Source organism: Corynebacterium sp. HMSC074C03 (assembly GCF_001838285.1).
GTDB lineage: Bacteria > Actinomycetota > Actinomycetes > Mycobacteriales > Mycobacteriaceae > Corynebacterium > Corynebacterium amycolatum.
The window spans coordinates 20290-77960 of sequence record NZ_KV836246.1 but is presented as its reverse complement, the minus strand read 5'-3'; the positions used below and the strand labels follow the sequence as shown (position 1 = coordinate 77960).

Annotated in this window: 47 protein-coding genes, 2 tRNA genes, 1 other RNA gene and 4 pseudogenes (1 of these 54 running past the window's edge); 31 read left to right on the top strand and 23 right to left on the bottom strand. The window is 59.4% G+C overall.

Annotation, left to right across the window (positions count from 1 at the left end; all coding sequences use genetic code 11):
* The 8 genes and pseudogenes from HMPREF2847_RS11825 to HMPREF2847_RS11685 form a co-directional block, all read left to right on the top strand.
* A protein-coding gene (locus HMPREF2847_RS11825) for a GH25 family lysozyme (protein ID WP_083327355.1) crosses the window boundary here: on the top strand, nt 1–937 show its 3' portion. It extends 551 nt beyond the left edge of the window; only the last 937 of its 1488 coding nucleotides appear in the window; the start codon falls outside the window, past its left edge; the stop codon is at nt 935–937.
* An 82-nt stretch (nt 938–1019) separates the two neighbouring features.
* Nucleotides 1020–1385, top strand: coding sequence for a phage holin (locus HMPREF2847_RS08680; protein WP_070437662.1), 366 nt, complete (start codon nt 1020–1022; stop codon nt 1383–1385).
* Nucleotides 1386–1396: 11 nt separating this feature from the next.
* Complete coding sequence (locus HMPREF2847_RS08675; protein ID WP_070437659.1) at nt 1397–1837, top strand: hypothetical protein; 441 nt, start codon at nt 1397–1399, stop codon at nt 1835–1837.
* The gene (locus HMPREF2847_RS08670; RefSeq protein ID WP_070852161.1) at nt 1809–2213 is read left to right on the top strand and encodes a hypothetical protein; all 405 of its coding nucleotides are present in this window, start codon (nt 1809–1811) and stop codon (nt 2211–2213) included. Before HMPREF2847_RS08675 ends, HMPREF2847_RS08670 begins: the two co-directional genes overlap by 29 nt.
* 581 nt (nt 2214–2794) lie before the next feature.
* Nucleotides 2795–4582, top strand: coding sequence for an ABC transporter ATP-binding protein (locus HMPREF2847_RS08665; protein ID WP_168168376.1), 1788 nt, complete (start codon nt 2795–2797; stop codon nt 4580–4582).
* Entirely contained in the window at nt 4579–5247 is a 669-nt protein-coding gene (locus tag HMPREF2847_RS11330; RefSeq protein ID WP_083327354.1) for an ABC transporter transmembrane domain-containing protein, read from the top strand. The genes HMPREF2847_RS08665 and HMPREF2847_RS11330 overlap by 4 nt, the downstream gene beginning before the upstream one ends.
* A gap of 19 nt (nt 5248–5266) precedes the next feature.
* The gene (locus HMPREF2847_RS11325) at nt 5267–6271 is read left to right on the top strand and encodes an ABC transporter ATP-binding protein (RefSeq protein ID WP_083327353.1); all 1005 of its coding nucleotides are present in this window, start codon (nt 5267–5269) and stop codon (nt 6269–6271) included.
* A gap of 679 nt (nt 6272–6950) precedes the next feature.
* Nucleotides 6951–7599, top strand: a pseudogene (locus HMPREF2847_RS11685) (DNA methyltransferase); the annotation flags it as partial.
* Nucleotides 7600–7785: 186 nt separating this feature from the next.
* On the opposite strand, the gene HMPREF2847_RS08645 reads toward HMPREF2847_RS11685, so the two are convergent.
* Nucleotides 7786–8127, bottom strand: a complete 342-nt coding sequence (locus HMPREF2847_RS08645) for a helix-turn-helix domain-containing protein (RefSeq protein WP_070852157.1) — start codon at nt 8125–8127, stop codon at nt 7786–7788.
* Nucleotides 8128–8151: 24 nt separating this feature from the next.
* Here HMPREF2847_RS08645 and HMPREF2847_RS08640 point away from each other — a divergent pair, with 24 nt between their 5' ends.
* From HMPREF2847_RS08640 to HMPREF2847_RS08630, 3 genes are all read left to right on the top strand, one after another.
* Nucleotides 8152–8577, top strand: coding sequence for a hypothetical protein (locus tag HMPREF2847_RS08640; protein WP_070852156.1), 426 nt, complete (start codon nt 8152–8154; stop codon nt 8575–8577).
* 437 nt (nt 8578–9014) lie between these two features.
* Nucleotides 9015–9299 (top strand): hypothetical protein, encoded by a 285-nt coding sequence (locus tag HMPREF2847_RS08635; RefSeq protein ID WP_141765080.1) that lies wholly within the window; start codon nt 9015–9017, stop codon nt 9297–9299.
* Between the two features lie 459 nt (nt 9300–9758).
* A complete protein-coding gene (locus HMPREF2847_RS08630) occupies nt 9759–10136 on the top strand; it encodes a hypothetical protein (RefSeq protein WP_070852154.1) in 378 nt (125 codons plus the stop codon).
* A gap of 223 nt (nt 10137–10359) precedes the next feature.
* Here HMPREF2847_RS08630 and HMPREF2847_RS08625 read toward each other — a convergent pair.
* Nucleotides 10360–10433 (bottom strand) — tRNA-Ile (locus HMPREF2847_RS08625).
* A 257-nt stretch (nt 10434–10690) separates the two neighbouring features.
* On the opposite strand from HMPREF2847_RS08625, the gene HMPREF2847_RS08620 reads away from it, so the two are divergent.
* The 4 genes from HMPREF2847_RS08620 to HMPREF2847_RS08605 all read left to right on the top strand — a co-directional run bounded on the left by HMPREF2847_RS08620 (nt 10691) and on the right by HMPREF2847_RS08605 (nt 15789).
* The gene (locus tag HMPREF2847_RS08620) at nt 10691–12334 is read left to right on the top strand and encodes a DHA2 family efflux MFS transporter permease subunit (RefSeq protein ID WP_141765079.1); all 1644 of its coding nucleotides are present in this window, start codon (nt 10691–10693) and stop codon (nt 12332–12334) included.
* Between the two features lie 322 nt (nt 12335–12656).
* Complete coding sequence (locus HMPREF2847_RS08615) at nt 12657–14033, top strand: dicarboxylate/amino acid:cation symporter (protein ID WP_070852153.1); 1377 nt, start codon at nt 12657–12659, stop codon at nt 14031–14033.
* 10 nt (nt 14034–14043) lie between these two features.
* The gene (locus HMPREF2847_RS08610) at nt 14044–14898 is read left to right on the top strand and encodes a serine hydrolase domain-containing protein (protein ID WP_070852152.1); all 855 of its coding nucleotides are present in this window, start codon (nt 14044–14046) and stop codon (nt 14896–14898) included.
* Between the two features lie 267 nt (nt 14899–15165).
* On the top strand, nt 15166–15789 hold the full coding sequence (locus HMPREF2847_RS08605; RefSeq protein WP_070852151.1) for a DUF3145 family protein: 624 nt from the start codon (nt 15166–15168) through the stop codon (nt 15787–15789).
* Here HMPREF2847_RS08605 and HMPREF2847_RS08600 read toward each other — a convergent pair.
* Nucleotides 15765–16124 carry an acyl carrier protein gene (locus HMPREF2847_RS08600; RefSeq protein WP_083327351.1) on the bottom strand — a complete coding sequence of 120 codons (360 nt, stop codon included), beginning with the start codon at nt 16122–16124 and terminating at the stop codon, nt 15765–15767. The two genes, HMPREF2847_RS08605 and HMPREF2847_RS08600, sit on opposite strands and share 25 nt — an antisense overlap.
* A complete protein-coding gene (gene aceE / locus HMPREF2847_RS08595; protein WP_070852150.1) occupies nt 16124–18880 on the bottom strand; it encodes a pyruvate dehydrogenase (acetyl-transferring), homodimeric type in 2757 nt (918 codons plus the stop codon). The genes HMPREF2847_RS08600 and aceE overlap by 1 nt, the downstream gene beginning before the upstream one ends.
* A 276-nt stretch (nt 18881–19156) precedes the next feature.
* Here aceE and HMPREF2847_RS08590 point away from each other — a divergent pair, with 276 nt between their 5' ends.
* From HMPREF2847_RS08590 to HMPREF2847_RS08575, 4 genes are all read left to right on the top strand, one after another.
* Nucleotides 19157–19567 carry a DUF3052 domain-containing protein gene (locus tag HMPREF2847_RS08590; RefSeq protein WP_005511050.1) on the top strand — a complete coding sequence of 137 codons (411 nt, stop codon included), beginning with the start codon at nt 19157–19159 and terminating at the stop codon, nt 19565–19567.
* Nucleotides 19568–19690: 123 nt separating this feature from the next.
* A tRNA-Val gene (locus HMPREF2847_RS08585) sits at nt 19691–19762 on the top strand.
* A 71-nt stretch (nt 19763–19833) separates the two neighbouring features.
* Nucleotides 19834–20022 (top strand): hypothetical protein, encoded by a 189-nt coding sequence (locus HMPREF2847_RS08580; RefSeq protein ID WP_141765078.1) that lies wholly within the window; start codon nt 19834–19836, stop codon nt 20020–20022.
* A 1-nt stretch (nt 20023) separates the two neighbouring features.
* A complete protein-coding gene (locus HMPREF2847_RS08575) occupies nt 20024–20983 on the top strand; it encodes a cobalamin biosynthesis protein (RefSeq protein ID WP_222866962.1) in 960 nt (319 codons plus the stop codon).
* Here the strand turns inward: HMPREF2847_RS08575 and HMPREF2847_RS08570 are convergent.
* Entirely contained in the window at nt 20980–21966 is a 987-nt protein-coding gene (locus tag HMPREF2847_RS08570; protein ID WP_070852147.1) for an SURF1 family cytochrome oxidase biogenesis protein, read from the bottom strand. The two genes, HMPREF2847_RS08575 and HMPREF2847_RS08570, sit on opposite strands and share 4 nt — an antisense overlap.
* 278 nt (nt 21967–22244) lie before the next feature.
* On the opposite strand from HMPREF2847_RS08570, the gene HMPREF2847_RS08565 reads away from it, so the two are divergent.
* Nucleotides 22245–22823 carry a GtrA family protein gene (locus HMPREF2847_RS08565; protein WP_246821994.1) on the top strand — a complete coding sequence of 193 codons (579 nt, stop codon included), beginning with the start codon at nt 22245–22247 and terminating at the stop codon, nt 22821–22823.
* Here the strand turns inward: HMPREF2847_RS08565 and HMPREF2847_RS08560 are convergent.
* Both HMPREF2847_RS08560 and HMPREF2847_RS08555 read right to left on the bottom strand, forming a co-directional pair.
* The gene (locus HMPREF2847_RS08560) at nt 22820–23323 is read right to left on the bottom strand and encodes a low molecular weight protein-tyrosine-phosphatase (protein WP_370523129.1); all 504 of its coding nucleotides are present in this window, start codon (nt 23321–23323) and stop codon (nt 22820–22822) included. The genes HMPREF2847_RS08565 and HMPREF2847_RS08560 overlap by 4 nt on opposite strands.
* 68 nt (nt 23324–23391) lie before the next feature.
* Entirely contained in the window at nt 23392–24072 is a 681-nt protein-coding gene (locus HMPREF2847_RS08555) for an HAD hydrolase-like protein (protein ID WP_070852144.1), read from the bottom strand.
* 35 nt (nt 24073–24107) lie between these two features.
* Here HMPREF2847_RS08555 and cobC point away from each other — a divergent pair, with 35 nt between their 5' ends.
* The 5 genes and pseudogenes from cobC (at nt 24108) to rnpB (ending at nt 28461) form a co-directional block, all read left to right on the top strand.
* Nucleotides 24108–25241 carry an aminotransferase class I/II-fold pyridoxal phosphate-dependent enzyme gene (gene cobC / locus HMPREF2847_RS08550; protein ID WP_070852143.1) on the top strand — a complete coding sequence of 378 codons (1134 nt, stop codon included), beginning with the start codon at nt 24108–24110 and terminating at the stop codon, nt 25239–25241.
* 69 nt (nt 25242–25310) lie between these two features.
* Nucleotides 25311–26498, top strand: coding sequence for a Nif3-like dinuclear metal center hexameric protein (locus HMPREF2847_RS08545; RefSeq protein ID WP_070852142.1), 1188 nt, complete (start codon nt 25311–25313; stop codon nt 26496–26498).
* Between the two features lie 5 nt (nt 26499–26503).
* The gene (locus HMPREF2847_RS08540; RefSeq protein WP_049189597.1) at nt 26504–27247 is read left to right on the top strand and encodes a zinc ribbon domain-containing protein; all 744 of its coding nucleotides are present in this window, start codon (nt 26504–26506) and stop codon (nt 27245–27247) included.
* 24 nt (nt 27248–27271) lie between these two features.
* Nucleotides 27272–27937: pseudogene (locus tag HMPREF2847_RS08535) on the top strand (histidine phosphatase family protein); the annotation flags it as partial.
* 59 nt (nt 27938–27996) lie between these two features.
* Nucleotides 27997–28461: RNase P RNA component class A (rnpB, locus tag HMPREF2847_RS08530), an RNA gene on the top strand.
* Between the two features lie 12 nt (nt 28462–28473).
* On the opposite strand, the gene HMPREF2847_RS08525 is transcribed toward rnpB, so the two are convergent.
* A complete protein-coding gene (locus HMPREF2847_RS08525; RefSeq protein WP_070852140.1) occupies nt 28474–29637 on the bottom strand; it encodes a galactokinase family protein in 1164 nt (387 codons plus the stop codon).
* A gap of 276 nt (nt 29638–29913) precedes the next feature.
* Between HMPREF2847_RS08525 and HMPREF2847_RS08520 the strand changes: the two genes are divergently transcribed.
* A complete protein-coding gene (locus HMPREF2847_RS08520; protein WP_016423068.1) occupies nt 29914–30117 on the top strand; it encodes an SPOR domain-containing protein in 204 nt (67 codons plus the stop codon).
* 12 nt (nt 30118–30129) lie between these two features.
* On the opposite strand, the gene HMPREF2847_RS08515 is transcribed toward HMPREF2847_RS08520, so the two are convergent.
* Nucleotides 30130–31956 (bottom strand): CYTH and CHAD domain-containing protein, encoded by a 1827-nt coding sequence (locus HMPREF2847_RS08515; protein WP_070852139.1) that lies wholly within the window; start codon nt 31954–31956, stop codon nt 30130–30132.
* Nucleotides 31957–32116: 160 nt separating this feature from the next.
* Nucleotides 32117–32926, bottom strand: a complete 810-nt coding sequence (gene panB, locus HMPREF2847_RS08510) for a 3-methyl-2-oxobutanoate hydroxymethyltransferase (protein ID WP_242451339.1) — start codon at nt 32924–32926, stop codon at nt 32117–32119.
* A 140-nt stretch (nt 32927–33066) separates the two neighbouring features.
* Here panB and HMPREF2847_RS08505 point away from each other — a divergent pair, with 140 nt between their 5' ends.
* The 3 genes from HMPREF2847_RS08505 (at nt 33067) to HMPREF2847_RS08495 (ending at nt 39972) form a co-directional block, all read left to right on the top strand.
* Nucleotides 33067–34407, top strand: coding sequence for a glutamine synthetase family protein (locus HMPREF2847_RS08505; protein ID WP_005511085.1), 1341 nt, complete (start codon nt 33067–33069; stop codon nt 34405–34407).
* A 61-nt stretch (nt 34408–34468) separates the two neighbouring features.
* The gene (locus tag HMPREF2847_RS08500; RefSeq protein ID WP_070852137.1) at nt 34469–37651 is read left to right on the top strand and encodes a bifunctional [glutamine synthetase] adenylyltransferase/[glutamine synthetase]-adenylyl-L-tyrosine phosphorylase; all 3183 of its coding nucleotides are present in this window, start codon (nt 34469–34471) and stop codon (nt 37649–37651) included.
* A 98-nt stretch (nt 37652–37749) separates the two neighbouring features.
* Nucleotides 37750–39972 (top strand): hypothetical protein, encoded by a 2223-nt coding sequence (locus HMPREF2847_RS08495; RefSeq protein WP_070852136.1) that lies wholly within the window; start codon nt 37750–37752, stop codon nt 39970–39972.
* 29 nt (nt 39973–40001) lie between these two features.
* Here the strand turns inward: HMPREF2847_RS08495 and HMPREF2847_RS08490 are convergent, their stop codons facing one another.
* From HMPREF2847_RS08490 to HMPREF2847_RS08455, 9 genes and pseudogenes are all read right to left on the bottom strand, one after another.
* Nucleotides 40002–41429: an MFS transporter gene (locus tag HMPREF2847_RS08490; protein ID WP_070852135.1), complete on the bottom strand. Its 1428-nt coding sequence runs from the start codon at nt 41427–41429 to the stop codon at nt 40002–40004.
* A 77-nt stretch (nt 41430–41506) separates the two neighbouring features.
* Nucleotides 41507–43291: a thiamine pyrophosphate-binding protein gene (locus HMPREF2847_RS08485; RefSeq protein WP_246821993.1), complete on the bottom strand. Its 1785-nt coding sequence runs from the start codon at nt 43289–43291 to the stop codon at nt 41507–41509.
* A 135-nt stretch (nt 43292–43426) separates the two neighbouring features.
* Nucleotides 43427–44875 (bottom strand): threonine synthase, encoded by a 1449-nt coding sequence (thrC, locus tag HMPREF2847_RS08480; RefSeq protein WP_070852133.1) that lies wholly within the window; start codon nt 44873–44875, stop codon nt 43427–43429.
* A 123-nt stretch (nt 44876–44998) separates the two neighbouring features.
* Nucleotides 44999–46243, bottom strand: coding sequence for a dicarboxylate/amino acid:cation symporter (locus HMPREF2847_RS08475; RefSeq protein ID WP_070852132.1), 1245 nt, complete (start codon nt 46241–46243; stop codon nt 44999–45001).
* Between the two features lie 80 nt (nt 46244–46323).
* Nucleotides 46324–47727 carry a branched-chain amino acid transport system II carrier protein gene (gene brnQ, locus HMPREF2847_RS08470; protein WP_070852131.1) on the bottom strand — a complete coding sequence of 468 codons (1404 nt, stop codon included), beginning with the start codon at nt 47725–47727 and terminating at the stop codon, nt 46324–46326.
* Nucleotides 47728–48193: 466 nt separating this feature from the next.
* Nucleotides 48194–49885, bottom strand: coding sequence for a phosphoenolpyruvate--protein phosphotransferase (gene ptsP / locus HMPREF2847_RS08465; RefSeq protein WP_070852130.1), 1692 nt, complete (start codon nt 49883–49885; stop codon nt 48194–48196).
* A gap of 88 nt (nt 49886–49973) precedes the next feature.
* Nucleotides 49974–50240 carry an HPr family phosphocarrier protein gene (locus HMPREF2847_RS11815; protein WP_244262016.1) on the bottom strand — a complete coding sequence of 89 codons (267 nt, stop codon included), beginning with the start codon at nt 50238–50240 and terminating at the stop codon, nt 49974–49976.
* A 177-nt stretch (nt 50241–50417) separates the two neighbouring features.
* A pseudogene (locus HMPREF2847_RS11810) lies at nt 50418–51233 on the bottom strand (PRD domain-containing protein); the annotation flags it as partial.
* A gap of 65 nt (nt 51234–51298) precedes the next feature.
* Nucleotides 51299–53419: a glucose PTS transporter subunit IIA gene (locus tag HMPREF2847_RS08455; RefSeq protein WP_070852128.1), complete on the bottom strand. Its 2121-nt coding sequence runs from the start codon at nt 53417–53419 to the stop codon at nt 51299–51301.
* A gap of 261 nt (nt 53420–53680) precedes the next feature.
* On the opposite strand from HMPREF2847_RS08455, the gene HMPREF2847_RS08450 reads away from it, so the two are divergent.
* A complete protein-coding gene (locus tag HMPREF2847_RS08450; protein ID WP_070852127.1) occupies nt 53681–54598 on the top strand; it encodes a 2-dehydropantoate 2-reductase in 918 nt (305 codons plus the stop codon).
* Between the two features lie 52 nt (nt 54599–54650).
* Nucleotides 54651–55268 (top strand): DNA-3-methyladenine glycosylase I, encoded by a 618-nt coding sequence (locus tag HMPREF2847_RS08445; protein ID WP_070852126.1) that lies wholly within the window; start codon nt 54651–54653, stop codon nt 55266–55268.
* A 129-nt stretch (nt 55269–55397) separates the two neighbouring features.
* On the opposite strand, the gene HMPREF2847_RS08440 is transcribed toward HMPREF2847_RS08445, so the two are convergent.
* From HMPREF2847_RS08440 to HMPREF2847_RS08425, 4 genes and pseudogenes are all read right to left on the bottom strand, one after another.
* Nucleotides 55398–56057, bottom strand: coding sequence for an LGFP repeat-containing protein (locus HMPREF2847_RS08440; protein WP_070852125.1), 660 nt, complete (start codon nt 56055–56057; stop codon nt 55398–55400).
* A 308-nt stretch (nt 56058–56365) separates the two neighbouring features.
* On the bottom strand, nt 56366–56656 hold the full coding sequence (locus tag HMPREF2847_RS08435; protein WP_070852124.1) for a PspC domain-containing protein: 291 nt from the start codon (nt 56654–56656) through the stop codon (nt 56366–56368).
* Between the two features lie 51 nt (nt 56657–56707).
* A complete protein-coding gene (locus HMPREF2847_RS08430; RefSeq protein ID WP_070833993.1) occupies nt 56708–56902 on the bottom strand; it encodes a PspC domain-containing protein in 195 nt (64 codons plus the stop codon).
* A 173-nt stretch (nt 56903–57075) separates the two neighbouring features.
* Nucleotides 57076–57671: pseudogene (locus HMPREF2847_RS08425) on the bottom strand (type I glutamate--ammonia ligase); the annotation flags it as partial.

Genomic DNA, 57671 nt, shown 5'->3' with positions numbered 1-57671 from the left:
GAAGCCAGACATTCTGCAGTACGGCTCAAACGGTCTTGTCGCTGGCTTCAAGGTTGATGTCAATGCGTATAGGGGAACCATCGACCAACTCAAACTCGTTTTCACAGGCGCACGTGCGACACAGCCTGCGCCTCAGCCGGGACGAGAAAGGAAACCCATGGAAAAGATGCTCGACTACCGGCGTGACCAGATCTGGCAAGACACCGGCTACAACTGTGGCCCTGCGTCGGCTCAAACCATCATTAGAGCCGCCACCGGTGTTCTTCTGCCGGAGGCGACCCTGGCACGTGAGATGGGCACAACGACGCGGGGCACCGACTGGATTGGCCAGATTAAGCCTGTGCTCGACAGGCACGCGCCTGCGGGAAAGTGGGCTTTGGCGGAAATGCCGAATGACCCGCCAACCGGGGCGCAGCGAGACCAGCTGTGGCAGCGAGTCACCGCCAGCATTGACGCAGGGTTCGGCGTGCTGGCCAACATTGTGGCCCCACCGTCGAACTACCCGCGCGCCAGCTACAAGAGCCGTCAGAACCTCGCGTACTCCGGAGGCACGGTCTACCACTACCTGTGCGTGATGGGCTATGCCGTCGATGACGCGGGGCAGCGGCACGTGTGGCTCGCCGATAGCGGCTTTCAGCCCTACGGGTCGTGGGTCACGTTCGAGCAGCTCGCAACGATGATCCCACCAAAGGGCTATTTGTATTCCACTGCGGTGAAGAAAAAGGAGGCACCTATGACCGCACCGCTTACGCTCAACACTCCGTGCAAGAGCCATGTTCCTGGCTCGAAGCACATCGCACCACTTGCTGACTACATCATGTATGCGGACGCGGGAGTGTTCGCACTGCGGCAGCAGGTAGGAGAGCTGCAGAAGCAAAACGCCGAAGTACTCAAACAGCTCGATGAGCTCAGGCAGCTTGTCGCTGACAACAAGTAAGCACCCCGCCGGGGTGCTTTTTTCATGCCTGCGTCAATACCGGCGCGGGCATTTTTCATACCTCAAAGAAGGAGAAACAATCATGGAAACCATTCGTAATTTCATTCCAGCGTCTGCTCGTGCCAGCTGGTACGCGGTAGCGTCAGCGCTCGTCGCAGCGCTCGTATCCTGGGGCGTCCTGGACGACACCGCAGCACCAGCCATCACCGGTGTCATCATCGCAACCGTCACCCTCATCTTCGCTCTGCTGCACTCTGACACACCATGGCGTCAGGCCGTCTACGGTCTCGCCGCAGCGCTCGGTGTCCTCGGCGTCTACCTCGGCTGGGGCAGCGAAGTGCAGATGGATGCGCTGCTGGCGGTTATTGCCCCGGTTCTCGGCCTGGGAACCGCCGCTGCGACCACCAATGCCGGCGAGTATGTCGGTGAGCACCGGTTGGGCGAGTAGGGGTTGGCGCGGTGACGGAAAAACTGTTCAACCCGCGCCTCATCGCTACGGTCTGGGCAATCTATGCTGCAGCCACCAGCGCCGGATACTACGGGCATTCGGTGACCGCACTCACACCAGTCGAGGCAGCGCTGCCCGCCGGTAGCCCGGCGTTGGCATGGGCGGCCGCATCGCTGCTTCTGGCTATTGGTGCGGCCACTCCGCCGAAAGGGAAGTGGGCGGCACTCGGAAGGGCCAGCCGAACCGCGGGCATTGCAATCTGCGGGGCGTTGCTGACAATGTGGGCGAGCTCGTATGCGATTGACGCGATTCACGATGGGTCACGAATGTGGGTGAGCGCGAAGAATTATCTGCTGTTGGCTATTACTGCGGCTGCGTCTGCCACAGTGATGGGACGAAACCGCTCCCGTGGGGAGGTTGCGCATGGAGATCAACTGGGGAAACTTAATTAACTCCATTCCGGGAGCCATAGTCGGCATTATCGTGGCGTGGATTGGTTGGAAGGGCCGTAAAGAAGAGTCGTCGGTGGCTTTCAATGGGACGCTGCTGCAGAGCCAGGACAATCGGATTAAGAAGCTTGAGGACCGGCTCGATAGCGTCGAGAGTCGCCTGCGGGACACGGAGGCGATGCTTCGTGTGGAGGAGGACCGGACGCATTTGCTTCGCCGTGGTCTCACGGATGCGATTGGTTGGCTGCGCGAGTTTATTGATTGGGCGCGTTGTGGTGCGGAGGGTGCCGCACCGCAGCCGGATTTGGCGAGACTGACTGGGATTGTTGGGGATTCGCAGGCGCTACCGACAGCCAGGAATCCACCGACCGAGACATAACTCAAGAATCTTTGCCCCGCTGGTTTGAGTTGTTCGGGATTTCCGAACGGTTCGCCAGCGGGGCGTTTTTTCATGCCTACAGGGCGGGTTGGGGCAACGATACTGTTTTCGAAAAGTGCGATTCCACAGCCGAACTCTTGGGATTGTGAATCCTGCTGCTTTACGGCGCAATTGTGTGGTGCGTTCGTGGTGCATTTTTGGTGCAAAATACCCGTGAAAGTGCGTGAAAAAGAGTGAAAGATAGTGAATACGCAGACAAGCAAAAACCCGCCCCCACCAGGCTAAAAGCCAGGTGAAAGCGGGTTTTCAAATCGTGCCCCCGGTGAGACTCGAAACTCACCATGGTGTCGCCAAATATGTGCTCTAAACACAAAGCGCCTACACCGGACTTGGCCTCTACGAACGCCGGAGCTTCTTCAGTCACACCGCGATGAGGCAGCGGCATCCGGCTGTCCGCCGTTCACGGCTGTGGGTGCTTTGGAGCCGCCGATGTACTTACCGACGCGTTGCTAGTTAGGCTAGGGTAGCCTTAGTTAAAAAAAGAGGTGATTGTCTACTGAGGAGGTAACACAGTGCCGCACGTGACTGACGAACCCACCACAGCGACCAACGAGTCGACGAGTCGGCTGACAGGGGGCGACGCGAACGCGGGGAACCCCGTTTGGCACATCCTTCGGCCGGTGTCCGTCCCCATCGCCGTCGCCCTGTTGCTGCAGGTTCTCGGCAGCTTGGCCAGTGCCATTCCACTGCTGGCGTTGGTCCGGATCGTCGATGGACTCACCCGCGGCACGGACTCGGTGTGGCCAGCGGTCTGGTGGTTCATCGGTGGACTCGGTGGCGCACTAGCCCTGGGGTCGCTGGCGCTGCTCATCACCCATCTGGTCGACCTGCGGGTACAGGCCGAGTTGCGTGTACAGCTGGCCGACAAGCTGAGCCGACTCCCACTGGGATGGTTTGATCAGAGCTCCTCCGGACGCGTCCGCCGCATCATCCAAGACGATGTCGCGAGCCTCCACCACCTTGTCGCCCACGCGTTGGTCGAGATCACCGCAGCGGTTCTGACACCGGTGGTCGGCGTCATCGTCGCATTGACGATCGACTGGCGGCTCGGCCTGTGCTGCATGATCGGCCCGGTGGCATACATGGTCCTGTTCTCGGTGCTCGCGCCCGGAGACATGCGCACTGTCATGGCCCGGATCGCCGAGGCGCTCTCCGAGGTCTCTGCCGCGGTAATCGAATTCGTCGACGGCCTCGCGGTGCTGCGCATTTTCGGTGCGGCGGAGACCGGCTCGACACGCTTCACCCGGGCGTCTGACGACTTCACCTCGGAGTTCCGCACGCTCGTCACGCCCCAGATGCGTGCCCATGCCGTCGCGCTCACCGCCCTTGGGTTGCCGGTCGTCGCGCTGACTGTCGTCGGCCCCGGAGCTGTCATGGTTGCCGCCGGATGGAGCGAGGTCGCCGACGTCGTTGTGGTCACCATGATCGCGCTCTCACTGCCCGCCACGCTGCTCACGGTCGGAGCCGGGCAACAACACGTCAGCGACGGACAAGAAGCCGCCGCTCGAATCATCTCCCTCCTCGACGAGCCTGAACTTCCTGTGCCCCAACAGCCCCGCGAACCCGCCGGGTCTGACGTCACGATCGAGGACGTCACCTTCGGCTACACACCCGACGAGCCGGTGCTGCACGGAGTGTCGCTCGTTGCTCGGGAAGGCTCGGTCACCGCGCTGGTCGGGGCCTCTGGCTCGGGCAAGTCGACCCTCGCCTCCCTCATCGCCCGCTTCCGTGATGTGGACACCGGTACGATCCGCATCGGCGACGTCGACGTACGCGACATCGATCCGCATGTGCTCCATCAACACGTCGGCATCCTGCTGCAGAGCCCGAGCCTGCCCGCCATGAGCATTCGCGACAACATCGCGCTCGGGCGTCCGGACGCGATCGACGAGGACATCCAGCACGCCGCCTCCCAAGCGGCAATCGACGCGCGAATCCGGGAACTGCCCCGCGGCCACGACAGCGTCGTCGGAGAGGACGCGCGGCTCTCCGGTGGTGAGACCCAGCGCGTGGCCATCGCCCGGGCCATCCTCGCCGACCCCCGCGTGCTCATACTCGACGAGGCCACCTCCGCGGTCGACCCTGAAAACGAGGCCGCGATCGGGCAGGCCCTAGCCGAATTGACCCGTGGACGCACGGTCATCATGATCGCCCACCGCCTTGGCACGATCACCCATGCAGACCAAATCGTCGTCCTCGACCAAGGGCGAATCGTCGAACAAGGCGATCACGAGTCCCTGCTCGCCGCCGATGGGCACTACGCCGCGCTATGGCGTGACCAGGCCGCCGTCACGGGAGGTGCTCGATGATTGCGCAGATTGAACGGATCGCTGGCCAAGAAGGACGCTCAACACTCCGGCGATTCACAGCCGTGGCTGTGGCGGCCGGAGTCGCACAGGGCCTGTCATTGGCGTGCCTGGTCCCAGTACTGGCCCACCTGGCCCAGGGGGATTTCAGCTCAGCACTCTGGTGGTTGATCGCAATGGTGGTCGGCGCCGGCGTCCATGCCCTACTCACGGTGTGGGTCACGCGCGGGAGCGTCGATTTGACCATGTCTCTGATGTCGTCGATGCATCGCCAACTGGCTCGGCAGCTCATGCGTCTGCCGATGGGGTGGTTCGATGGCGGGTCCGCAGCCAACGCCTCACGGCTCTCGGTCCGCGGCACAATGTTCGTCGCTACCGCAATCGGCGACGTGGTTGCTCCGCTGGTCGGTTACGTGGCGACTCCGTTGACTCTAGTGCTCGTGACCTTCTTCCTTGACTGGCGGCTGGGACTCTCGCTCGCCGTCGGGGTACCGCTCGTGTACGCCTCGACTATGCTGGCTCGCTCCTGGAGCCCGGGCCGACGCCCGACTCACCGCCGCGGAACACCGCACCGATGCCGCGCTGCTCGACCTGGCCAAGCACCAGACGGCGCTGCGCGGGGCGCGAGTGGCGGGTTCTGGTTATGCACCACTGGCATCTTCACTTGACCGCCAACGTCGCCTCGGTATGTCGGCCCAACTGGCCTCCGCCGCATCGATGATCGTCCAGAGCGTCGTGGTACAGACGGTCTTCGGCGCTGTGGTCACCGTGGCCGTATGGCGCGGTCTCGGCGGTGCGGACCCGCTCGTGATGATCGGTCTCATCCTCATCGTCACCCAGGTGGTCGGTCCCCTCCGCACGCTTTCCGAACTTGGTACGGCGCTGCGCCGCATGGATCGTGAACTCGCCCAGGTGGTGAATTTGCTAGACGAGCCGGGGCTACCGGAACCCGAGCAGCCAGTCGCCGCGCCGACGCGTCCGCCGGAGATTGCGATTGACGCAGTGCGCTTCGGCTACGACGACGCGATGGTGTTTGACGGTCTCGATCTGACTGTTGCGCCGGGATCGATCACGGCCATCGTCGGGCCATCCGGGTCGGGCAAGACCACGCTCACCCGCTTGATCGCCCGCTTCTATGACGTGGACGCGGGGGCCGTGCGGTTCGACAGGGTAGATGTTCGTGACATGGCTAGTGCCGATGTCCTCGGGGCGACGTCGTTGGTGTTCCAAGACGTTTATCTCCTCGATGACACCCTGCGCGCGAACGTGCTGCTCGGCCGCCCCGAGGCTACGGATGCCGAGGTGGACGCCGCCGCGAAACTCGCGCGGGTCGATGAGATCGTCGATTGTCTGCCTGAGGGCTGGGCGACCCGCGTCGGTGAGGGCGGCAGACTGCTCTCGGGCGGCGAGCGGCAGCGCGTGTCGGTGGCCCGCGCCGTGTTGAAGCGGGCGCCGGTGCTGCTGGTGGATGAGGGGACTTCATCGCTCGACGCGTCCGCCGCCGTCGCTGTGCAGGAGGCAATACGCGAACTCGCCGGGTCGGCGACAGTGCTGGTGATCGCACATCAGGAGCACACAGTGGCCGCTGCCGACCAGGTCGTCATGCTCGATGGCGGACGCGTGGCCGCGGCGGGGATACACGAGGATCTGCTGGCTTCGTCGCAGGCGTATGCCCGGCTGTGGGCGCGATAGTGATAGCTGACTCGGTAACCCAAGTCAGGCGTGTCGCACGCCTGCAACGGGGGACCGAGCGGTCTTCCAGGGGCCGGTACATCATCGACCCAACGGTCAACTACCTAAAGAAAACCAACATCGAGCACGTCGCCCCACACCCCTCACCACCCCACCTGCCGGAGTAGCCCCACCGGCCTAAAAGTGTCAACAATGTCATGCGACATCTTTCAAGCAGGTTGCGAGACAGCAGCCCCCAAAATCGCCGCTGGGAAGCGAAAATGTCCCACAGCACACTGTCAAGAATGCTGTGAGACTTCGGGAGACTCGGATATTCAATCTCCCAGCCGTTATGTCGGCCCCGGTTGAACTTGATTTCCTAGCAGGATACCCGCCGATTCCCTCAATCGAGACTCGCAAAAGCCGTGCCGGTGAGAATCCCACCGCAGGGCCGTACTCATTGGGGCCGTACTGTGTCCAGAGGGGGTGACCGTCTCGGAACGCGAGACAACGAGTTTTCTTCAATGTTGAGAATCCGGTATGGGGGCGACACGCTTGGGGAAGTCGCAGACCGGACCACCTCCACTAGGTAGGTGCGTATCACCGGGATATGCCCCCACCGCTGTGGCTACGTTTATATCACGTCCCCACGCTGTCGCACCGGACCGATACAGGGGGAAATTGATACTTGGAGGATTCTGTGGCGAATAGTCAGAAACTCGAAATTACGTGGCACAACAAGGACAAGGCGCCCATTCCCACCACGCGCGGCCGCTACGGCTACACGTGGGGGGCGCCGACGGACCCGCGCTACTGCCAGACCAACTTCCTTGAGTAAGGCGACGTGATGAGCGGTGAACAGCAACCCAAGCAGGAGGGACGAACCTACTCCGAGCACGCGGACCTTGAACCCCAAGACGACAACCTGCTTATCCTCGGCGAGTCCGGCGACGTGCTCGAAGCCTTGACCCGCGTGCCGGAACTAGCCGGCAAGTACGTCGGTAAAGTCAAGTGCGTCTACATCGACCCGCCGTTTAACACCGCGCAGACCTTCGCCAACTACGAGGACAACCTAGAAAACTCGATCTGGCTGACCATGATGAGAGACAGCTGCTGCACCTGAAAAACTCCTGTCCGACGACGGGGCCATCTGGGTCCACCTCGACGACGTGGAAAACCACCGTATGCGCATGTTGATGGACGAAGTGTTTGGCGCGGCGAACTTCGTGGCCGAGGTGGTGTGGCAGAAGGGTTCTCACGTCCGTAATGACTCCACGACGATTTCGTCGAGTCACGACGTAATCATCGTCTACGGAAAGCGCGGCGACCGAGTCATTAACAAACTCCCTCCAAGCTGTGACACGCCGATGGGCGATTTTGACGTACAAATGTGAGAACTCCGAAGAGCGCAGTCGCCAGGTAGTAGTGGTGGTACTCGGACAAGCATGTCTGATGGGAACCTGTGCAAGATCGAGGCTGCGTTTTTCACCAACTCATGCTGGGGTATAGGCATGAACTTTTGTACGATTCACGGCCTAGTTGCCCCGGCGCCACAGCGGGCGATTACGTGGACACCGAAGCCTACGTCTGGGCCACAGGCGGGTGTCGAGCGCGTGCTCCATGACCGCAATGGACTGCACGCTAGGCCAGGTCTCACCGCGCAGGTATCGACGCAGCGTCTTTTCGCTGATTCCCACGCGCAGCGCGAACTCGGTCTCGCCCACCACCCAGCCCTGGCGAATCGCGGTATCGAGTTCCGTCTGCAACGCGTAAGTGAACTCCCACAGTTCCCGGTATGGAGTGTCGAGGTCAGCCACGTCGACCTTCGGCCAGTCGGGGAAACGACGATTGGGGACGGACCACTCGGTCGAGGCCATTTAGGCGAGGAACTCCGGTTTGATATGTGTCACGTCCCCGGTGGTACTCGGCCAAATTGGTCGTTCAAGGGTGACTTCCAAGTAGGCGATAAGACGCGCCTGCGGCCAAACGAGACCACGGGAAAGTCTCGACAGCGTGCTCTTCGGAAGGCCCAGCCGGGCGGACAGATCAGCCTGGCTGGTGGCCCAACCCGCGTTCACGAACTCGTTCACCACCGCGTTCAAGTTATCGCGCAATTCAGCGGCGACTCGGTAGACGGGGTCGTCGATGCCGGTGGGGGAGAGGTTTACCCAGTTGGGGTACCTGGTGGCGGGTGCCTCACCTTTAGCAGGCAGTTCGGCATGGTGTCAGCCTACGAGGGGCGGACACCATTTCTGCGTATTGCGAGGGGGTGTCGCATGGGCCAACTCGCTGACCGTTACGCATGGGCTGACAAGGTCAGCACGTAACTGCACACCGAAGAAAACCCACGTCAACCTCGACGTATGGCCCCATGTGCGTGAGAACGTCGTGGACATTGCGACTCGCTACTTCGACGAGTCTCGTTGTATTCCCGAGACAATGAACCGGGTGGACATCTCGTTTGAGCCGACCGTCTATCAAACAATGAGGGTCATCGCAGCACTTATGGCGTCCGGGTACGAGCAGGGACGAACAACACCGAAGGAAGTCTTCAACGAGAGGTTCATTCTCTGGTATCTGGACAACTCGAAAATCACCGTCAACATAAAACGCGCTACCCGCAAGTATGCGATCCTCATTTTGCGAAGAACTCTTTCCAGGTGTGAATCTGGAGGAGATTCGGGACTTCAAGACCCCTCTGTCAGACAACTCCCGACGTACACGGTGGACGAGATTGTAGAGTTTCGCCAGGTTGGTTTCGATATTGGGGCCGAAAGCCGTCGCGTCCCGTATCTCGGTGCGCTCGCGCTCACGCTGGGTGCTGGGGTTCAACCTCAAGGACATGCTCGCGGCTCGTGGGGTCGACTTCGTGGTTACCAACGGAATACTTACTGCAACCGTCAACGAGGATTACACCCGAGTTGTGCCGGTGGCGCGGTCCTGGACCGACGACCTTATCGCACTCACCGAAGGGGTCGGTCCCGACGAATATGTGTTTTATCACGGTCTAGATGAACGTAAGCGCCGGGATCGGCTCAAGGTTCCGTGACTCGCGCGCTACTACAGGGGGGGCAGGTCCCTTCCGAGGTTCACAACTCTGCGCAACACCTGGATCGCTGGCTTAATCAATGAGGGTCTCGACTACGAAACCATCGCTTACCTGGCCGGTTTTCCGAACACCGAGTCTGTCGCGCACGCTGCTTACCGATTGGAGCAAGTCGGACCGCGTGGCCCGAGACAAGCACCTCTCGATCCGTTCATGGCGAACTGGGTCGCCAACTTGCGCTCGGGGGTCTCTAATGCAATGTTGCAGCTTCCCGCACCCGGTTGGGGGTACACGGATTCCGTGAGGTTGCCTACAGGCAACTACCTTTCATGCACACCCCCACGCGGTCTGACTCCACAATTAAGGCCGGGCGACTACCCGGCACTACGGGCTACTTACTGGTGCCAGGAAGCAATTTTTCCATGCTCGTCTACACGCACTACCGACCCGCTCACTAGAGCAATGAAGTACGTCCAGGACGGCCCAGCGGGTTCCCCGAAGCAGTGGGCCGAAATCTACGGTCGTCGAAACTCGGTCGAGTCCATCAACGGCTCACTTAAAGGTCCCCTCGGTGCGTTCATTGACGACCCAAGGACCCGGCTCATGCGAGGCTGGGCCTCGCAGTTCTTCCTGACGGCCTTTGCCGTCGCGGGCACGAATCATCGACTCATCATCAGCAGTGCGAAAGACGATGTTTTCAACCGTGGCTCTGGCCCAAAGAGGCCAGAGCCGCCGAAGCGTCGTAGGTTCGTCTCCGAGTACGAGGACGACGATTCAGACTTCGACTTTCACAAGAACCGCCGGACGAGGGGACCGGACCCCCTTCCCGGCTTAGCCTAGACCGACCGCAGCAATGCGCTCGGTCTACTTGTCGTGTCGAAGCGTCGAAAAGGGACGTGAAGTCGAACAAAATGAACGGCCCCGGTTCCTCATTATTGAGGTTCCGGGACCGTTTTCGTGCCGCTTATCGGCGCTGGTAGTCCGAAGATCGACATCGAGGGGGCGGGAGTTTAATTATCCGATCGAACATCGACCAAACGTCCGAAACTCCCACTTCACATCGTGCCCCCAGCAGGGCTCGAACCTGCGACAAAAGGATTATGAGTCCTCTGCTCTAACCGACTGAGCTATAGGGGCAAGGCTCGGGCGCTGTGAAGCGACAATTGAGCGCGAAAACCAGCGCCCGAGACCTCATAGCATCATAGCAATCTGCCACTGTGCAGTGATAAAAGCCCTATAGCCAGTGGGTTTGGCTGTCACCGCACGGGTTTAATGAAGCAAAGTGTTTCCGTGCCAACGAAGGCGATTCCCGTGCGCAACGAAGCTGAGTCTTCCGCAAAGTTACGACTTTCGGTTGATGAAATCAGTACTTGGACACTTCTAGCATTAATCCTATGAGTACGAAACCTTCCTTGAGCAGCGCCGACGTCTCAGCCGACGCACAACCCGGTGCCACAGAGAAAGCGGAGGGCACCACCGCCACGGCGATCGCTAGCGATGAGCAAATCGCTGAGTTCTCGGCCTCGCCACAGCGCTGGTGGGGCCTGCTCGTGCTCGCGGTTGGTCTCGGCATAATCGTCCTGGACGGAACCATCGTTGGTGTTTCACTGCCGACCATCATTTCGGAGCTGGGCCTCGACATCGTCGGTGCGCAGTGGATTACCACTATCTACTCCGTCGTCTTCGCCGCGCTGCTGCTAACCTCTGGCCGTGCTGGTGATCGCTTCGGCCGCCGAACCCTTTTTCTCGTCGGTCTGGTCATCTTCACGGTCGGCTCCGTTGTGGCCGCGCTTTCCACATCTTTGGCCCCGTTGGTCATAGCCCGCGTTATCCAGGGCATTGGTGGCGCGTGCATTCTGCCGTCGACACTGTCCAGCGTTAACGCGCTGTTCCGCGACAAAGATCGCGCCACCGCATTCGGCATCTGGGGTGCGGTCATGTCCGGTGCCGCAGCAGTCGGCCCGCTCTTGGGTGGCGTCCTTACTCAATTCGCTGGTTGGGAAGCCATCTTCTGGGTCAATGTTCCCATCGCCGTGGTGCTCTTTATCCTTGCGCTGCGTTGGGTACCGAACACCGCGGGCGATACCAATGGCGCTGGTGGTTTCGACGTTCTCGGCCTGCTGCTATCTGGAATCGGCTTTGGTGCCGTGGTCTTCGGCATCATTCAGGGTGCCAAGATTGGGTTTGCTTTTCCCTCCGCGCCCGTCGTCACGCTCTTAGTTGGTGCGGTGGTGCTCGTCGCCTTCGTGCTGTGGGAGAATCGTCGTCGAAAGAACGCGGATCCTGCGCTGTTGGATGTGTCGATGTTCTCTTACGCCACGTTCAGCTGGGGTAATACCACGGCGATGCTCGTCGCGGTGGGTGAGTTCGCGCTGGTCTTCGTGCTGCCGCTTTACTTGGTGTCGGCGATTGGCTTGTCGACGATCGCAACTGGCCTGGTCCTGGCAGCGATGGCTCTCGGCGCGTTTTTCGCAGGTGCCATGGCACGTCATCTAGCGGCCCGAATCACCCCGGCCGGTGTGGTGATTGTGGGGCTTGGCCTCGAGGTCTTCGGCTCGCTGCAGTTGGCGGCGGAAGAGCGTGTTGATCTGCCACTGTGGCTCGTTGTGTTTGCGCTGATTATCTACGGTCTGGGGCTTGGCCTGGCGTCGGCGCAGCTGACCTCGCTGGTGCTCGGCGATATTCCGGTGCGTCTGTCGGGGCAGGCGTCGGCGACGCAGTCGACAATCCGGCAGATTGGTTCTGCTCTCGGTGCGGCACTCGGCGGTATGGCGTTGACGATTGGGCTGGATCGCGAGATTGCGAGGTTGTCGCCGGGACTGGAACAGATGGGGCAGGGGTTGAAGGATTCTGCCGGCTCTATGCTGATTGGTCTGCGGGCGCAGGGTGCTCCCGACGGTGTATTGATCCCGCTGACAAATGCGTTTGCACATGCCACACAGTTCGCGCTGTATTCCGCCGTCGGTGCGCTGACTATCGGTTTCCTCTGCTCGCTAAAGGTGCTGCAGCTGCGCAAGCAGGCTGAGAAATCGAATTAGCGATGTGGAATATTCGGGTGAGGGACAGTGTTGGAAATTGGTGTCACAACATCAATCGTGGCAGTCTTATCGTTTGTCTCTTAACCGGACTTGCAACATAGAAATGACCAACATGAAAATGCTCACAAAGCGGCGTTGGCTCGATTACGGCCGAATTTCCACTTCCTCCTGTCGCTAAACACTTCGGGCTTCCGCCCCCCCGTTGCGCCTACCTCTTCGAGGCTGAGGCCAGCGGTCCCGGATACCCCATCACTCGCATATGCCAGACGGGCTTAAGGCGCGGCACAAGTGTTTTCAGAGAAATAAAATCCCAGGAGGAAAAGTGAATAAATTCAAATGGGCGACCGGCTTCGGTGCCCAAGTTGTCTATGGCCTGATTATTGGTCTCATTTTGGGCTTCATGGCCCGCAGTACTGGCGATGACTCCTCGCTGCGCACAGCGCTGGACGAGGTCGGCAGTACCTACGTCACGCTGTTGAAGCTGCTCATCCCGCCGCTGGTGGTCACCGCAGTCGTGGTGTCGATTGCCAACCTGCGCCAGGTCGCAGGCGCAGCCAAGCTGGCTGTTTCGACACTGGTTTGGTTTGCCATTACGTCCTTTGTATCGGTGGTTATCGCCATCGTGCTGGGCTTAGTCATCAAGCCAGGCGTCAACTCTGGCGTGGATGCCTCGGCAGCTCAAGAGCCGAGTTCCGTGGGCTCCTGGTGGGGATTCCTGCAGAGCATTGTCCCGCAGAACTTCCTCGGCCTTGGTGTGAAGATCAGCGAATCTGACGGTGCTGTATCCGGCTCGCTGAACTTCAACGTCCTGCAGCTGCTGGTCATCGCGATTGTCTTCGGTATTGCCGCAGTAAAGGTCGGCCCGAAGGCTGAACCGTTCATCGAGTTCTCCGGCTCTCTTTTGACCATCGTGCAGAAGGTGCTGTGGTGGGTTATCCGTCTGGCACCAATCGGTACTGCGGCTCTGATCGGTCATGCTGTCGCTGAGTACGGTTGGGAAGCACTTGGCAGCCTGGGCAAGTTCGCCATTGCCATCTACATTGGCCTGTTCCTGGTTATCGCAGTTGTGTACCCAGTTGTGCTGAAGATTCATGGCATTAGCCCAATCGACTTCTTCCGTCGCGTCTGGCCCGTGACCTCGCTCGGCTTCTTCACCCGTTCGTCGATGGGCGTCATGCCGGTCACTGAGCGCGTTGTCTCCCGTCGTCTGGCAGTACCGGATGAGTACGCTTCCTTCGCAGTACCGCTGGGCGCCACCACGAAGATGGATGGTTGCGCCGCCATTTACCCGGCTATCGCGGCTATCTTCGTCTCGCAGTTCTACGGTGTGCCGTTGGACTTCACGGACTACCTGCTCATCATCTTCGTCTCCGTTATCGGTTCGGCCGCAACTGCTGGCACCACCGGCGCTACCGTCATGCTGACCCTGACTCTGTCGACTCTCGGCTTGCCACTTGCCGGCGTCGGCCTCCTGCTGGCTGTCGAGCCGATTGTGGATATGGGACGCACCGCGGTAAACGTCACCGGCCAGGCCGTGGTCCCATTGGTCGTCGCAAAGCGTGCAGGAATTTGGGACCAGGACGAGTGGGACGCAAGCGCCAACGCCGACCTATCGCCAGCCGATGAAACAGCCGACGAGTCGGACGACGAGTCTGCGGACGCGCCTGCTGAAAAGTCCACGTCCGCCACGCTTGCGTAGTCTTGAGGGCATGACTTCTTGGAAGCCCTCTGTTCTAGCGCAAGTTGACCAGTGGCCAGTCAATACGGTCGCGGCTGCCGTGCGTGCCGACGATGGCAGTTGGCACACCCACGGTGATAGCGGCCGAGTTTTTGAACTGGCCAGTGTGACCAAGCTGTTGGCGGCCGTGGGAATGCTTGTGGCCGTCGAAGAGGGTGCGCTGGAGCTCAATCAAGAGCTCACGCCACCCGGTCGTGGTGCGACTGGGCGTCACCTACTGGCGCACGCCGGCGGGGTGGGGTTTGCCAGCCGTGAGCTGGAAAAGGAACCGGGGGAGCGACGCATTTACTCCTCCGCGGGCTTTGACATCATCGCCGATGTAATCGCCGCGGAGGCAGACATGCCGTTTAGTGAATACCTGCGCCAGGCTGTGTTTGAGCCGCTAGGGATGGCGGATTCCGTGCTGGATGGCTCGGCAGGGCATGGCGCGCGCAGCAGCGTCGCTAATTTGATGGCCTTCGTCGATGAGGTTCTCGCCCCGACTCTGCTGCATCCCGATACCGTGACCGAAGCGTTGACCGTGCAGTTCCCGGGGCTGAATGGTGTGGTGCCGGGCTATGGAATGCAGCGTCCGGCCGATTGGGGCCTGGGATTTGAGATCTTCGGACACCCCGATTCCAAGCAGGGGCTGTGGTTTGGTGCCTCGATGCCCAAGGATGTCGCAGGCCATTTTGGGCAAGCGGGCACATTCCTGTGGCTGCATCGTCCAACCGGACGGGCGGCAATCGCGCTGACCGACCGAGATTTCGGCGAGTGGGCAAAGCCTCTATGGGCCGACTTCAACGACGAACTCTGGAGTGAGCTGGAAGAGCACGCTGAGGATTAAGGGGATGTGGAGTAAGCCGGCGTCGCTTGCGGCGCCGATTTTTCGTCTCACCGCTAAATCACATCTGGGGGATTAAGGACAACTTGAGGGTTGCCAGCAGCCGTCTTGGAAATAACAATCATAAACACGTGCAACGTAAACCTCAGAAGTGTTGTTTTACCGCAGTGCTTTTTCTGCAGTGTGGCAAGTGTCGTTGGATGAGTTCGTAGGGGAAGACGAATCTCGTCTTACACCAATTGACCGCAACTTTTCCGAGGACCTTCGTCTATGCGCACCCAACTTTCAGGCGTTCTGTGGATTCACAGCATGCCAGGGCCGCTGCAACCACACATCACGTGGGCGCTGGCCCGACTCAGCATGCCCGATGGCACTAAGCCAGGCCGGGATATTTGGCGTGCGACCGACCAGGATGCCACTTTGTGCGCCGAGGTGCCTTTCACTGCAAGTGCTGACACCATCGCCACACTGGTGGACAACCTGGCTAGGTGGCCGCGCCTCTATTTCGAGCTGGCGCAAGACCCAGCCGTGGATGATGACGGCTACGCCATCGACGGTATGCGCTACTGCCATACCCCGCAGCTGGGGACTTTCGCCGGACAGACCGATGCCGCCGGAAACATCGTGGTCAACGAAGACGCACTGCGTTCCATCATGGCGCGCGGCGGCGACATCGCAGGCGCCCTTGACGCGGCCGTCGGCGGGCCGTGGGACCGCGTGTTAGAGCCGATGCGCATGATGACGGCGGGCTACGCCCCCGAAGAGTGCTTTACGACGTCCACCCCTGCCGGGTCCGACAGCGCCAGCGGCAACTCGACCGCTGGCAACGCAGACCTCGGTGGGGTAGCGGCAGCTAACGTGCTGCAGCTCTACCCGCGCCGGGCGGCGATGTAGTCCACTACATCGCCAAGGGTCTTAAACGAGGAAATGTCCTCGTCCTCAATGCGGACTCCCAGCTCTTCCTCACAGCGGACGGCCAACTCTACGACGCTTAGGCGGTCAAAGCCGTAGTCGGTCAGCGGAGTGGAGAGCTCTAAGGACTCCACCTCGTCGTTAGCCATCTTTTTGACGATTGCCGCGACCTCGCCGTGAAGACCTGCGGGCAGGTCAGCGTCGGCGGAACCCTTCTTCGAGCCCGCGTTCGCTGCATTGGGTGAGGCATCGTCAGCGTCACCGGTGACCTGTGTGCCCAGTAGGGCGCTGAGCTGATCTCCAAGGCTTGAGGTCATTATTCAACGTCCTGAGTGGTTGCGGTTGGATTGGTAATCTGCAGCTCTTCAGCGGCTTCCTGGGCGACATCCATGTCGAGCTTGCCAGCGCGTGCCAGTGCGGACAGGGCCGCAACAGCGACTGACTCGCCGTCGGAGTTGAAGTAGCGGCGAGCGGCCGGACGGGTATCCGAGAAGCCGTAGCCGTCGGTGCCGAGGACGGTGTAGTCACCCGGAACCCACTTGCGAATCTGCTCCGGGACCGCACGCTGGAAGTCGGTCACTGCGATGAACGGCCCATCGGCGTCGGACAGCTGGCGGGTAACGAAGGCGTCTTCGACCTCTTCAGCCGGATTGTGTAGACGCTCAGTGTCACGCTCGTGCCCATCGCGGGCCAGCTCATTCCACGAGGTCACCGAGTAAATCGAGGAAGCCACGCCGTAGTCTTCCAAGATGTCCGCGGCGCGCAGCGCCTCCTGCATGCCAATGCCGGAAGCCAGCAGGTTGACATGCTTGTCGCCCTCAGCCTTGCGGAAGCGGTAGATACCGCCAAGCAGCCCCTCGACATCGAGGTCTTCCGGGACAGCCGGCTGCGAAGTCGGCTCATTGTAGATAGTCAGGTAGTAGATGACATCTTCGCCGCGCTCCGGGCCGTACATGCGGTCGATACCGTCGCAGACGATGTAGGCAATCTCGTAGGCAAACGCCGGGTCGTAGGAGACCACAGACGGGTTCGTAGCCGCCAGCAGCTGGGAGTGACCGTCCATGTGCTGCAGACCTTCACCTGTCAGCGTCGTGCGACCAGCTGTCGCCCCGAGCAGGAAGCCACGGGACATTTGGTCACCAGCGGCCCAAATGGAGTCAGCCGTGCGCTGGAAACCGAACATCGAATAGAAGATGTAGAGCGGAATCATGGCCACGCCATGGGTGGCGTACGCCGAGCCGACAGCGGTAAACGACCCCACAGAGCCCGCCTCGGAAATGCCCTCGTGCAGAATCTGACCGTCCTTCGCTTCCTTGTAGGACAGCATCAGCTCATGGTCGACCGGAGTGTAATTCTGGCCGTGCGGGTTGTAGATCTTCAGCGTCGGGAACCAGGAGTCCATGCCGAAAGTACGGGCCTCATCAGGGATGATAGGCACGAAGCGGTCCTTGAGGTCTTTATCGCGCATCAGGTCCCTGAAAACACGCACCGTCGCCATAGTGGTGGCAACTTTCTGCTTACCTGATCCCTTGAGCAGGTTCTTCAGGCTCTCAGGCTTTGGCACTGTCAGAGGCTCGTAGCTAGTGCGGCGCTCCGGCACGAAACCGCCGAGCTCCTTACGCCGCTCCAGCATGTACTGCACTTCCTCGGACTCCGGGCCCGGGTTGTAGTACGGCGGCAGGTAGGGATCCTTCTCCAGCTCCTCGTCGGAGATCGGAATGCGCTGGTTATCACGGAAAAGCTTCAGATCACCGAGCGTCAGCTTCTTCATCTGGTGGGTCGCGTTGCGGCCCTCGAAGTTGTGGCCGAGGCCATAGCCCTTAACCGTGTGCGCCAGGATGACAGTCGGCTGGTCCTTGGTCTCCAAGGCCTTCTTGTAGGCAGCGTAAATCTTGCGGTAGTCGTGGCCACCGCGACGGAGGTTCCAAATCTCCTCGTCGGTCATGTCCTCGACCAGCTTGGCAGTGCGCGGGTCACGGCCGAAGAAGTGCTCTCGCACCCAAGCGCCGTTGTTAGCCTTCAGCGTCTGGTAATCGCCATCGCAGAACTTATTCATCAGGTCGACTAGTGCGCCGTCCTTGTCCTTGGCGAAGAGCTCGTCCCATTCGCGGCCCCAAACGACCTTGATGACATTCCAACCAGCGCCGCGGAAGAACGACTCCAACTCTTGGATGATGCTGGTGTTACCGCGCACCGGACCGTCGAGACGTTGCAGGTTGCAGTTAATGACGAATGTCAGGTTATCCAGGTTGTTCAGCGCCGCATGCTGAATGGCACCACGGGATTCCGGCTCGTCCATTTCGCCGTCACCGAGGAAGGCCCAAACGTGCTGCTGGGAAGTGTCCTTGATGCCGCGGTCATGGAGATAGCGGTTAAAACGGGCCTGGTAGATAGCGTTAATTGGTCCCAGCCCCATAGACACCGTCGGGAACTCCCAGAACTCCGGCATGCCATGCGGGTGCGGGTAGGAGGGAAGGCCATTGCCCTCACCGAGGGAGACTTCCTGGCGGAAACCGTCGAGGTCCTCTTCGGTCAGGCGCCCCTCTAGGAATGCACGGGCGTACATGCCCGGCGAAGCGTGGCCCTGGAAGAAGACGTGGTCACCGCCGCCTGGGTGGTCCTTGCCGCGGAAGAAGTGGTTAAAGCCGACCTCGTAAAGCGGTGCGGCACCCGCATAGGTGGAGATATGTCCGCCCACGCCGATACCTGGACGCTGTGCGCGATGGACCATAATTGCCGCATTCCAGCGGATCCACTTGCGGTAGCGGCGCTCAATGTCCTCATCGCCTGGGAATTCTGGCTCCATCTCAGTCGGGATGGTGTTGACGAGGTCTGTCGAGGTCAGCGGCGGTAGGGCCACGCGCTTTGCCGTGGCACGTTCCAGCAGCCGCAGCATGAGGAAGCGTGCGCGTTCCGGACCTGCCTCTTCCAACAGGCCGTCGAGAGACTCAAGCCACTCCTTGGTCTCTTCAGGATCTGCATCCGTGAGATAGGAGGCGACCCCATCACGGATAAGGGCAAAATTTGACTCATCAGAGTGGGCTTGTGGCGTACCTGACGATGTATCGGACATTGTGAGCTCCTTTCAGTCCCTGAAGGAAAGGCAAAGGTTATTTTTCTCCACTCTACTTCTGAATCGTTTGTTGTGCCCCCAGCCGTTTCTTACACACGCTTTCACTGAATAATCCGCTTGGCTTTACGACGAACATTGCGAAGAACACTGCGAAAACTGCACCTTTTTGGGGAAATTCTTATTTTGCAGCTGTGAAAAATGTATTTGAGCGGTAAAATTCCTGCACATAGTTCGAAAAATCGAGCTGAATAGTTTTTCTAGAGGAGGAAAAGGGAAGTGGTCAACGCCACAGGCGCTGCTCATGAATATGCGAGCAGGCTCGGCATCAAGGAAGGTCAGCTAGTCCAGGAGGTTGGCTGGGATACAGACTGTGACTCAGCAATCAGTGAGTCGGTCGAGAATTTCCTGGATGCAGACCTGCTCGACGAAGACACGGATGAAGTTGTCGACGTCGTATTGCTGTGGTGGCGTGAAGAAGACGGCGACTTGGTCGATGGTCTTGTGGATGCTTCCCGCCCTTTGGAGGATGAAGGTCGCGTGTGGCTACTCACGCCGGGCGCTGGTCAGCCGGGTGCCATTGATCCTGGCGTGATTGACGAGTCCGCACAGCTGGCAGGTTTCTCCAACACCTCGGCGCTCCGGCTGGGGGATTGGCAGGGCAATTGCCTGGTGCAGCGCTCTAGTTAGCCGGCTTTAGCTGTCTCGTTTGAATCGGCTACTAGCTGAGCTGTTGAAACAATCTACATAAACGCTGTTTGTAGTGCGCAATTGGCAATCTATGTTTGCCGTGTGTTAGAGTTTCGCAGCAGCGCGGCGATAGCTCAGCGGTAGAGCTCTGGTTTTACACACCAGCGGTCGGGGGTTCGAAACCCTCTCGCCGCACAGACATAATCCGCCCGGATTCTTGTAATGGAGAATCCGGGCGGATTTTGTTTGTGCTAAACTTCCGGTCTGTGCGTTTTACAAAATCGCTTGCCACCATTGTTTTTGTCGGATCTCTGCTCGCGGGCGCTCCCGCCTACGCAATCGGCGGGGATGGTAAACCGATAATCGATTCGGCCACCTGCAAAGCAATGGTCAAGGCTGCAGATGCGGGAGAGCCGGTGGATGTCGTAGCCGTTCTGCAGGGACAGTTTGATTAGATTGCGTACACATGCCAGAAGTCGACACCTCTGGCGGCGTGGTGCGGCTATCGCAGTGGGGTATGCACTTGACCGCATTTTCGCAGACCCCACCAATCACCATCCGGTGGCCCTCTACGGGCAGGCCGTCAGCAAACTTGAGCGCCGAATCTACGCCGACTCCAAAGCGCGCGGAGTGGCGTTCACCGCAATCGCCGTGGCCACACCGGTAGCGCTTACCGCCGCAGTCAGCACAGTCGCACCGAGTCTCACGCTGGCTGCCGCCACGTGGGCTTCGCTCGGCGGCACCACTCTCCGCCGTACTGGCGAGCGCATGACTGACCGACTCACCTCCGGCGACATCGATGCCGCCCGCGAACTTGTGCCGTGGTTGTGTTCGCGTGATCCGGAAGCTCTCGACGCTGATGGCATCGCCCGAGCGACCGTCGAATCGCTCGCTGAAAATACCTCCGACGCAGTCACCGGCACTCTCATGTGGGGTGCCATTGCAGGCGCTCCTGGTGTGGTCGCTCATCGAGCGGCTAATACCCTCGACGCGATGGTGGGGTATCGCAACGCTCGCTATCGGCAGTTCGGGTGGGCCAGTGCACGGCTTGACGACGCCGCCGGGTTCTTCCCCGCGAGACTTACAGCTATCGCAACTGTGGTTGCAGGTCCGGACCGTCGTCAAGCATTGGTAGCGTGGCGACGAGACGCCGGCAACCACCCAAGTCCAAACGCGGGCGTCGTGGAGGCAAGCGCTGCAGGCGCGCTGGGGCTGCAGCTGGGCGGCGCGACGGTGTATCCCAGCGGAGTGGAGATACGCCCGGTGCTTGGCAGTGGTCGGAGGCCTGCGGTGGCCGATGTGCGGCGTGCCGCAGGGCTGAGCAAGCGAGTACAAAACATTGTTGCGCTCAGCTGCGCCGGAGCAGCAGTAATCGCCGGATGTATCCGACGCGTGAAAGCGCGAGCTGAGAGTTAGAAACGTTCGTCGTATCGGTTATCGCGATAACCTGCGGCGCGGTGGCCGGTGTTGCCGTAGCGTTGCGCCATGCGCTGACGGTGCAGCTCGGCGGCGCGATCCTCTTCGGGCTTAGCCGGCGGAGGCGTCGGAGTGGCGTCGTCGTCCGATTCGGGTGTTGCGGCCTCGGTGGCATCAGCGTCATCTACTGGTTCCGCGGCTTCGGCATCGCGGAGGTTCTTGGCCATCTCCTCCTGCTCCGCGCGGTCTCGTCTGCGCTCGACGATTTCAGCGCGAATGAACCAGACGACGGCAAGCGGCACGAGAGCGCCGAAGAAAATCCATTGAATGCCGTAGGAGAGGTAGGGGCCGGACTCCAGGGTGGGCAGCGGGATGGCCTCGATGACGGCATCGGATTTGTCCGAGAGCTGAAGCCAATCGGGGTTGAGTTCGGTGCCGACTAGCTCGGACACTTCCTTGGTATTGATTCCGTAGACCTGTGGCGGGGTGCCGGCGATTGGAGCGGTTTCGGCGGGAATCTCGTTTCGGCGGGTAAAGGCCGAGATAGTCAAGGTGCCCTTCGGGGCTGGCTCAACATTGGGCGTGCTGGAGTCTGTAGGCCGTACGAAGCCACGGTTGACCAGGTAGTTTTCGCCATTGTTAGCGACGAAGACATCGAGTACCTGGACAGCGGGTGCGCCATTTACTGGGCGGTTACGCAATAGTACGCGGGTATCCGGCAGGAAGAACCCGGTGGCGGTAACGCGACGCCATTCGTTGCCCTCGACGAAGCCTTTGCCCTTGGGCATTAGCTCATTGACATCTACGGGGTCGAGCTCGAATGAGTGCTCAAGCTGCTGATTGCGATGCTGCGTCGCGGTGTTCTTACCCAACTGCCACGGAGCCAGAACAGTAAATGCGAGATAGGAAAACGCAATGGCGACAATCGCAGTGAGAACCCATCCAGGGGTCAGAAACTGGCGCACATTCTTAAACACATTCATTGAGCTTACCCGGTGCTGTGGCTGGCACTAGAGCGGATGGCACTAGAGCGGATGGCACTGTTGCGGCGGGTGGGCAGTGGCACCTGTTTTAAAAGTGCATACCAAATGAGCACAGTGCTGATGAGGTGATGAGGGGGAGGAAAAGGCTGATTGCCGTGAGGGAAATCTCGCTTTCACAAGGATTCACCTGCGCGGAGATTGAGTGAACTTCGGGTAAAGTTGTTTGAGCGTATTTGACGGGGAATCTACCCGGGATAGATGGAAAGAGAGGTGTCGTGGTGGGCACGCAAACAGCGAAATCTTCGCCTTCACGTCGCTTCAGCACAGTCTCGCGCCAGTTCATCAAGTTCGGTCTGGTCGGCGGCACAGGTGTGGTTGTCAACCTGATTGTCGTGATTATTGCCCGCAAGTTGGGTCTCAGTTTGGGCACCAATGAACACGACGTGTTTTTGAACCTGTTCGGAACACGGTGGAATATCCGTTACTCCCACGTCTATGCAACTCTGGCGTTTGTCGTGGCTAATGTCTGGAACTTCCAGCTCAACCGGTCCTGGACTTTCCGAACTGACAATCGCCCGAACTGGTTTAGACAGTTCCTCCCGTTTTTATTTGCAGGTATCTCAGCACTGATTGTGAACCTGGTTGTCATCACGCTGCTGACTAACCCCACCTCGCCGCTGGCACTGCCAACGGACATTTTCGACGACTCCACCGGTTTTAGGAACCGCCTCTACTGGGCAAACCTCATCGGTGTCACCTTGGGCACGCCCGCTAACTTCATCTTGAATAAGATTTGGGCGTTCCGAAACCGAGGCAATGCCAATAAAACAAAAGAAAAGGTTGTTTTGAAACCTTAACGTTCAGAGGCCAGCACCAGAGTCTCACGCAACCATGCGATGATGCCCGGCGTCGCGGCCTCAATTTCGTTTCGAGTGCGGACGAACCCCTCCGGGCCGCCGTAGTAGGGATCGGCCACGACGGCACCCTTCGGGGACGCCGGGTCGAAGGAACGCAGCAGGCGAATCTTTTCTTTTGGCACGCCAGCGCGGAGTAGACCATTGATGTGCGATTCATCCATGGCGATGAAAAGCGTTGCGTCCATGTGCTCATCGCCTAGCTGTGCGGCGGTGTGATTTGGGTCGTAGCCGGCATTGTCCAGCTCGGCTTGCGCCCGCTCGTCGGCGGGTTCGCCGACATGCCAGCCGCCGATTCCGCAGGAGGCGAGCAGGACATCGTCGGCAAGCGCATTGGCTTCAACTGCGTCACGGACGATGATTTCAGCCATTGGGGAGCGGCAGATATTTCCGGAGCAGACAAACACGACGTACACGGACTCAGTACGATGCGACGAGTTCATAAGCATAATAGGCAAAACCAAACTTCTCGGAAAATAAAAATAGGATTGTCACTAATCGTTGACGAGTCTTAAAGATACAGCATTTCCCGCACAACACGATTCAGGTCCCCAGGCGACGATGCCACCGCCGCTGCCGATGCCCACTCAGATTCTGAGCCGTAGCCCCATTTAACAGCGATGGCGGGGATGCCGAACTGTGCTGCGCCCTCAAAATCATGGATGCGATCGCCGACCATTACAACCGAACCACGCGGGCGCACTGCTTCATCGGGTTCAATGCCCAACTCCTTGAGCGTGTACTCAATGACCTCAGTCTTTGTTTGCCGTGAGCCGTCGTCGCTGGCGGCGCCGATGAAGTCAAAGGCGTCGAGAAGGCCGAAATTGTCCAGGGTCTTGCGGGCGAAGTACTCGCCCTTGGAAGTCGCAGTGGCTAGCTGTACGCCTGCTGCCCGCCAATCGCGCAGGAGCTCCGGCCAGCCGGGGAACATCTCGGCACGCTGCCAAGCACCGGCGTGTTGATGCTCCATATACACAGCAAAGGCTCGGTCGACTTGTTCGTCGGAAAGCCCGAGCGACGCCAGCGTCTCCACCATCGGCGGCCCGGGAATCGTGTTGATAAAGCTCTCAGGCGGAAGTGGGTGGTCAATTTCCTCCAATGCAAGGCGAAATCCATGTGCGATTGCGGGGAGAGAATCGGCAATGGTGCCGTCGACATCAATAAGGACAGTGGGGCGATGGCCAGTGGACATATTGTTCATCCTAAAAGGTCATTAGGCTGGATGGCATGTTAGACGACCCGCTGCGCTATCACGGCGACCAGGCCGCCCATGGTGCTGACCTGGACTTTGCCGTCAATGTCCACGGCACCACACCGCAGTGGCTACAGCACTCGCTGGCCACGTCCCTCGGAGAACTTGCCGCGTATCCGTCGGCGCAGCTCGATGCCGACGTCCGCGCCGCCATCGCCGACAACCACAATCGCAGCGCCGACGAGGTACTGCTTCTCCACGGCGTCGCCGAGGGGTTCTCGCTCTTGCCTCACTTGGGCTTGCCCGCCACAATCGTCCAGCCGCAGTTCACCGAACCCGAAGCCGCCTTCCTCGCCGCAGGAGTCGAGGCGGATTCGCTGGTACTGCCGTCGCCGTACACGCTCATGCCTACGCTTGCCGACGTCCACGAGAACGCATCCTTCCCGCATTCCCAGCAGCTTGAAGGCCGGATGGTCATCATCGGCAATCCGACCAACCCCACCGGCGTTGCTCATTCAGCGGATGATCTGCGGGGGCTCGCCGGCCGTTGCGGGATCCTGGTCGTGGATGAGGCTTTTATGGACGTCGCCGATGGCGAAATTATTCGGCGGTGCTCGCTAGCCGATTGCAGGCCGGGGGAAGCGAACAGAATCCCCGATAATGTCATCGTTTTCCGCAGCATGACTAAGACCTGGGCAATCGCAGGCCTGCGCTGTGGCTATGCGCTGGGAGCCCCTGAGCTCCTGGCACAGCTGGCGCGACGGCGTCCGCACTGGCCGCTGGGCACGCTGCAACTTACCGCTATGGCGGCAATCGCGCGTCGTGAGACGGAGCTGCTGCCACAAATCCGCGCTGAGATTCGTCAGCAGCGCGAGGCTATGACACAGCTGCTAAGGGCCGCCGGCTGGCAGGTGTTGGATTCCGAGGCTCCCTTTGTCCTGGCGCGTCCGGGAGGTGACCGGAGTTCTCACAATGGGCAGGGTGCTGCGGAGGTTGACGTCGTCAAGCATGAGCATTTGCGGCAGGGACTTGCGGAGCGTGGAGTGGCCGTGCGGCGCTGCGACACCTTTGCCGGCCTGGACGGTTCGTGGTGGCGGCTGGCTGTGCGGGACGAGACGAGTGTGCGGCGGCTTGTTGCGGAAGTAGCGGATTTGCTGTCGCAGAACTGATGCGGTGGGGCAGAGTTCACTACGCTGGAGGAGAGGCTGGAGAGAAATGCATGTTGAAGGGATGGATGTATGACGGACTCTGCGCAGACCCGTGCCGAGGGCAATAACACGGCGGTGACCGTTGCCGACGTGCGTGCGGCGATGGACGCGGCCTACCCACCGGCACTGGCGGAGAGCTGGGATAAAGTTGGCCTGATCTGCGGTGACCCGCAGGATGAGGTGTGTCGCATCGCGTTGGCGCTGGACTGCACTGACGAGGTCGCAGATCGCGCGATTGCCTCCGGTGCTCAGATGCTCGTTGTGCACCATCCGCTGCTTCTGCGCGGTGTGAATTCCGTGGCGGCGGATACGCCGAAGGGTCGGATTATTCATAAGCTGATTCGGGCAGGTGTAGCTCTCTTTGCAGCGCACACTAACGCTGACAGCGCACGACCGGGTGTCAACGACCAGTTGGCCACGATGCTCGGAGTCGAACCGGGTGCGCCGCTAGCTCCGCAGCCGGCTCCCGGCTTGGATACCTGGACGGTGAAGGTTCCGGCAGATCACGTCGATAAGGTCGCGCAAGCCATGTTTGAGGCGGGCGCGGGCACTATCGGCGACTACGACAGCTGTGCGTTTCGCATTAACGGCCGCGGCCAGTTCCGCCCGCTGAGCGGGGCAAATCCCTTCATCGGCGCCGAGGGGCAGGTCGAGTATGTCGAGGAAGTGCGCCTGGAGATGGTCGCACCACGGTCCATGCGCGCGGCGATTGTTAAGGCTCTCGTTGCAGCGCATCCGTATGAGGAACCGGCATTCGACATCGTGGACAATCAGGCCACCGGTCTGGACCCGCAGCAGGCTGTGGGCATTGGGCGAGTGGGCACGCTAGATACGCCGATGCCATTTAAGGACTTCGTCGCTCGTGTGGCTGAGCGTCTGCCTGCAACGGCATGGGGCGTGCGCGGCGCAGGCGATCCGGAGCGGATGATTCGTACGGTTGCCGTCGCATCTGGTTCGGGCGACTCTTTCCTGGACACTGTGGCGAAGATGGGCGTCGATGCGTTTGTTACCTCTGACCTGCGGCATCATCCTGTAGATGAGACGCTGCGGACCGCGGACTTCTGCGTCGTGGATACGGCCCACTGGGCCAGTGAGTTCCCCTGGTGCTACCAGGCCGCAGACATACTGGCCGAGAGGCTCGGGGTCGCGACCGAGGTCCTTGAGGTGCGCACCGATCCCTGGACAGTGGCAGAATCGTCGACACAGGCAAGGAAGTGAAGACCATGAGGCTTAGTCCACAAATCCAAGTGGCGATGTTGGAAAAGGCGGAAAACCAAACTCTGTTGGATGGGCTCACCGCCCGCCAGAACGTTCTGCCCGAGCGTGCCGAGTTGCAGGAGCTGCGTAAAAAGCACAGCCGTCAGGCCAGTGAGGCTGCGCGCTCCAAGCTCAGCGCCTCCGATATCGGCCGCGATATTGCCAAGCTGGAATCGGACATCAACAAACTGAAGGCTCGCGAAAAGGCTGACCGTCTGTCGCTCGGTGCCGCAGAAGACGCATCCACGCGCCGTGACCTCGAGCACGACCTGCGCTCTACCAAGCGCCGCCGCGAACGCGCTGAACAGGAACTCCAGCAGTACGAGCGCATGCAGGAGGCCTATCAGGTCGACGCTGAGCACGAATACGACGCCGACGAGGCGCACGATGACATCGTCGCCGCCAAGCAAAGGCTTAACGACGCCGAGGTTGACCTCATTGCGCGCATTTCCATCGCTGAGACCCGAATCGAAGAGGCTGACAAACTCATTGATGGTTCGGCAGCCAAGCTTTACCGTCGTCTAGCGCTTGCTAACGGCATCCCTGTTGCACGCCTGAACGGGCGCACCTGCGGTTCCTGCTTCATGGAGCTCGATGTCGGAACCGTGCATGAATTCACCACGCTCGCGCCGGAAGAAGTGACGTTCTGTCCTGAATGTGGCGCGATGATCGTGCGTGCGGAAACGCTGGGAGCAGTGAAAGGCAAGTAAATGAGCCAGGCTGCAGACAAGCGCGATTGTGCGCCGGGCTGGACGGGTGCGACCACGGACCCCACGCGGTTGGTGCTGCTGCGCCATGGGCAGTCGCCGATGTCGATTCGCCGGGAGTACTCGGGAAGTCGTTCGAACCCCGACCTGACGGAGGTCGGCAGGCAGCAAGCGGCAGCGGCGGCACGGCACCTCGTAGAGCTGGTCGATAGCGGCAACATGAATTTCTCTGCCATTGTGGCCTCTCCACAGCGTCGTGCACAGCAGACGGCAGAGGCGGCAGCAAATGCGCTCGGCCTGGACATCCACGTTGAAGAGGATCTGCGCGAGACCGACTTCGGGCAGTGGGAGGGCATGACTTTCTCCGAGGCGCACAACTCCACCCCTGAGCTGCACAGTTCTTGGCTCGCGGACCCGACCGTGGCGCCGCCGGAGGGGGAGGATTTCCGCTCGGTCGATAGCCGAGTGGGCGCCGCGCGCGAGCGCATCGCTCAACAATTCGGTGCCTCTGATGTGCTGGTAGTCAGCCATGTCACGCCAATCAAGTCGCTGCTGCGCCAGGGGCTCGGCTGCGGCTTTGAAATCTTCACCCGCCTGCACCTGGACCTGGCCAGCCTCTCCATCGCGGAGTTCTACGCAGATGGGCCGACATCAGTGCGGCTGATTAACGACACCAGCTACCTGCGTGGTTAGCAGCCCGGTACGGCGGGTTATTTGAATTGCGGTTGTGGCGGGTACACTAACCATTCGAGCGAGCCGGCCGGGTGATCGCGGCAGTTAATGGAACCGGACGCCTCTTTTACAGAGTGCGTCCAGGCCGCTGTCGAGGAAAGTCCGGACTCCACTGGGCATGGTGGTTGCTAACAGCAACCCAGGGTGACCTGCGGGAATAGTGCCACAGAAAATAGACCGCCGGGCGCACAGCCGATGTCTTTGACGTAAAGCTGTGGAGATTCGGTGAGGGTGAAAAGGTGCGGTAAGAGCGCACCAGCGGGGCAAGTGATTGCACCGGCTAGGTAAACCCCACCAGGAGCAAGGCAAAATCGCGCATGCTTCGTCGTGCGTGTGCGCGAGTGTTTGAGGGCTGCCCGTCCGATACTCGCGGGTGTGCTGCTTCAGGCTGTCAGCAATGGCAGACCGAGATGGATGATCGCCACCCGGCGCTTTCCGAAAGGGGCGCCGAGGGACAGAATCCGGCTCATAGGCCGACTCGTTCACATAAGCTTTTTTTACTCGACCACCGCGCCGGCAGAAGTGTTCTCCACGCGGATGGTCTCGGAACCGCCGTCGTTAAGCGCGGAGGCAATCCGATTGGCGTCGTCGACGTGGGACCACATCACCAGCGACGCGCCCGGGCACGGCGCGCAACGGGCAATCTTCTCACAGTCGATGGTGTCGGTCAGCTCGGCAATCTGCCCCAGTACAGAGTTTGCCGACGGCGCGGAGCCACGCTCACTGACATCGCGCGAAACCCCTGCGATGGCTGCTTGAATATCGCTGTGCCGGATGTGACCGATGACTGCGCGGGCGCGGTCGGAGGATGCGTCGGCGTCGTCAAGCCACTGGATGGCGCGGCCGATGGTGGGGATGTCTTCGTCTTCCGGGTGCACCTCGTGACGAGCACGCACCCAGTCAGCAACCCGCTCCTGTGCGTCAGGGAGACTAGCGAGAGTCGGTACGCCGAAAGCAGCGCAGGCTTGCTGGAAGAACTCGTAGCGCTCTTCGTCTGGCGAACCGCCGGTGACATCCGGGGAGTAAGCGATAGTGAGCGCTAACGACTGCGGGAACGCCGTCTGCGTGACTGCCTCATCGGAGTGGTTGATGCACAGCAGGCTGTCCGGGCGGCTGCGCAGTGCCGTGGTGTAGGGGTGCAGCGGCCACGACTGGCCCTTTACCTGCACCATGGTCTCGTGGATAGCGGTGGCAATACGCGTGCGGGTAGGTACATCATCACGGTCGCCAAAACGCGCATTGAGAGCCAGCGCGAGGGCACACTGAATTGCCGGAATCTCTCCAAAACCGCGACCTGGCGCGATAGTGGAGGCAATGGTGACCTTCAGGCCATTGCTGCTGCGCGGGACAAGGTGCAGTGAGTGTTGCAGTGCGACGATAGTAGCTGCGACAGCGGTCGGCACCTGAGAAAAAGCGGCGGGGACGCTGTCCGGGAAATCCATCTTGGTAGTTTCGCGCTTGTACACGACAATGAGCTGCTGTTCGTCGATCTCTTCAATACCGACCGCGGCATAAGCTGGAATGGCGGTGGTTAGGAGCATGCCGCCGGAGGAGGCGCAGTCCTCACCCAACAGGTTGATGGAACCCGGGGCGTATGCAACTGAAGCATTAGAACCGACGGCATCGAAGACGTCGTTTACGACAGCGGGTGCGGCGGGCATGGGTGAAACCTCTCCAGAGATTGGACTCATAGTGCTTGTGTGCAGTGTTTGTATTCAGCGCTCGGATTCAGCGCTTGTGTTCTAAGGTGAACAATTCCGTCGATAATACCCGGCTCGGGGGACAGTGACAAACCTATATACTGGGATTTTATGTCGCCGCAGCGCACATGGCAGGCAAAGGATTGCCTTTCTGCACGCTTGCTTATGGGTGGAGTTAGCGGTGGCACAACCGCTTGAAAACTGGACATGTTCTCGATGTGGAAGAGGAGAAGAATCGTGAGCGACAACAGCAGTAAGTGGTACTACCAGCCGTCGACAGGCACGGTGTTTCAGGGGAAGAAAACCGGTTGGGACGACCGAATGGGCCCTTATGATTCCGAAGAGGAAGCCCGCGCTGCCATGGAAAAAGTCGCCGAGCGCAACAAGGCGGCCGACGACTGGGATGAAGAAGATGATGACTGGGGCGTAGCTGAGAAATAAGGCCCTACGCGTTTAGGCCTTCTTGCCCTTCTTAATCTTCTTTTCCATCTTGCGGAAGGCCTTAAAAACCTTTTCCACGGCATCGTCGTACTCAGCCAGGGCCTTCAGGCCGTCGTAGTACTCCATCTGGTAAAGCACGCCGTAGCCGAAGGTGTCCCTGCCCGCACGGGAGGCACGCTTAGCACGAGCCAACACGAAGTCACGCGCAGTGCAGGTGTCCTGGAAGTCACCGAGAACCGACTGCAGGTTCTTGCAGGCAGCGTAGAGCTTCTCGGTCGGCAGGTCCGCGTTCTGAGCAGCTTCCGCGCTGTAGCGGAGCTTCTTCGCAGCCTTGCGGACATCGTGGTAGCGCTCGTCCAAATCTGCCTCTGGCAGGTCAGCATCCTCTCGGCCATCGAGTACCAGGTTGTGGCGACGACGGAACTTCGAAAACGCGCTGCGCAAGTGATCGAGCAGCACCGCAGTGGTGTCGAGTTCCTTCGGTGCCTTTACCTTCTCCGGCTCGGCCTTGTCTGAGGTCGTGGAAGCAGCTGCATCGGCGGCAGCAGCAGTATCAGTCTCAGCCGCGACCTCGGAGTCAGCTGCCGAAGCATCCTCGGAGACTGCGGCTTCCGCGTCGTCGACAAGCGAAGCATCCTTCTTCTTGGACTTCTTTTCCCCAGCCTCGGCCTCTTCCGAGTTTGCGGCGATTGGCGGGTTGGCGAGGAACTCATCGAGATCGTCGAGAAGTTGCAGGTACTCGCTGGAATTGAGTGCAAAAATGACTCGCTGATGAGCGCGGTCGTAGTCCTTCTGGACATCCTCGACGAGATTCGCACGCAGCTCCTCGCCTAAAGCGGCGCTTTCGCGATTGGCCAGCAGCTCCTCCCAGCGCATAGCAACGACCTCTGCGTCACGGGCCACACCGAGAACACCCGCCAGCTGCTTGAGGTTGCTCTCCAGCTCAGCGACCTTATCGCCCACGACAATGCCGTGGAAGGTCTGCATGTGACTGCGCAGCTCACGAGTGGCGACGCGCATCTGATGCACCGAGTCGAACTCATCGCGGCGTACCTTTGGGTCGTACTCGACCATCTTGGCCACGTTAGCGGCCAGCGCATCGACCACGGTGCGCCCCGGCGTGCCCTTCGGCAGCTTCGCCGGAACAGGTGGTAGGGGAGCGGAGTCGATGGAGTCACCCAACGCCGTCGCCAACTTCGACGGGCTTTCCGACGGCACGGCGCCAGCTACCTCAGCGACCTTGGACATCGCTGCCATTACAGCCTTGCCGTCCGGGCGATCTGCCCAATCCCCCAGAAGCTCAATCTCCCACTCGCGCCAGGTGGTGGTTTCGCCGCCGTCGAGGAAGGAAGTCGCCGTGACGTGGTCATCCGCGAACTCCGCTATGGGAGTGCCATCGAGGGCAAACACCGTGGTGACGTGGCGCTCATTGTCTACCTGCGCGATTGGTTGCAGCGGGTGATTGCGAACAATTGCGCGGACAGGGGCAAGTAACTCGGTGGGCACGACGTAGTCGGCGTCGCGGCCTTCACCGTTAACAGAGCCCTCTTCCAGGTCAACGCCATATTCGAGGCGACCGCCGTTGCCCGGCGCCTTCAGATGCCAACCCTCATCGGGGCCGCCGGTGCGGCGACGCAGGGTGTGCTTGGACCGGGTCAGACGCAGGTCCGCCGTGTCCAGGTAAATCGCGGAGAGATTTCGCACCTCAGTGGTGGTGGAGCCAACCTGTGGAACGAAATCGAATGATGGGGCTACCACCTCTGGGGTAGCTGAGAACTTAGATTCCACCTCCAACGCCGCAGTTGGAGTTTTGGACTTAGAACCAGACTTAGATGCCATAAGCACCAATTCTACCCCCGAATCGAAGAACCCTTAAGTTACGGATGTCTGGTTTTCGTACTTGATTGCCTGGACTGGGCGGTGCCCTTAGACGTAGACGGGGGCTGGGCGGGGCCTTTAGGCGAAAGCCCAGTCCAAAAAACGGCTCACCCCAGGGCGGTTAACCCGAGAAGTTCTGCGCCTCAGTTGGGAACTCGCGGGAGTGCACCTGGTCGACATACTGCTTAGCTCCCTTGGTCAGCATCTCGCCGACCTCTTCGAACACCGAACTAAACGACGGCCTGCGGCCATCGGCCGGAACTGCAAAGGCATCTTGCCAGACGAGAACCTGGCCATCGCACTGGTTACCAGCGCCAATGCCACAGGTTGGGATGGATAGCTCACGGGTAATCTCAGTGGCCAAATCTGCAGGCACCATTTCCAGGACCACGGCCGAGGCACCAGCATCGGCTACCGCGTGGGCGTCGGCACGCAGCTGTTCCGCCCCCGCACCGCGTCCCTGTACCTTGAAGCCGGACAGCGCGTTGACGGACTGCGGAGTGAAACCGATGTGCGCCATGACCGGAATGCCGGCGTTGACCAGCGCACGGATGCGCGGAGCGATGCGCACGCCACCTTCAATCTTGATCATGTGTGCGCCGGTTTCGCGCATCATCTTCGCGGCCGACAGCACGGCCTGCTCATCGGATGCCTCGTAAGTGCCGAAGGGTAAATCGGCAACCACAAGTGCGTTGCCAGCGCCTCGGACGACACCGCGAGCAAGCGGAATCATTTCTTCCAGCGTGATCTCGGTGGTGGTGTCGTAGCCGTAGACGACGTTTGCTGCAGAGTCGCCGACCAGTAGCAGCTCGACACCAGCGGCGGAAAAAGCGCGCGCGGTGGAGTAGTCGTAGCAAGTCAGCATTGCCCAGGGGCGAGACTCAGCCTTCCATTCGGCCAGATTATTCAGACGAATCTTTTTTCCGCTCATGCCAATAGAGCATGCCATAGTCACACGCAATTCGAGACCACGAGGGCAGCAGTTATGACGCGGGTGTGGCAGTTGGCTAGCCACGCCGGATGGTCACAAAGCGTACCGCGAATCCGGGCACCTGGGTAACGTTGGAAAGTATGAACAGTCAGCAGGAATTCGTCCTCCGCGCAATCGAAGAGCAAGATATCCGCTATATTCGCCTCTGGTTTACTGATATTTTGGGGTATCTGAAGTCCGTTGCCGTCGCACCGGCTGAGCTCGAGGGTTCCTTCGAAGAGGGCATCGGGTTCGATGGCTCTGCGGTAGAGGGCTTTTCCCGCGTCTCCGAGGCCGACACTATCGCGCAACCGGATCCCTCGACATTCCAGGTCATGCCGCGTCTGCATAAAGAAGACACAATCACGTCCGCGCGCATGTTCTGCGACATTGTCATGCCCGATGGTCAGCCGTCGTGGGCAGATCCACGCCAGGTGCTGCGCCGCCAAATTAAGGCGCTTGCCGACGAGGGCTTCCACGCGTTCATCCACCCGGAGATTGAGTTTTTCCTAGTAGAGAGCCTGGCTACTGATGGAAAGCCGCCGGTGCCAACAGACAATGGCGGTTATTTTGACCAGGCGGTCTACGACCGCGCACCCCGCTTTCGCCAAGAGGCGATCACGGTGTTGGAAGACATGGGAATCCCCGTGGAGTTCTCCCATCACGAAAACGCGCCGGGCCAGCAGGAAATCGATCTGCGCTACGCCGATCCGCTGACTATGGCGGATAACGTGATGTCTTTCCGCTACATCATTAAGCAGATTGCAATGAAAAATGGTGTGCAGGCGACATTCATGCCGAAACCTTTCCAGGACTTGCCGGGCAATGGCATGCACACGCATATTTCCCTCTTCGAAGGGGACACAAATGCATTCCACGATCCGGATGATGAAAATCAGCTCTCCGACACCGCAAAGGGTTTCATTGCCGGCATTCTGACTCATGCCAGCGAGATTTCCGCTGTGACCAATCAGTGGGTCAACTCCTACAAGCGCACGGCATTTGGTGATGAGGCTCCGACGTCCGCGACCTGGGGAATGGCCAACCGCTCGGCTCTCGTGCGTGTGCCCATGTACTCGCCGGGTAAGGCACATTCGCGCCGGGTGGAAATTCGTTCCTTGGACTCGGCCTGTAACCCGTATCTTGCTTACTCGGTGATTTTGGCCGCCGGTCTGAAGGGAATTAAGGAGGGCTACCAGCTTCCGGAGCAGGCAGAGGACAACATCTCCGAGTTGACCAAGCGGGAACGACGTGCGATGGGCTACCGCGATTTGCCGACGTCCCTGGAAGTGGCGCTGCAGGAGATGGAACGCTCCGATTTGGTGGCCGATGCTCTCGGTGACCATGTCTACGAGTTCTTCCTGCTCAATAAGTGGCGCGAGTGGCGCGAGTTCCAGCGTCAGGTGACGCAGTGGGAGCTGCGCACAACCCTGGATTATTAGTTTCCCCGCATTGCTCCTTTCCTTTTTCGTCTTTATTTTGTTTTTTGGGTGACCAGTTTCAATGGTGATGAATCGACCTCGCACATCCCGCCAGTCAGTGCCGCGGCCCGCAGCGCTGGGCTTGCGTAACGACGATCGGACGCGCGCTGACCTGGAAGATTTGGGGTGGTACAACGAGGAGTCCCTACAGCTGTTGTGGGGGCTTGCCGGAGCCAGCGACCCCAAGCTGGCGCTCGTGGCACTAGTGCGGCTCAAAGGCGCTCTCGACGAGCTGGAGCAGGATGGAAAGCTGGAGAACTGGGCCACCTGGTCTGGCCTCGATGAGGCCATGCGTGAGCAGATTCCGCTGCGTACGCGTATGTTTGCGCTGCTCGGGGGATCGAGTGCACTGGGCGATCACCTGGTTGCGCACCCAGAAAAGTGGATTCTGCTCCAAGCCGAGCTTCCCACTGAGGCAGACATGTTCCGCGAGATGCTCTCCAGCGTTGGGGCTGTGCCCGAGGTCATCGAACTCACTGATGAGGCCAGTCTGGAAAAGCAGGAGGATCCGGAGTACCGCAAGCCGGTCGTTGCGCCCGCCACGCTCGAAGGCCCCGGTTTGTACCGTGCGAAGCTCACCGGTCGTGAGGCCGAAGTTGCGATGCAGTGCGCCTACCGCGACTTGATTATGCGTATTGCGTGCCACGACTTGGCTGGTACGTACCCACGGGGTCCCCGCCGCCCTGGACAGCCACAAGTCCCATTCCGTCAGGTCTCGGAGGCACTCAGTGACTTGGCGGATGCAGCGTTGACGGCTGCACTGTCTGTGGCTGTTCAACAGGTCTTTCCTTCCGCACCGGTCTCAACACGCCTGGCCGTAATCGCCATGGGTAAGTGTGGTGCGGAAGAGCTGAACTACATCTCCGATGTGGATGTCATTTTCGTCGCAGAGCCGGCGGATGCCCGAGCTACTCGCTTGGCCAGCGAATTTATCCGGATTTCTTGCCACTGCTTCTTTGAGGTCGACGCGAATCTCCGCCCGGAGGGCAAGTCGGGTGCACTCGTACGCACCGTGGATTCCCACGTCGCCTACTACAAGCGTTGGGCTGAAACCTGGGAGTTCCAAGCGTTATTGAAGGCGCGGCCGATGACAGGCGATGTCGAGCTGGGCCGCGAATACATCGATGCTCTGGCCCCGATGGTGTGGACGGCCTCTCAGCGAGAATCTTTCGTCGACGACGTTCAACGCATGCGCGCCCGCGTGGTACAAAACGTCCCCGAAGAGCTTCGCTACCGAGAGCTCAAGCTTGGACGCGGTGGTCTGCGTGATGTCGAGTTCGCGGTGCAGCTGCTGCAGTTGGTCCACGGTCGCTATGACGATAGCCTCCGCGTGCTGCCAACTGTGATGGCACTCGATGCACTTGTCGAGGCTGGCTACATCGGTCGCGAAGACGGTGCCGCGCTGATTAACGCCTACGAATTCATCCGTCTGTTAGAGCACCGCCTGCAGCTGCAGAAGATGCGACGGACGCATTTGTTGCCCGCCGAGGACGACACCGAAGCTCTTCAGTGGCTCGGTCGAGCCTCTGGCCTCGTCGGTGAGGGCGGTACCGATGCCAGCAAACCGCTGGCCAAGCAGGTTCGACTGGCCAGCTCGCAGATCCGCTCCCTGCACAACAAGCTTTTCTACCGTCCACTGCTGAACTCCGTGGTGGAGCAGGACATTGGAACCCTGCAGCTATCGGCCGATGCGGCAAAGCGCCAGCTGGCCGCGCTGGGCTATCAGTACCCGGATCGCGCCTACGAGCATCTTTCTGCGCTGGCGGCAGGCACCTCGCGCAAATCGCGTATTCAGGCGATGCTCCTACCGACGCTGATGGAGTGGCTATCGTCGACGCCGGATCCCGACGCGGGTCTGCTCAATTATCGCAAGCTCTCTGAGAAGCTCCACGACGAAACCTGGTTTCTGCGAACGCTGCGCGATGAGGGCGTCGTCGGTCAGCGGCTGATGCGCGTGCTCGGTTCTTCCCCCTACGCGTCTGATTTGATTATGAGTGCGCCGGACGTAATTAAACGGTTCGGCGACGGTGCGTCCGGGCCGAAGCTACTGAATACCGACTCCGATGCCGTCGGGCGTGCGCTGGTCGCAGCGGCTGCCCGTCACAACAGTCCAGCTAAGGCCATTGGTGTGGCACGTGCGTTGCGCCGTGCAGAGCTCGCGCGCATTGCCTCCGCGGATCTCTTCGGGCTGATGGATGTGCAAGAGGTCTGTCACTCTCTGTCGATGGTGTGGGACAACGTGCTCGAAGCTGCCCTCGCCGCCGAAATCCGTGCGTGGTCGCTGGAACATCCGGACTCGGAGGTCCCAGGCGTTATCTCCGTGATTGGTATGGGGCGACTTGGCGGTGCTGAACTGGGCTACGGCTCCGATGCCGACGTGATGTTTATCTGTGAACCCCGCAAGGATGCCGAAGGAACGCCGCTTGTCGACGATTCCGAGGTGGTCAAGTGGGCAACCAGGATTTGTGACTCGTTGCGTCGTCGGCTGGCAAAGCCAAGCCAAGATCCGCCACTGGAGGTCGATGTGGACCTGCGTCCAGAAGGACGCTCGGGCCCGATTGTCAGGACCCTGGATTCCTATGTGACCTACTACGAGCGCTGGGGTGAAACCTGGGAGATTCAGGCACTGCTACGTGCTACCTGGATAGCCGGCGATAAAGACCTCGGCACCCGCTTCCTCAAGGCCATCGATTCGCTGAGGTACCCACAGGGCGGAGCTGATGCCAAGATGGTCCGCGATGTCCGTCGTATGAAGGCGCGTGTTGATTCGGAGCGACTGCCGCGCGGCGCTGATCGGCGTACCCACACCAAACTCGGTTCCGGCGCACTGACCGATATTGAATGGACTGTGCAGCTGCTAATCATGCTGCATGCCCACGAAGTGCCGGAGTTGCACAACACTTCGACGCTGGAGTGTCTGGAAGTGCTGAAAGATCGCGAGATTCTAGATGCGGAGGATACCGACGCACTTCGGGATGCCTGGCTGATGGCGACGAATGCTCGTAATGCGCTGGTGCTCACGCGTGGTAAGCGCACGGACCAGCTGCCACAGCCGGGGCGTCAGCTGACTCAGGTCGCAGGTGCGGCAGGATGGGATGCATCGGATTCCAACGGTTTTATTGAGCACTATTTGCGTCTGACTCGCCACTCCAGCCGTGTCGTCAATCGCGTGTTTTGGGGCGAGGAGAACCCCGACCACGAGTAGCCCGGGCAGAGGTCTGCCGAACCTTGCTGCGAGGCTCATTATGCGGCAGCGGGGTGCAGCCTTTGTCTTAGCACGGCGACCGGGCATAATGGTGGGATATGGAACGCAACGTCGATTACTCGGTACGCCCTAGGTATGAGGATTTCATTCTCAACCTCGATGGCACTGACCTGCGTTTTTTATTGAGCCGTACGTGCCCAGCAGCTGACACCTCAGCTGCTGGACAAAAGGCGGTGGAATTGCTGATGTCACAGGATTCAGCGCATACGGCGCTGTCTTTTTGTGATCCCGATGTTCTCGATGTGGCTCACTTAGTTCATATTCTGGAGGATTCCGCATCGCTGGATACCCTCGCAGAAGTGGCCTATTGGGCATCGGATGCGGACGTGATGGCACACGATACGCCGAAGGGTGTTGACCGCAAACGTCGTCGCGTCGGCAAGCAACAGCTTGAGCATGTGCTACGCCGTGGCCAGCGCCAGGGGCTCGTGTGGGAGGAACCGGCGGGCGTGTGGCATGTGCCGCCACATATTTCGGAGGTGTTCCCGGCGGAACCGAGTCTCAGCTTCCGCGTCGCCGACTTGGTGGCGAATATGCCAGCGGATGTGCTGAGTCGCCGTATGGAGCGCATGGGGCTGGAGCCGGATAGCGCGCGGGGAGAGGGCGCACCGCGAGCTCTGAACGCCAGCGATTTGACGGTGCGCAATTTGCAGGCTCGCCAGGTGGAGCAAATTGCAGGCTTCCTCTGCGATCCGGTGAAGGTGCGGGCGCTGGTGATGACAGCGCCGGTGGATATTCGCAATGAGCTGCGTTGGATGGCAACCGACGAGAAATACTTGCCCTCCTACATGTGGTCCGAACTGCGTGCCGACGCGGTGCGATGGGCCGAAGAGCGTCTGCTGCTGACTGTGGTGGAAGAACCGGCAATGCCGGTATTCGAGCAAGAGGCGGAAGCACACAACGGGCCGACAGAGGTTGCCCGCCTGGTGGGCGCAGTCGCGTTGGCGCTCAAGGGCGACATGTGGTCGATTCGTAAGCCGCATCCGACGGAGTCTTTCCCGGCAACGCTGGAGTCAAAGGAGTTGACCGAAGCTTCTGTGGCTGCGGTGGCGTTTGCTTCGGCGTTTATGGATGCTGCGGGCAGCGGCGACGGGCGCCTGAAGGACCCGTTGCACATGTATGAGGAATCGAGCCTGCTGTGGATTCAGGACTTTGCAGCATCAATAGGCGCGAGTGGTTTCGCGGCGCCCTGGATTGTGGAGATGCTGGTCAACGCGGGACTAATTCACGCTGACAGCGGGCATCCGACTCCGCGCGCGCTGCAGTACTGGTACAACGCGGATGCCTCGACCCGTTGGGCGTATCTCGTGGCGGGCTTCCTCGTTGGTCGCGGTCCGTGGCACGGTGAGTTTCCGTGGGTGACGGTGGGTGTCGATGATTTGTCGCATGCCACCCTTGCTTACGGCTACCCGTTTGCCGCACGTGAAGTAGTGTCGCTGGCCGCACAGCTGGAGGAAGACCAGAAGTTCTATGGCTGCTGCGTCGAAGGGCATATGGCTTGGAATGTCGACAACCTCTGCGCTCGCAACGGCGCCGATGGGGACGCGATGGTCGGTTGGCTGCTGGAGCAGGCCGGCATCTTGGGCATTCTCTACCATGGGCACGCCTCGTGGCAGGCCATGGCCATCATGTATGCCTTGCACGACATTTGGTTGACTGATCAGCACGTCGGCGCTCAGCGTATCGCTGAACTTATCGCTGAGTATGCCGCTGGCCAGGTGCCGACGGCGGAGGCAGTCCAGATTGCCCGCCTGTTCAAGGATGCCGCGCCTAACGAGCGTCTGGCTGCCACACTGGATGGCGTCGCCAGTAATCAGGTTGCCCTCGCGTTGGACTTCATCGGTGACCGCGAAACCTGCGCGGAAACCTCCCGCTGGATTATTTCCGAGGAGAGCCTGCGTCGCGCATGCCTCGCGGTAGACGGTGACGTTGATGTCCTGTTTTCCCAGCTGGGACCACTGGTCAATAGTTCTATGAAGCTGGTCATCTACGCCGAGCTAGCCCGCATTACTAAGACCGAGAAGTTGCAGGAAATGTATGAGCGTGAGGCCGTAGAACCATCGCCTTCGCTTGACGACGTCCCGGAGAACGCAGCCCCCGAAACTGACACCGGTGAGCGCGTTTCCCATGGTGTTCAGACCGATGGCAGCGAACGCACGGCGGATAGCGGCCACGCACACACCTCTGAGCAAGCGGAGGACTCAGACGACTCGGACGACTCGGAGGGGCTGGAAGGGCCAGAGCAGCTTTCGCTGTTCTAACCACTCTGTCTCTCGGCTTCCTGTAGTTCCTACTCCGTAGGTTCCAGCTCAAAACGGCTCTGCTGGGCGACAAAGCGTGCCGCCGCACGCTTTGCGACCAGCAGGCCAACGAACCCAATCACCCACACACCGACGACAGCCAACCAGCCAATGCGGAAGGTCTCCCAGGTGTAGTTTCCATCGGGAGCTGCAATATCCAGCAGGAAGCCGACGCCTTGTGCAGCGAGCATGGTGGCCACAAAACCGCCCATATTCGCCAGCCCAGTGCCGGTGGCGAGTACCTTGCGATCGACCTCTTCGCGCACTGAGTCGAAGCCGAAGTTGGACATCGCACCAAGACCTGCCATGAGGATGTTGACCACAATAATTGCCCAGTACGCTGGTGGGTTGCTCGGTGCCAGGAACACAATCCAGACGACCATGTTGATAAACGCGATTGCGACAACAACCTTGATGCGGTCGCGGCCGGTGCGTGCCGAGACCATGCCCATCAACGGCCCGGCGATAATTACTGACAGCGTGTTAATGACCAGCACCACACTGGCCTCGGAGGGCTTAAGCCCCATACCCAGCATCATCAGAGGCATGCCCCACAGCAATGTGAAGATGCACTGATGCATCAAACCAGTCCAGTGCGTGAAGAAACCCTGCCAGCACACCGGGTGAGTGGTCACAGTCTTCAGCGTCTGGCCGATTGTCAGCTTCTCATCGGCTGCGGCAGAGGCTCCGCCATCAGCAGCCGTCTTCGCGGCCTTTTTGGCCGCGCGGCGTTCACGAAGTGACATCCTCGCTGTGGAGGAGTTCTCCGGGACGTCGGCAAGCGCAATCATGCCTACGATAGCGATGAGAAGACCTGCGGTGCTCAGCGACAGGAACGCGGGCACCCACCCTGCGGCGTGCAGAATCGCGAGGAATGGGACAGCAGAGATGAACTGACCGAGCTGGCCAAGACCAGCCGTGAGCTGTGTGAACAGCGGAGTGACGCGCAGCGGGAACCATGCGGGAAGCAGGCGCATAGCACCGAGGAATGCGGTGGCATCGCCGGCGCCGATGAATACACGAGCGATGACAGCCAGCGGATACGATGTCGTAAACGCGATGATGACCTGGCCCAGCGCCATGATCAGTGCGCCCACGACCATGGTTTTCTTGGCGCCGACGCGGTCAATGATGATGCCCGTCGGAATCTGCGCCAGGGCGTAGACACCAACCTGCACGGCGGTGAACAGCGCGAGTTGGGAGGCGTTGATATGGAAGCGATCGAGCGCCTCGACACCAGCGACACCCATGGAGGTGCGGCCGACGATGGCAACGATGTAGGTAATCAGCGCCGCCAGCCAGACGGCAATTGCGCGGCCAGTGACGTGCTCGCGCGGGTCCTTTGCCACCGCGGTGGCGGGCTGATCTGTTGATGAAATCTGATCTTTACCGTTACGCTGCTTTACCACTCGCCACATTGTAGACCCCATCAACTAACCGGCCTGAAGTGGGGTCGCACCGGGGTTCTATGTGACCCGATCATGCCCGCGGCAAACTACCTTTGTGCCTTAGCCAGAACTTCCTTCACGAAGTCCGCAACCACCAGCCGTGAGACCTTGAAATCAATTACGGCAACGGAAGCCTCATCGGAGTTGGAAACGTCATGGAAATAGGCGTCGAGCTGGGCAAAGTCCTCAGGTTTGCCGACACTGAAACCGTGAGCGCCATAGGCGCGCCCGACTGCGGCGAAGTCGTAGTCGGCAATCTCCATGGACGAGGTGTCCAACCCGACATCGCCAAACTGGTGCAGCTCCGCGCCGTAGGCAGCATCGTTAATGAACACCACACAACCGCCACGACCACGCCGGAGCTGCTCGATCGCCGCAGGTAGATCGGCAATACCCATCGTGCCGCCACCGTCACCGGCGACTAGCACGCAATAGTCCTCGGGCCGTGCTGCCGCGAGGCCGACAAGCGAGCCCATGCCCAAACCAATTGACTGAATCGCCGTGCCGACAATCACTTGCTGCTGCGGACCAGGTACATCGAGATACTTCGGAACCCATCCCAGGAAATGGCCACCGTCAGTACACACAGCGCGCTCATGGGGCAGGATACGATTTAGATACTGCAGGCACGCCCGCGGATCCAACCGGCCATCCGCGCACGTCAGCGACTCGACCTGCGCTGTCGTCGGCAGTGCCTTCAACTCCGCACGCCATGTGCTTGACGACGATCCGAGCGCCTCACCCATTGCGCTATCTTTGGCTGTCTGCGCCCGAGATTCCAGTGGCTCCTCCAGCTGCTCTGCCAGGACGGGCAGAAGTTCCTCCAACTTAGCCAAAAGCGGTGTCACCGATGGCTGCGCGGCGGGATGGGGCTCGTCTACAACCTGGATAATTTTCGCGTCCGGTGCAAACATGTTGCCGCCACGGTTTTGGAAAGCGTTGAAGCTTGCTCCCAGGAACAGCACCATATCGGCCTGTCGAGCTAGTTCTACCTGCCACGCATGCGCAAAACCGCCCACGGTGCCGATCTGCCACGGACTGGAAAGTACATGACGAGCCATCGCTGAGTGCATAAACAGTGCCCCTACACTGTCCCCGATGCGGCGGACTAGCTCGGCGGTATCGGAGAGTAGCACACCTCTACCAGCAATAATGAGAGGGCGGCGGGCAGCCTGCAGTTCCTCTGCCAGCGACGTGACAGTTGACTCTAACCATTCTGGTCGGCTGGTGTGTAGATGCTCCTGGTTAGCCGACTGTGTTTCAGACGCAGATGCCGTTATCGGTGCTTCTTGGAGGTCATAGGGGAGCAGCAGCACGACAGGCTGCCGAGAGCTCAGTGCGTGCTGGACTGCAAAGTTTGCGTCGTCAAGCGCGGACTCGGGAGTAACAGTGCGATGGCAGACGTCGAGGGCGTCGAGGAGTGCCGCCTGATTGAGGTCAAAGGGGCGGGGGCGTTCCGGGTGCGTGCCGACGACAAAAATAAGCGGGATACGGGCTACGCGAGCCTCCGCCAGAGTGGTTAGCGCATTGGTGAATCCTGCGCCACAAGTGGCGGTCGCGATAGCAAGCCCTCCGCCTGCGCGGTGGAAGGCATCGGCGGCCCCAACAGCAGCCGATTCGTGTCGGACGGAGGAGTAGCCGAATCCCGATTCAGTAAGGGCTGATGTGAAGTGGGAGTTCGCATTGCCGACGAGACCGAAGCAGTGGTCGCAGTGCTGGGCCAGTGTGTCGGCCAGCGCCCGCGAGACCGTTGTGGTCTTTTGGGAACCTTCCTGCGGGGAAGACGCGGGCGCGTGGGGCATAGGACGGCTATTAACTCGAGTGAAACTCATGTGAACAATTGTGAGGTAATCACGGGGGTAATAACAGCCCTATAGCCCAAGATAATGCTGTTTGCCCTTAAAAAAGAGGGCACTATTCCACATTGCCGCTGCGCGGATGGGGGTGACGTTGGGCTTTGCCAGGTTTTAAGCCACGTTGTCGTCGATGAACTTCTTCACCACATCGACATCGTTCGGAAGCTCGGTAACGCGGCGTGGGGCATTCATGATGTCCGCGAAACGCTCCGGGCAGTCCGGCTCGCGGCCGGTGGCTTCCAGGATGGTCTCGGAGAATTTCACCGGCAGGGCGGTCTCCAGGCAGACAATTGGGGTGGATACCTGGTCTACCAGGCCGCGGACGACGTGGATGCCGTCAGCGGTGTGCGGATCGACCATGACCTCCAGGCGCTCCCAGCAGTCCTTGATGGTCTCGACGCGGTCAGCGTGGGTGGAACGACCGGAGAGGAACCCGTACTGGGCAGAAGCCTCCGGGAAGATTGGATCAGCAGTAAGAGAGAAGCCGCCCTCCTTGACCTTGACACCAAAGAGGTCTGCAGTCCGCTCAGCATCGCGCCCCAGCAGATCGAAGATGAAACGCTCGAAGTTAGACGCGCGGGAGATATCCATCGATGGGGAAGAGGTCGCCTGTGTCTCCGCAGCGCTGCGCACGCGGTAGGCGCCCGTGTGGAAGAACTCATCCAAGACATCGTTTTCATTGGTAGCCACAATCAGGCGGTCAATTGGCACACCCATCTGACGTGCAATATGACCAGCGCAGATATCACCGAAATTGCCGGTCGGCACACTGAAGCTGACCTTCTGCGAGTTATCGGCCTCAGCACCGTTGCCGCCAGTGACGCGAATCCACGAGGAGACGTAGTACACAATCTGAGCCATCAGGCGAGCCCAGTTGATGGAGTTAACTGCGCCAATGTGGCGGTTGGCCTTGTAATCCAAGTCACCGGAGACAGCCTTAACGATGTCCTGGCAATCATCGAAGACACCGTCGAGGGCGACGTTGTGAATGTTGGCGTCCTGCAGACCAAACATCTGAGCCTGCTGGAAAGCGGTCATTCGACCAGCTGGCGTTAGCATGAACACGCTGATTCCCTCACGGCCACGCATTGCGTACTCGGCCGAGGAACCCGTGTCACCAGAGGTGGCGCCGAGGATATTCAGGGTCTCGCCACGACGAGCCAGCTCATACTCGAAGAACTCACCGAGCAGCTGCATCGCCATATCCTTGAATGCCGCTGTGGGGCCCATGGACAAGTGACCGATGTAGAGCTGATCTTCCAGCTTCGTCACCGGCACAATATCCGGATCGGAAAACTTCGGGTAGGTGTACGCCCGTGTACAGATACCGCGCAAATCCTCCAGTGGAATGTCGTCCACAAAAAGGCTGACGACCTCTGCAGCCAAGGCTGCGTAACCGTCGTCGACAAGCACGGAGCGCCAACGCGTCAAAGTGGCATCGTCAACCTGTGGGTACTCGACCGGCAGGTAGAGGCCGCCGTCGTTAGCGAGACCTCCCAGGAGAATGTCTGAGAACTTGTGCGGCGTGCGCTCTGGGTCGCGAGTCGAAATGAAGTCCAAGGCGGGCCCCTTACATGTATGCCAACACCCGCCGCATCGGCCTATAAGAAGGCCTTGTGAAAGATTGCGACGGGGTTGACCGGTGGATGTTTTCTTTAATTTTTACATATGCACTGAAGCCAGTCAGGCCTCGGCTGCGGAAGATGCGGAATTGGCCTCTTCAGCGTCGAAGCTGAGCTCTTCGGAACGGTCGACGACATCATCCTTGGCGAAGCGGTTAACAATCATGGCAATTGCGCCGTCACCAGTGACATTACATGCGGTACCGAAGGAGTCGATGGCGATGTAGGCGGCAATCATCAAAGCGACCTGCTCCTGATCGAAGCCGAGCATGGACTGCAGCACACCGACCGCGGCCATAATTGCGCCACCCGGAACGCCCGGAGCCGCAATCATGGTGATACCCAAAGTGAGAATGAAGCCGATGGCCATACCCGGCGAAACCGGCTTGTCCGCCATGAACATCACCGCAAACGCGAACAGGATGATCTTCATCATCGAACCGGCCAGGTGAATGGTCGCGCACAGCGGCACGGTAAAGCCAGCGACCTTCTCCGAGACACCATTCTTCAGCGCGGCCTTGTAAGTCACCGGAATGGTGGCGGCCGAGGACGAGGTGCCGAGCGCGGTGGCGTAGGCCGGCAGCATGTTCTTCAGGGATTGCCACGGGCTGCGGCCAGCGATGGCACCCGCGATGGAGAACTGGATTGCCAACAGAAGCACGGTGCCGATGACTGCCAGAACGAGCACCTTGAAGAACATCGACAGCGTCGTGGTCAGGTTGCCGTTCATGCCCATAGACAGGAACATGCCGAAGATGTAAATCGGCAGCAGCGGGATGATAAACGCCGAGATGATCTTCATAATCACATCGCGCAGCTGTGTCGCACCGCGGTAGAGCGAGTCCGACTTCACGGTGGTCATCGCCACACCGACCGTGAAAGCCAGCAGCAGGGCGGTCATGACGTCAAACGGCGGTGGCATCTCTACATTGAAGAAGCTCTCCAGCGCGCCCTCATCAATATCCACCGATGCACCGGCCTGATCAGCGCCGAGCAGCCAAGGGTAGAGCCCCTGGGTAGCGGCGTAGGCCAATAGGCCCGAAAACACCGTCGAGCCGTAGGCAATAGCAGTGGTAATACCCAACCACTTTCCGGCACCACGGCCCAGGCTGGCAATCGCCGGCGTGATGAGGGCAAAAATCAGCACCGGAATAAAGAAGCCCAGAAAGTTACCAAAGAGGCCATTGAAAGTGACAAAAATTCGAGCCAGCCATTCCGGGAAGAAAAAGCTGCAGACAATGCCCAGAATAATCGCAACAATAACGCGGAATAGGAGCGTTTGCGTAAAACGCATTCGGGTACTCATAGTCAATCCTTGTTCGGATGGAATTTACTTCTCTAGCGTGCGGTATTTACGTTAAGCAACGCAAATGACCGGGTGTGGTTTTACGCCTTTTCGGCTACCTCTTCTGTAACGGCATCGTCGGCAAGCACACTCGCCGGGCGATTTGCGCGCTGCTTTCGCGTGACGACGTCAATTGCGTAACCAATCACCACCGCTGCCAGAGTCGGCAGGAACCATCCGAACTCGATGGTCTGACCAGGTACGAGACTAAGGAAGTCCGCCAAAGCAGAACCACCGACACCCAAACCGGAGAGTACTGAGATACCCGACCAGATGGTGGCAACCCAGACGCCCAGGCGGTAGGTGTAATACAGCTTGAAGGAGTAAGAAATGACTGGGTCGAGAAGTGTCAGTGCAATCAGCGTGATTGCCGGCGGGTAAATAAAGGTGATAATCGGCGCGGCAATCGCCAGTACTTGAGAAAGCCCCTGTGTTGCCATTACGAAGGACATAACCGTGAAGACAATCGCCCAGGCCTTGTAACTGATACCCGGAAGCAGCAGATTGAAGAACTCACTGGTTGCGGCAATCAGACCGACGGCTGTGGTCATGCATGCCAGCAGAACGATGAGACCGAAGACAATCTGACCGCCCTGACCCATGGCCTGTTTGGAAGCCTCTGCGAGGATGCCCGAGCCGTTATCGAAGGAGGCGGCATTCGGCAGCACCTGGCCGACATAGCCCAATCCCAAGTAGATGATGGCCAGCAAAATGCCGGCGAACAGGCCTGAAATCATTGTGCCGCGAACCATACGCTTGCCCTCTGGGACACCGCTGACGCGGAGGGCAGAAATGACAATGATGCCGAATGCAAGGCCGGCGATGGAGTCCATGGTGAGGTAGCCCTCGACTAGGCCGGAGGCAAATGGGGTAGAGGAGTACTTTTCAATTGGCGCAGCCGGAGTGGCATCGAATTTGAATGCCGACATTCCAACCAATACAACCAAGAGAATCAGCAGAGCCGGGGTGAGAATCTTGCCCAGTTTGGACACAATTTCATTCGGATTCCACGCCAATGCCAACGCGATACCGAAGAAAACAAAGTAGAAGGACGCAGCGGCGGCCAGCGAATCACTGCCGAAAATCGGCTGGACACCGGTTTCGTATGACACGGCACCGGTACGCGGCAGAGCGTAGAAAGCACCGATGGAAAGGTATGCGATTACCGGGAAGCTCAGGGAAAAGATGCGGCCCGCGCGGAACGCTAGGTCACGTAAATTGCTGCCTGAAATGGCGATCGCAATGATGGCCAGAACAGGCAACGCCACACCGGTGAGCAGGAAGCCGGTGATTGAGGGGCCAAAGTTGGTACCGGAATCCACTCCGAGCTTCGGCGGGAAGATGAGGTTGCCCGCGCCGAAGAACATCGAAAACAGCATGAGCGCTGTAACAACGATTATGGAAGCGAAAGACTTCGGGGACTCCACTCCGCTCGACTTGGTCATGAGAATTGTGTTCTTTCTAAATTAGTGTCGCCCATAAGGTCAAGGGCGATGCTGCATGCTGCTGTGGCGACGCCGTTGTCGCTGGTGCTGCGGTGGCGCAAACGCCCGTTGCAGCAGCACAATTGCAGTTCGTGTGCCCATGTAGATGACAGGCCACGATGCCGAAAAACTGACACTTTAATGTGAAATTGTGAATTGTCACGGGCTGGGTGGAGCCTGATGCGTGAATTAAGTTGCGGCTTGTATGAGCCGTCTTTATTTGAACTATTAAGGGGCTTCGACGGCGTTGGTGGTGCCGACGAAGGCACTCTATTTATCCTAATGGGGCGTTCGAAAGAGGGAAAATCAAGAAAATTCCCAGAAAGTTTGCTGCTCGTGATCGATCGATGCGCCAATAAAGAAAGAGCCTGGCACACACTTTTACGCTGACCGTGTGTGCGCCAGGCTCAGTAATAATTCCGTCGCTCTACAGCAGATCCTTCACCTTCGGATCCACCAGCGCGGTCACTGCGGCCTTCGCATCGGCCGCAGTCTCGGCATCGACAGCGTACGCTGCCATCTGCTGGCAGGTAGCACGGTCGTGGAGGCGGAGAGCGGCGCGGACGGCCGGTACCTTCTTGGAAGCCATGGACAGCGAGCTCACGCCGAGACCCACCAGGACCAGTGCCAGCAGCGGGTCACCGCCGGCTTCACCGCAGACACTAATGGGCTTGCCGGTAGCATTGCCGCCCTTGCATGCGGACTTAATCATTTGCAGTACCGCTGGTTGCCACGGGGAAAGCAGATCCGCCAGAGCCCCCTGCATGCGGTCGGCCGCCATAGTGTACTGCGACAAGTCGTTAGTACCAATGGAGGCAAAGTCCACGATGGACAGCAGCTGCTTCGCGCGAATTGCTGCTGCGGGGACCTCAATCATGATGCCGACCTTCGGCAGGCCACGCTCACGCGCCCTGTCCGCAAACCACTTTGTTTCTTCGACCGTTGCTATCATCGGAGCCATAACCCGCAGGTCAGCCTTGCGGCCGGTGGCATCAAACGCAGCTGCGAGTGCATCCAGCTGCGTATCCAGCAAATCTTCCCGAGCCTGCGACAGGCGCAGTCCGCGGCGACCCAGCGCCGGGTTTTCTTCCTCGCCTAGGTCGGCAAAGCTCAGCGGCTTATCCGCACCCGCATCCAGTGTGCGCACAACCACGCGTCGCTCACCGAATGCCTTCAGCACACGAGTGTAGGTTTCCGTTTGTTCTTCCAAACTCGGAGCCTTGTCGCGGTCGAGGAAAAGGAACTCAGTACGGAACAGGCCGGTGCCCTCATTATCCTGCGCTGCTGCAGACTCACCATCTTCCGCCGTACCAATGTTGGCCAGCAGATTCACAGGGTAACCATCAGCGGTTTTGCCTGCGCCCACAGACTGCGCCAGGGCGGCTTCCCGGCGACGAGCGCGCTCTTCCAACTCGGCGACCTCATCGGCGGTCGGATTCGCAATCACCTCACCGGCGCCACCGTCAATGGCGACAAAGGTACCGGCCTCAAGTTCCATGACGCCCTTCGCCTTAACGACGGCCGGAATGCCCAGCTGAGCTGCGAGGATAGCCGTGTGGCTGGTAGGCCCGCCACCAGCGGTGGCGATGCCTACGACCAACTCGGGATCAAGCCCCACGGTTTCGGCGGGAGCGAGATCGTCGGCAAGCAGAATAGTGGGGGTGGAGACATCCGGGACGCCCGGCTTTGGCAGGCCGCGCAGCTCGCAAATCGTGCGGTCGCGAACATCGTAGAGGTCGGTGACACGTTCAGCCATGTAGCCGCCGAGGCTTGCGAGGAGCTGCGCGTAGTCTTCAACGGCATCGTGAACTGCCTGGGTGACGCCGGAGCCCGCCTTGAGTTTCTTCACCACGGCCTTGGCGAGCGCCCTATCGGAAGCCAGTTGCGCAGTGGCCTCCAGAATCGGACGTGCCTGCGGGCTGGAATGCTCAGCTTGCTTCTTCAGCGACTCTGCGACGTTGGCCATCGCTGCGCGGACGCGCTCACCATCGGCGACAGGGTCGGTCGACGACGGCTCTTGGGTATCAACTCCCGGAGCGGGGAGTACCTTTACTACTTCAGCGCTGGCCGTACCGGTCGAGACACCGATGCCATAGATGACAGTGTGCTGCTCGTTCATTGCTTCCGATCTCCTTTTCGGGACCTCTGCGGGGAGACCCGTCGGTCGTGGTGTGCCGTGGTGTTATCCAGGAGTGTTGTAGCTGGGCTTACTCGGCATCCAGGTCGCGCTCGAGCATGGCAGCGAGCTCGTCCAGAGCTGCAGTTGCGGAGTCGTCCTCACAGCTCAGCGTGACTTCATCACCGTGCTTAGCGCCGAGGGTCATGACCTCCAGGATCGAAGCGGCATCGGCCTCTTCGTCATCGAGGGAAATGACAATGTCGTAGTCGTACTCAGCAGCAGCCTGAGTGAACAGGGAAGCCGGGCGAGCGTGCAGGCCTACGGAGGAACCGATGGTAGCGGTACGAGTAATCATGGTTGAATCCTTTCGGGTCGAGTGTGTCGAATTATCTGACTCAGGCACAGGGCCTGTACACCCCACCGCGGGTGCGCCGCCCGCTGGTGCTTGCTTAGCATCAACGTCGCGCACGCTCCGGGAAGCCCTGGAGGCGGTGGGAGATACAGCCGCTGCCTGCACAATGCGTGCAATGTGCAGGGTGAGGTAGGAAATTTCGTCTTCCGTTAGCCCCGACCCCAGACGCAGTTCAATGACTGCGGAGATGCGCTGTGCGCAACGATATGCCTCTGGGGAAGAGTCACGGATGGCCTGGCCAATAGCGGAGGAGTGGTCTTTCAACTGCTCATGCTTGGCAATCCGGACGAACAGGTAGCGCAGGTGCGTGATGAAGCGCCCCACATTGACAGTCTCTGGCTCCAGCGTGATGCCAAAATCACTTTCAATGATTGTTAGCAGCTGCTGCAGCACGCCCGTCATGGTGTAGGTGAAGCTCAGATCACCCGTGGCAAAACCGGCATTGACCAGATGCAACGTAATCGCCACCGCTTCTGAACGGGGCAGTGGCGCTATACGACGGTCATTGAGAGCGCGGTTGATATGCGACAAAATGGCCTGCGCCTGCGCGTACTCTTCACTATAAAGTTGGCTGACTTCCGCGAGCAGTGGGTAATCAGCTCGCTGCCCGTTAGCTGCCCTCATGATGGCGAAACCAATGTGATCGGCCAACGCCACAAGAAGGGAAGCGTTCTTTGTCATTGATTCCGGCAGACCGGCCGCGGTTACCGCATCGGTCACAAGAGTGATGTGGGCCAACGGAATCTCTGTGAGCATCGTGGCAATATGGTCCGGATCGCGGCCTTCCGCTGGGACAAAGATTCGAACAACTTTGCTCGAATCAACCGGCTGCCCCGGGCGGGCCTTGAACCCAATGCCGCGGCCGGTGATGATTTTCTCGCCGGTCGCGTCCTTGGCCAGGACCACGTTGTTATTGAATACTCTCAGGATTTCCATTTCGGTAACCGTGAACTCCTCGATAAGTTGAGGGATTTCAGGCCGGTATGCCTTCTAGAAATCAATTATGGCTGAACTTCGATGACCGTGTCGCCGGCCCGGACGGAGTTGCCGGTGAGCGGAGTGACCTTGGTCATCTTCTTGGTATTGGTGATGGTCATTAGCGTTGTGGTGGAGTATCCAGCTTCCTTGACCTTGTCGAAGTCGACCTCGGCGAGAACATCGCCGGCCTCGACTTGCTGCTTCTTGGCAACCTGGACATCGAAGCCCTCGCCGGCCATCTTGACCGTGTCGATACCGACATGGACGAGAACCTCCACACCGTCATCGGTCTTGATACCGAAGGCGTGACCGGTCTTGGCCACGGTCATCAGCGTGCCGGATACGGGTGCGACCACGGTGGAGCTGGTCGGTTTGATGCCGACCCCGTCACCGAGAGCACCGGAGGCGAAGACCGCGTCGCCGGCCTCGGCAAGAGTGATAACCTCACCGGAAACCGGGGCTTGCACCTGTGCGGGCTTGGTAGCAACGGAGGTTGCTACACCACCTGCGCCAGCGGCTGCAGCAGCAGGAGCTGCAGTCTCGACGCCGGAGCCGCTTTCGCCTGAAATTCCAGCGGGAGCGGAAGCGGAGTCACCTGAGGCAGTTTCCGGGGTGTCGTCGCGGGGCTCGTCGTCGAGCTCTGCGGCGCGTGCGGCCTCGGCCTCAGCCTTCTCTTCTGGCGTGCGGTAGTCGGTGAGAATGATGGCGAACATGGCAACGAAGAACGCCACAGCGATGGAGATCAAGTAGACCCAGATCGGCTTGAACACGACAGTGGTAATCAGAGAGGTAAAGACGAAGGCGTTGGTTGTCACGCCACCGTACGGGGCGGAGAGGATGGCGATCGTCAGACCGCCGGCGAAACAACCGAGCAGCATACGCGGGTAGATCCTCTTAAAGCGCAGGTGAATACCGTAGAGGGACGGCTCGGAAATACCGCCGAAAAGACCGGCAGCGAGTGCACCCGTTGCAGTTTGGCGCATCTGAGTGTCGTGGTCGCGCATGGAAAGAACCAGCACACCGGCAGTTGCGCCGAAGCAGGCGAAGTTCCAGGCCCCCATCGGGCCTTGGATGAAGTCGTAGCCGAGAGTCTGGATATTGACCAGCATCAGCGCATTCAGTGGCCAGTGCAGGCCAAGCGGTACGAGGAACGGGTAGAGCATCGGGATGAGAATTGCGAACACAAACGGTGCGTTCGAGTTCATCCATGCTAGGCCAGAGCCGATGCCGTTGCCCAACCAGATACCCAGTGGCCCGATGAGGAAAGCGGTCAGCGGAATCATAATCAACATGGAGATAAACGGCACGAAGACCATCTGCACATTCTCCGGGAAGACCTTCTTCAAACCGTGGTAGACCACTGCCAGGATGGCCACCATGATTAGTGGTACGAAGACCTGTCCGCCATAATCATTGAGCTGCATTGGCAGGCCGAAGATGTTGGCGGTGAAAGTTTCGGTGCCCAGTTCCTCGTTGACTGTCTTGATAGTGTCCGAGAAGCGCTCAGTATCCTGCAGACTCATAAACTCTGGCGTCATTAGTGCAGCCATGATAGCTGCGCCCAGCCACGGATCGACCCGCAGCTTCTTCGCTGCGTTGTAGGCGACCATGATTGGCAGGAAGTAGAAGACACTGCGCCACATGGCATCGACAAAAATCCAGGTGGCGGACTTATCTTCAGCGCGGAAGTCGACGATGTTCAGGCCGTCGAGAACTGCGGCAATCGCGATAATCAGCGATGCACCCAGCAGCACGCCCAGAATCGGGCGGAAGGAATCGGAGAGGTACTCGAAGAAGTTATCGAGCCACGAGTACTTACCGCGTGCCTTCGAGCGGGCTTCTGCCTTTACGTCTGCATCGGACTTAGTGGCAACTGCGCCTGTCCCCTTCATCTCTGGCAGGTGCTTAATTGCCGTGTACATCGACTCAACACCACCGCCACAGATGACCTGGTAGCGGTTATCGCCCTGGTGAACGACGCCGAGCACGCCCGGCACCTTGTCAATCTTGTCCTCGTTGATCTTGGAGACATCACCGAGTTCAAAACGCAGACGCGTCGCACAGTGCGTCATGCTTGTGATGTTTCCGGGTCCACCGAGGTTTTCAACTATTGCCCTCGCGCTGGAATCTCTTGACGACCCCATCGTGACCTTCCTTCACAGTAAACAGGGCCGTTAAACGCAAAAAGACCCGAGGCACCACAAACTGTGGGCCTCAGGTCTTGCCTCAAAAGAGTAACAACCCTGGGTTGATATCTATTAACTTCGACCCTACTCCGCTTTACATAGTTTTGACAAGGGAGTAATTCAAGCTCAAATTTCCCATTTGGGGATAGCCCGGATTGCCTGTGGGCAACCGCATGCAACCTACTCCGCGCTCAGTGCGGAAGTCGTAAGGTGGCAGCTATGAGGATTGGAGTTTTAGGTGTAGGAGCTGTCGGCGGTTGGTTCGGCGGTCGCCTCGTTGAAGCTGGTTACGATGTCGTCTTTCTCGCCCGCGGCGAGACCCTGACACGTCTTCGAGAGGTGGGGCTCACGCTTATCGACGAACAGGGGGAGCGCAGCATTATCCCCGTCAAGGCGGCTGATAACTGGGATGAACTCACCGCCGATGGCATCGATGTCGATGTTGTGCTTGCGGCGACCAAGGCGCTGCCGGGCAACGATCCCTTCCCGCAAGTTCCGGCCGGAGCGGCGGTGGTCACCACCCATAACTCGGTGGAAATCCCTTATTTGGCAGCGGGGCGCTTCGGCGAGGACAAGGTGTTCCCGGGCGTTATCCGCGGTTTCTTTATCCACACCGGCCCCGCGGAAGTCACTTTCCGTCCTGGGCCGATGAGTTTGAACATCGGCACATTTGATGGCTCCACCAATGGCCTAGTCGGGGAAGTTATCGAGGCGCTGCATGCAGCCGGACTGGGAGGCGAGCAACTGCCGGATATCTGGGTCGATATCTGGGCAAAGGCGATGTTCGTGGCCAACCTCGGTGCCCTGGGTGCCCTGGCTGATAGCCCGATTGGCTACCTGCGTGAGGAAATGCGTGACAGCTTGACTCGGATGTTTGAAGAAACCGAAGCAGTTGGTCGCGCCTGTGGTGTCGCGCTTCCGGACGATATCGTGCCACGAACCTTGGCCTTTGCTGATGCGCAGGGCTACGACAACACCTCGTCGATGCAGCGCGACTACACAGCAGGGCTTGCCAATGAGCTCGATGCCCAGATTGGCGCAATCCGCCGGATGGGGCAGAAGGTGTCAGTGGAAACACCGACACTGGATCTGGTGTATGGCGCTCTGGTTGGGCGTCAACAGAACCATAAGGATTAAGGGCTTTGGAGCTCAGTTAAATCAAACCGGAATTGGGGGATTGGAAAGACTGATGAAAATTGGATCGGACTACACGGAAAACAATGGGCTCATCATCGGTGAGGATGAATTGGCTCGACCGGCGTGGGCGGCTCACAGCGAGCTGCTGAGAGAATATTACGATACCGAGTGGGGGATGTCGGTGCGTGATGAGCAAGGACTATTCGAACGGCTCAGCCTGGAAGTATTTCAGGCGGGACTGTCGTGGGAGACAGTTCTGAAGAAGCGGCCCGCGTTTCAGCAAGCCTTCGCGAACTTCGACCCCGATGTGGTTGCCGATTTCGATGACGAAGATGTCGAAAGATTGATGAATGATGAACGGATCATTCGGAATCGCAGGAAGATTTCCGCAGTCATCAATAACGCTGCGGCGACTATTGCTCTGCGTGAGCACGGCGGCTTAGCCGAGCTGATGTGGTCGTTTAAACCGGAGAAGTCTCCGGAGCCACGTTCAATCGAAGAGGTTCCCAGCTTCTCCGAGGAGTCCAAGGCGCTTGCCAAGGCATTGAAGAAAGCCGGTTTTAAGTTCGTAGGCCCCACCACGGTCTTTGCATCAATGGCTGCCGTGGGGATTGTCGATATCAACATTGTTGGCGCACATCGGCGCGGTGCATCTGGCGTTTTTGACTAGGCGAGGGGGAAACTAGGCGAGGGGGAAACTAGGCGAGGGGGAAACTAGGTAAGTGGGGAATGCGACTAGCTAGGGAAAGAAAAAGAGCGTGCCACCCGGCACGCTCAAAATCTTTCGGTTCGTGTAGAACTACTTGTTCTCGTAGGAGTCGGAGTAGTTCTGGCCGTCCTCAGAGGTCCACTTCATGGTGTCCTTAGTGAACGGCTGCTCCCAGCCGTTTTCAATCTCGGACTCCGGAGCGGTCGGCAGACCAATCTCGTTTTCCAGTGCACCGTTGGCAACCCAAGTCTCGCGAATCTTACCAATCAGTGGCTGTGCACCGTTGGTATCCGGGGACTCAACGAAGGTGACATTCTCGTATTCAGCGGCAACTGCGTCGCCGGCCTTCTTAGCGGACTTGAACTCGCCAGCTTCAGTACCGTACGGGGAGGTGAAGGAAGAAGCTGCCTCGGTGATGGACTCAGGCAAGTCAGCTTCTGCCACATCCTCGCCAGCAGCGTCGCCCAGACCCAGACCGTTCATAGCCTCGTTAGCCTTGTCCTTAGCACCGTCAGCAGCGTCGCCAGCCTTATCCTTGGCGCCGTCAGCAGCGTCGTCAGCCTTATCCTTGGCGCCATTAGCAGCGTCGCCAGCCTTATCAGTGGCGTCGGTTGCTACCTGGCCAGCCTGATCCTTGGCGTTGTTAGCAGCATCCTGTGCATCATCGGAAGAACATGCAGCCAGGCCGCCGAGAAGAGCGGCGGAGCCGACGATTGCGGTAGCGATACGGGTCATCTTCTTGTTCTGCATTTCAAACCACTTTCTTGAGAGCTAACTAAGTTACCTATTCAATTATCGGCATCTTCCACTATTTGCCCGAATTAAATTCAAAGAGAAAATGACAATTCTTTTGAATATCAGGCATCGGAAGAGGGCGTGGCTTCAAAGCCGTACAGAAAGAACATTAGGTAATTCTGAGACTTGCGCAAGTCAAATGACGTGAATCTGTGCACTTTGTGCACTATTTGTTACCGATTTTGCGTGACTGCGAAATTGGAATAGTGCTGGTGAGGACGTTCTGGGTAACGGATAGGTATCAATCTTATTAAGCTTGACATTTATTGCTTATTTTCTTTCCCTGCGGGATTGGAGCCGCGGGCCTCGTCGTCAAGCGTGTACTCACCATCTGGTAGGACGAACCAGGCCAAGAGGTAAAGAGCGAGGAATCCAGCGCCAATCTTCCAGCCAAGCATCGATCCAACGCAGGGAAGGATGATGTAGACCATTCGTGTGAAAGTGATATCCCAACCTTGGCTTTTCGCAATTCCTGCGAGGACGCCACCGAGGAGGCGGTCATTACGCGAGCGGTAAATTTTCTTGGTGGATTTTTCGGGAGCGGCATCGCTCATTAGATAAATACTCCAAGGTATGGATATTTAAGTACTTCCGGTTGATTGCGCTTATGCGTAAGTTTCCTTCGGCATGATAATCCATGCTGCGAGGTAGAGAAGAAACTGCGGACCCGGCATCAGGAAAGACGCGACAAATATAACGCGCAGCAAAGTCGCATCCCAGTTGAAATACTCAGCGAACCCACCGAGCACACCGGCAACCATTTTGTTATTGGTGGAACGGGTCAGTGACTTGTTGTTCATACTTATCAAGGGTAGCCCTGATCCGTTTAGTTCGCAGTGGTGCTAGCTCTACTAAATGTTCACTAAATGTTCCGACTAAAACAGCATGCCTCAGCTAAAAACACCGCTACCCCAAGACGGTTAGGTGGGGTAGCGGTGTTGGGCGTCGTCAAGCGAGTTTTACTGGGCGAGTGCTAGCAGTCGTAGTAGAGCTCGAACTCCTGCGTTGTCGGGCGCAGACGTGCCGGCATAATCTCCTGCTCGAACTTGTAGCGGATGTGCGCGTCGATGAGGTCCTTTGTGAAGACATCACCGGCGAGCAGGAACTCGTGGTCCTCCTCCAGTGCATTAAGTGCACCCTCCAGCGAATGCGGGACGGTGGGAACGTGCTTGAGTTCCTCTGGTGGCAGCTCGTAGAGGTCCTTGTCAATCGGCTTGCCCGGCTCGATGCGGTTCTTGATGCCGTCGAGACCAGCCATCATTGCGGCGGTGAAAGCCAAGTACGGGTTGCCCGATGGGTCCGGAGCGCGGAATTCGATGCGCTTAGCCTTCGGGTTTGCGCCGGTAATCGGGATGCGGATGGCAGCCGAGCGGTTCTCCTGGCTGTAGACGAGGTTCACGGGAGCTTCGAATCCTGGAACCAGACGGTGGTAGCTGTTCATCGTCGGGTTGGTGAATGCCAGGACTGCACCGGCGTGCTTCAGGATGCCGCCGATGTAGTAGCGCGCCATGTCCGACAGACCACCGTAGCCGTTTTCATCGTGGAACAGCGGCTTGCCATCCTTCCACA

What these genes read in the sequence shown, in the direction of transcription:
- HMPREF2847_RS11325 (WP_083327353.1), top strand. Translation starts at nt 5,267, where the DNA reads ATGTCGGCCCAACTGGCCTCCGCCGCATCGATGATCGTCCAGAGCGTC.
- HMPREF2847_RS08450 (WP_070852127.1), top strand. Translation starts at nt 53,681, where the DNA reads ATGAGGATTGGAGTTTTAGGTGTAGGAGCTGTCGGCGGTTGGTTCGGC.
- HMPREF2847_RS08430 (WP_070833993.1), bottom strand. Translation starts at nt 56,902, where the DNA reads ATGAACAACAAGTCACTGACCCGTTCCACCAATAACAAAATGGTTGCC.
- aceE (WP_070852150.1), bottom strand. Translation starts at nt 18,880, where the DNA reads ATGTCCGATACATCGTCAGGTACGCCACAAGCCCACTCTGATGAGTCA.
- HMPREF2847_RS08670 (WP_070852161.1), top strand. Translation starts at nt 1,809, where the DNA reads ATGGAGATCAACTGGGGAAACTTAATTAACTCCATTCCGGGAGCCATA.
- HMPREF2847_RS08605 (WP_070852151.1), top strand. Translation starts at nt 15,166, where the DNA reads ATGCGCACCCAACTTTCAGGCGTTCTGTGGATTCACAGCATGCCAGGG.
- HMPREF2847_RS08500 (WP_070852137.1), top strand. Translation starts at nt 34,469, where the DNA reads ATGGTGATGAATCGACCTCGCACATCCCGCCAGTCAGTGCCGCGGCCC.
- HMPREF2847_RS08485 (WP_246821993.1), bottom strand. Translation starts at nt 43,291, where the DNA reads ATGAGTTTCACTCGAGTTAATAGCCGTCCTATGCCCCACGCGCCCGCG.
- HMPREF2847_RS08620 (WP_141765079.1), top strand. Translation starts at nt 10,691, where the DNA reads ATGAGTACGAAACCTTCCTTGAGCAGCGCCGACGTCTCAGCCGACGCA.
- HMPREF2847_RS08645 (WP_070852157.1), bottom strand. Translation starts at nt 8,127, where the DNA reads ATGGCCTCGACCGAGTGGTCCGTCCCCAATCGTCGTTTCCCCGACTGG.
- HMPREF2847_RS08435 (WP_070852124.1), bottom strand. Translation starts at nt 56,656, where the DNA reads ATGAGCGATGCCGCTCCCGAAAAATCCACCAAGAAAATTTACCGCTCG.
- HMPREF2847_RS08515 (WP_070852139.1), bottom strand. Translation starts at nt 31,956, where the DNA reads ATGGCATCTAAGTCTGGTTCTAAGTCCAAAACTCCAACTGCGGCGTTG.
- HMPREF2847_RS08680 (WP_070437662.1), top strand. Translation starts at nt 1,020, where the DNA reads ATGGAAACCATTCGTAATTTCATTCCAGCGTCTGCTCGTGCCAGCTGG.
- HMPREF2847_RS08610 (WP_070852152.1), top strand. Translation starts at nt 14,044, where the DNA reads ATGACTTCTTGGAAGCCCTCTGTTCTAGCGCAAGTTGACCAGTGGCCA.
- HMPREF2847_RS08540 (WP_049189597.1), top strand. Translation starts at nt 26,504, where the DNA reads ATGAGGCTTAGTCCACAAATCCAAGTGGCGATGTTGGAAAAGGCGGAA.
- HMPREF2847_RS08570 (WP_070852147.1), bottom strand. Translation starts at nt 21,966, where the DNA reads ATGAATGTGTTTAAGAATGTGCGCCAGTTTCTGACCCCTGGATGGGTT.
- HMPREF2847_RS08505 (WP_005511085.1), top strand. Translation starts at nt 33,067, where the DNA reads ATGAACAGTCAGCAGGAATTCGTCCTCCGCGCAATCGAAGAGCAAGAT.
- HMPREF2847_RS08440 (WP_070852125.1), bottom strand. Translation starts at nt 56,057, where the DNA reads ATGCAGAACAAGAAGATGACCCGTATCGCTACCGCAATCGTCGGCTCC.
- HMPREF2847_RS11815 (WP_244262016.1), bottom strand. Translation starts at nt 50,240, where the DNA reads ATGATTACTCGTACCGCTACCATCGGTTCCTCCGTAGGCCTGCACGCT.
- HMPREF2847_RS08640 (WP_070852156.1), top strand. Translation starts at nt 8,152, where the DNA reads ATGTGTCACGTCCCCGGTGGTACTCGGCCAAATTGGTCGTTCAAGGGT.
- HMPREF2847_RS08475 (WP_070852132.1), bottom strand. Translation starts at nt 46,243, where the DNA reads ATGAGTACCCGAATGCGTTTTACGCAAACGCTCCTATTCCGCGTTATT.
- HMPREF2847_RS08455 (WP_070852128.1), bottom strand. Translation starts at nt 53,419, where the DNA reads ATGGGGTCGTCAAGAGATTCCAGCGCGAGGGCAATAGTTGAAAACCTC.
- HMPREF2847_RS08545 (WP_070852142.1), top strand. Translation starts at nt 25,311, where the DNA reads ATGACGGACTCTGCGCAGACCCGTGCCGAGGGCAATAACACGGCGGTG.
- ptsP (WP_070852130.1), bottom strand. Translation starts at nt 49,885, where the DNA reads ATGAACGAGCAGCACACTGTCATCTATGGCATCGGTGTCTCGACCGGT.
- HMPREF2847_RS08495 (WP_070852136.1), top strand. Translation starts at nt 37,750, where the DNA reads ATGGAACGCAACGTCGATTACTCGGTACGCCCTAGGTATGAGGATTTC.
- cobC (WP_070852143.1), top strand. Translation starts at nt 24,108, where the DNA reads ATGTTAGACGACCCGCTGCGCTATCACGGCGACCAGGCCGCCCATGGT.
- HMPREF2847_RS08560 (WP_370523129.1), bottom strand. Translation starts at nt 23,323, where the DNA reads ATGAACTCGTCGCATCGTACTGAGTCCGTGTACGTCGTGTTTGTCTGC.
- HMPREF2847_RS08630 (WP_070852154.1), top strand. Translation starts at nt 9,759, where the DNA reads ATGAAGTACGTCCAGGACGGCCCAGCGGGTTCCCCGAAGCAGTGGGCC.
- HMPREF2847_RS08555 (WP_070852144.1), bottom strand. Translation starts at nt 24,072, where the DNA reads ATGTCCACTGGCCATCGCCCCACTGTCCTTATTGATGTCGACGGCACC.
- HMPREF2847_RS08445 (WP_070852126.1), top strand. Translation starts at nt 54,651, where the DNA reads ATGAAAATTGGATCGGACTACACGGAAAACAATGGGCTCATCATCGGT.
- HMPREF2847_RS08490 (WP_070852135.1), bottom strand. Translation starts at nt 41,429, where the DNA reads ATGTGGCGAGTGGTAAAGCAGCGTAACGGTAAAGATCAGATTTCATCA.
- brnQ (WP_070852131.1), bottom strand. Translation starts at nt 47,727, where the DNA reads ATGACCAAGTCGAGCGGAGTGGAGTCCCCGAAGTCTTTCGCTTCCATA.
- panB (WP_242451339.1), bottom strand. Translation starts at nt 32,926, where the DNA reads ATGAGCGGAAAAAAGATTCGTCTGAATAATCTGGCCGAATGGAAGGCT.
- HMPREF2847_RS08600 (WP_083327351.1), bottom strand. Translation starts at nt 16,124, where the DNA reads ATGACCTCAAGCCTTGGAGATCAGCTCAGCGCCCTACTGGGCACACAG.
- HMPREF2847_RS11330 (WP_083327354.1), top strand. Translation starts at nt 4,579, where the DNA reads ATGATTGCGCAGATTGAACGGATCGCTGGCCAAGAAGGACGCTCAACA.
- HMPREF2847_RS08525 (WP_070852140.1), bottom strand. Translation starts at nt 29,637, where the DNA reads ATGCCCGCCGCACCCGCTGTCGTAAACGACGTCTTCGATGCCGTCGGT.